This window comes from Sphingobium sp. TomTYG46 (assembly GCF_055396345.1).
The window spans coordinates 55,004-110,093 of sequence record NZ_AP027324.1; the positions used below are offsets into that span (position 1 = coordinate 55,004).

Sequence of the window (55,090 nt, forward strand, 5' to 3'; positions counted from 1 at the left end):
GCCGACGCCGTCATGGCGGTCATGGTCGATCGCGAGCTTGAGCTTTGTGCCGACGCCGTCATTGGCCGCGACCAGCAGCGGGTCGTCATAGCCAGCGGCCTTCAGGTCGAAGAAACCGCCAAAGCCGCCCAGTTCTGCATCAGCGCCGGGGCGGCGGGTCGCCTTGGCCAAGGGGGCGATGGCACGGACCAGCGCATTGCCTGCCGCGATGTCCACGCCAGCCTTGGCGTAGCTGTAGGATTCGGTGTCGCTCATGCCCGCGCCCCCTAAAGCATTTTCGAGCCAGATGGAAACATCTGGCGGCTTAAGAAAATGCGGCAGTCCAGAAAACGCACAATGACGCGGAAAACGGAACGGCAAATGGGTTGCCGCTTGGCAGATGGGGGAAATCTCGCCAAAAGGGCGCGCGTGAGCCTGTCCACTGCCTTCCAAAGCCAGATTTTCCGGCCTTCGTCGCTGATCCGCCGCTTGTCGCGGCCCGTCCAGATTCTTAGCGCGATCATGCTCGGCCTCGCGGCTGCGGCCCTTTTTGCGCAGATGGAGGGTGAGCGCGGCGTGCCGCCGATCGCGAGCGGGGGCGATTATCAGGTGGGCGGCATCAAGGTCGATGTGATGGGCAAGGACGCCAATAGCGCTCGCCTCGCCGGATGGCGGCTGGCGCAGCGGCAGGGATGGCGCATGCTGTGGACGCGCACCCATGGCGCGGCGGGTGTGCCCAGCCTGTCCGATTCGCAACTCGAAGCGATGATCTCCGGCGTGGAGATCGAATATGAGCAGATCGGCCCGACCCGCTACATCGCCACGCTCGGCATATTGTTCGACCGCGCGCGCACCGGGCAGCTGCTCGGCGTGTCCGGTCATGTCATGCGTTCGCCGCCGCTGCTGGTGATCCCGGTGATGTGGGACGGCGGGTCGGCCGTGTCCTATGAACGGATCAACGAATGGCAAAAGGCCTGGGCGCGTTTTCGCACCGGGGACAGCGCCATCGACTATGTGCGGGTGAGCGGATCGATCGCTGACCCGATCTTGCTGAATGCCGGTCAGGTGGGGCGGCGCGGGCGGCTGTGGTGGCGCGTGTTGTTGGATCAATATGGCGCGGCCGATGTGGTGGTGCCGATCGCGCGGCTTCAGCGGGAATATCCGGGCGGTCCGGTAACGGGCACTTTTACGGCGCGCTATGGGCCGGACGATAGTCTAATCGGCAGTTTCTCCCTGCGCGCGTCGGCCGAAAGCGCGATCCCGCAGATGATGGATGAGGCGGCGAGGCGGATCGATCAGCTTTATACCACCGCGCTTAATGACGGCCGTTTGCGGCCCGATCCGTCGCTGATCATCGAGGAGCCGGTCGATCCGGACGCGCTCGCGATCGAGAATGGGACCGAACAGTCATTGGAGACGACCGAAACGCCGGTGCCGTCGGCGACGACCAGCAGCGTCTCGATCCAGTTCGACACGCCCGATGTAGGATCGGTGGCGCAGGGCGAGGCGGCGGTGCGGTCTATCGTGGGCGTCAGGTCGGCGGCGACCAGCAGCCTTGCTCTGGGTGGAACTTCGGTGATGCAGGTCAGCTTCGACGGCAGCGTCGATGCCCTGCGCGCCGGGCTTCAGGCGCGGGGCTTCACCGTATCGGGGTCCGGCAATGTGCTGCGCATCAGGCGGGGCGGCGCGGCGCTTGGCGGAGCGGGAACATCGGCGCCGCAATGAGCCAGATCAGCCTGCCGTTCGAATGGCCAGGGCAGGGGACGGACGATGACTTCCTGGTCAGCGACGCCAATCATGTCGCCGTCCGCCATCTGGAAAATTGGCGCGAATGGCCTTTGGCGATCAGCGTGTTGAGTGGCCCGGCCCGGTCGGGGCGGTCGATGCTGGGTCGCCGTTTCGCCGCGATGAGTGGCGGCATGGTGATCGACGATGCGCAGGGGCAGGACGACCGGCAGCTGTTCAACGCCTGGAATGATGCGCAGACGAGCGCCAAGCCGCTGCTGTTGATCGGGGACAGCGCGCCGACGCTATGGGACGTGGCCCTGCCGGACCTGCGATCGCGCCTTGCCGCCGCGCCGCATGTCGCGATCAAGCAGCCTGACGAGCCGCTTGCCCGGGCGCTTGTCGAACGGTCGCTTGGCCGGGCTGGTTCGCGCTATGCGCAGGATCTGCCCGACTGGCTGCTGCGCCGGATCGAGCGCAGCTATGCCGCCATCGCCGAGGTAACGGGCTTGCTCAACGAAGCGGCATTGTCATCGGGACGTAAGATTTCTGTCGCTATGGCCAAAGAGAGCCTGCAAGCGGCGGGTTTCTTGCATATAGTGGCGGACGATCCGCACCCCTCATCATAGTGAGAGAGACGTGGCCGAAGCTGATCCCTCCGCCAGCCTGACACTGCCCACCGACCGCTATTTCAATCGGGAGCTGTCCTGGCTGGCGTTCAACCAGCGCGTGCTGGAAGAGGCGATGAACCGCGCGCATCCGCTGCTGGAGCGGCTGCGTTTCCTGTCGATTTCCGGCGCGAACCTGGATGAGTTTTTCAGCGTGCGCGTGGCGGGCCTTAAGGGGCAGCAGTTGCAGGATGTCGACATGCGGTCGGCCGATGGGCTGACCCCCGCGCAGCAACTCGCCGCTATCACCGATGAAACCGCGCGGCTGATGACGGCGCAGCAGAAGGTCTGGGGCGCGCTGCATGGTGAACTGACGCGGGTCGGGATCGAGGTCATGGGGCCTGCGAGCGAGATCGATGCGGCCAGCGAGACATGGCTGCGCGAGCATTTCCTCAGCCAGGTTTTTCCGATCCTGACGCCACAGGCGCTGGACCCGGCGCATCCTTTCCCCTTCATCCCCAATCAGGGGTTGTCGATCGTCTTTGACCTCGAAAGGCTGTCGGACAAGCAGCCGATCCGCGAACTGGTGATGATCCCGTCCTCGCTCGCCCGCTTCGTCCGCATGCCCGGCAATCCGGCACGCTACATGGCGTTGGAGGCGGTGATCCGTCGTTTCTCCGGCGATCTTTTCCCCGGCTATCGGGTGCGCAACAGCGGCGTGTTCCGCATCATCCGCGACAGCGATATCGAAATCGAGGAAGAGGCGGAGGATCTGGTCCGCTATTTCCGCAGCGCCATCAAGCGCCGCCGCCGGGGCCGCGTGATCCGCATGGAGATCGAGGAGCGCATCCCCGAGCCAGTCGAGGAAATGTTGCAGGACATGCTCCAGGGGCATGAGGCGATCATTGCCGAGGTGGAGGGGTTTGTCGGCATCGGCGACCTGAGCGGCATTGTCGACGAGGATCGGCCCGACCTGAAGTTTGAACCCTATGCGCCGCGATTCCCTGAACGAATCCGCGAATATGGCGGGGATTGCTTTGCGGCGATCCGGGCGAAGGACATCGTCGTCCATCACCCCTATGAAGCGTTTGACGTTGTCGTCTCGTTCCTGAAACAAGCGGCGTCCGACCCGGACTGCGTCGCGATCAAGCAGACGCTGTATCGCGCGGGCAAACAGTCGGCGATCATCCGCGCGCTGATCGATGCCGCCGAAGCGGGCAAGTCGGTGACGGCGGTGGTCGAGCTTAAGGCCCGGTTCGATGAGGAGCAGAACCTCATGTGGGCCGACGCGCTGGAGCGGGCTGGCGTGCAGGTGGTCTATGGATTCATCGACTGGAAGACGCACGCCAAGGTGTCGATGGTAGTTCGCCGCGAAGGCGAGGCGTTCCGCACCTACTGCCATTTCGGCACGGGCAATTATCATCCCGTCACTGCGCGCATCTACACCGATTTGAGCTTCTTCACCGCCGATCCCGCCTATGGCCGGGATGCCGCCGCGCTGTTCAACTATATCACCGGCTATGTCGAACCGCAGAGCCTTGAGAAGCTGGTGATGAGCCCGCGCGACCTGCGCAATCGGCTCTGTCAGCTGATTGATGCGGAGATCGAGCATGTCCGCGCTGGCCGCCCCGGCGATATCTGGGCCAAGATGAACTCGTTGGTCGATCCGGCGATCATCGAGAAACTCTATGCCGCCAGCAATGCGGGGGTGCAGATCGACCTGATCGTGCGCGGCATCTGCTGCCTGCGGCCGGGCGTGCCGGGCATGTCGGAAAATATCCGGGTGAAATCGGTCGTCGGCCGCTTTCTGGAACATAGCCGCATCACCGCTTTCGGTAATGGCAAGGCGCTGCCCAACAATGGCGCGAAAGTGTTCATCAGCTCGGCCGACTGGATGCCGAGGAACTTTGACCGCCGCGTCGAATTTCTTGCCCCTGTGGAGAACCCGACCGTTCACGACCAGATATTGGACCAGGTGATGGTCGCCAACCTGATCGACACCGAACAGAGTTGGGAACTGGACAGCGACGGCCATTATGCCCGCGTCGATTCGACCGATCGGCCGTTCAACCTGCACCGTTATTTCATGACGAACCCGTCTTTGTCAGGCCGGGGTGCGTCTCTGGATAGCGGGGCGGTCCCCACATTGCGCCTGCGCGGACGGGCCTGAGCGGTCATGAATTCGATGCTGAGCCAGGTGCGCGCCATCGCTGAAACGATGGTGACCTCCCCCGCCCATGCCAAGGCTCGCACGGCGATCATCGACATCGGGTCCAACAGCGTCCGTCTGGTCGTCTATGACGGGCCACGGCGCATCCCCTTCATCCTGTTCAATGAAAAGGTGATGGCGGGGCTGGGCGCCTCGCTCGGGCGGACGGGACGGATCGAGCCGGAAGCCATGGAGCGCGGATTGCGGGCAGTCGGGCGCTTTGCCCATTTGTGTCGCGAGATGGAGGTGCGGGACGTGCGCTGCGTCGCCACCGCCGCCGTGCGCGACGCCGCCAATGGCGAGGAGTTCATCCTGCGCGCCCGGGACATGGGGCTGGAAGTCGAACTGCTGACGGGTGCGCAGGAAGCGGTTGCGGCCGCCTATGGCGTGCTGTCGGGCATCCCTGGCGCGGATGGCATTGTCGGTGATCTGGGCGGCGGCAGCCTGGAGCTGGCGCGGGTGCGCGACGGCGCGGTGCATGAAACCATCTCGCTGCCGCTGGGCGTGCTGCGCCTGCCGCAGATCCGGGCGAAGGGGCCGGGCGTGCTGGAACGGCAGGTGAAGAAGATGCTGGCGAAGGCGGGCTGGAATGCCGGGCCTGACCTGCCCTTCTATCTGGTGGGCGGGTCGTGGCGCGCGCTGGCGCGGTTCGACATGCAGCTGACCAACTTCCCGCTGCCTGTGGTGCATCAATATGCGATGCCCGCCGCGCGGGCGGAGCAGTTGACGCGGATCGTGTCCCATGTGGGCCGGGCGCGATTGAAGGATATTCCGTCGATCACCGGGTCGCGCGTGCCGACTCTGCCCGATGCGGCGGCGTTGCTGTCGATTGTCGTCCGGCAGTTGAAGTCCAGTGAATTGGTCGTGTCAGCCTATGGCCTGCGCGAAGGGTTGCTGTTCGAAGATTTGCCCGCCGATATTCGCACCCATGATCCGTTGCTGGTCGCGGCGGAGGCGGAAGGCGAGGCGCAGGGGCGTTTTGCGGGCCATGGCGACATGATCGACCGCTGGATCGGGCCGCTGTTCCGCGACGATGAGCCGTCATGGCGGCGCATTCGGCGGGCGGCATGCCTGCTCGCCGATGTTGGCTGGCGCGCCAATCCGGATTTCCGCGCGGAGCGGGGGGTGGAAATCGCGCTGCACAGCAATTGGGTGGGCATCACCGCGTCCGAACGGGCGATGCTGGCGCAGGCGTTGTACAGCAATTTCGGCGGAGCCGCCCCGCCTCTGGCAGGGTTTGACGAACTGGCCTCTCCTGCTGCGTTGAAGCGGGCGACCTTGTGGGGTCTTGCGATCCGCCTCGGTCAGCGGCTCTCGGGTGGCGTCGAGGGGCCTTTGCTGGCGTCGATGCTGGAGATGGTGGGCGACACGCTGGAATTGCGGTTGAAAGGCGTGGACATGGACCTGTTCGGTGAGGCTGTCGAGCGGCGGCAGCGGCATCTGGCGCAGGCCATGGGGGTGAAGTACCGGATGGCCTGGTGAGTGGGGTGGGGTGAAGGCGAACCTTACTCCCTCTCCCCTTTAGGGGGCGATGAGAGGCGCGTGACTCTCATCGAGGCTGGGGAGAGGGTACACGCCGGTGCTTAACAGGCCCCTCTCCGCCTTCGCTACGCTCGGCACCTCTCCCCTGAAGGAGAGAGGGAAATTGACGTCCTTCTCCCGCCAACTTGCCCCCGCATCTATAAGGTCCTATTGCGCGCGCCCATGAACAACAAGCACGCCCCAGACCCCGCTCTCCTCGCCAAGGCCGAAACGCTCGTGGAGGCGCTGCCTTATATGCAGCGATATGCGGGGCAGACGTTCGTCGTGAAATATGGCGGCCACGCCATGGGCGATCCCGAGGCAGCGCGCGATTTCGCCGAGGATGTGGTGCTGATGAAGGCGGTCGGCATCAATGTCGTCGTCATCCATGGCGGCGGGCCGCAGATCGGCGCGATGCTGAAGAAGCTGGGCGTCGAATCGCATTTCGTGAACGGCCTGCGCGTCACCGACAGGGAAACGGCGCAGATCGCCGAAATGGTCCTGGCGGGCTCCATCAACAAGGAAATCGTCGGCTGGATTTCCGGCGCGGGCGGGAAAGCTGTCGGCATTTCCGGCAAGGATGGCGGGCTCGTCCTGTGTGAAAAGGTGGGCGATACGCGCGCGCCCGATCCCAATTCGGGCATTGAGCGCAATGTCGACCTCGGCTTTGTCGGCGATCCGGTGAAGGTCGATCGGTCGATCCTCGACACGCTGACGCAAAGCGGCATCATTCCGGTCATCGCGCCGGTGGGCATTGGCGCTGACGGGCACACCTATAATGTGAATGCCGACACGATGGCGGGCGCGATTGCGGCGGAGCTTCAGGCTTCGCGCTTCTTCCTGCTGACCGATGTCGCGGGCGTGCTGGACAAGCAGGGGCAGTTGCTGACTGACCTTGACCCGGCGGCGATCAAGGTGCTGCAAGAGGATGGCACGATCAGTGGCGGCATGATCCCGAAGCTGGAAACCTGCGTGAAGGCGGTGGAGGGCGGTGTCGATGCTGCCGTCATCCTCGACGGGCGGGTGCCGCATGCGATGCTGCTGGAGATTTTCACGAAGCGTGGTGCGGGTACTTTAGTGCGGCGGTGAGGGTTTCTCGCACCGTCATCCCAGCGAAAGCTGGGATCTAAGGCCCGGTTGCGCTTCCTATCCTGAGATCCCAGCGTTCGCTGGGATGACGGTGAGAAGGCAGAAGAACTCGGGAACCCTTGTCGCGGCCTCCCGTGCTCGGCTAGAGCAGCGGCAGTCAATTTGGAGACCGCATGGCCTACGCGCTCTATCAGATCATTGTCATCCTGCTCGATGTGCTGTGGTGGATCATTATCATCCAGGCGATCATGAGCTGGTTGATCGCCTTCAATGTCATCAACACGTCCAGTGATATTGTGCGCACGATCATCGTGGCGCTCGACCGGATGACGGCGCCGATCTACAATCCGATCCGACGGGTGATGCCTGACCTTGGCGCGCTCGACCTGTCGCCGATGGTCGTGCTGCTCGCCATACTGATCATCCGACAGGCCATATTGCCGCCGCTCTTCGGGCTGGTGTGAGCGTCTGGCGGCAGGACGGGAAGGACCTGCTGCTTTCCGTCCGGTTGACGCCGGGCGCGGCGCGTGAAGATATCGGCGGGTGCTGGACCGACGAGAAGGGCGCGCAATGGCTGGGCGCGCGAGTCCGCGCCGTCGCGGAAAAGGGCAGGGCGAACGTGGCGCTCATTGCGCTGCTCGCCAAGGGACTGGACTGGCCAAGGAGCGCGATTTCGCTGGAATCCGGTGACAGCAACCGGCTAAAGCGGCTTCGTATCAAGGGCGGTGTCGACGCGCTGGCGCGCCTGTCCGCCATCATCAAGGAACGGGTTGAGGCAGCATGACCATCGGCAAGATCATCGACGGAAAAGCCTTCGCCGCCACGCTGCGCGCGAAAGTGGCGGACGGCGTCGCCGCCTTTGTCGAACATACCGGGCGCAAGCCGGGTCTCGCCGTCGTGCTGGTGGGCGAAGACCCGGCCAGTTCCGTCTACGTCCGGAACAAGGGCAAGATGACGGTCGAGGCGGGCATGGAAAGCCTGGAGTTCAAACTGCCCGCCAGCATTGGCGAGGATGCGTTGCTCGAACTGGTCGAGGAATTGAACGCCGATGACCGGGTGGACGGCATTCTCGTCCAGTTGCCGCTACCCGGCCATATTGACGAGGCGGGGGTGATCGGCACGATCGACCCGGCCAAGGATGTGGACGGATTCCATGTCGTCAATAGCGGGCGGCTGGCGACGGGGCAGGAGGCGCTGGTGCCCTGCACGCCGCTGGGCTGTATCATGCTGCTGAAGGATGAGTTGGGCGACCTGTCAGGCATGGAGGCGGTGGTCGTGGGCCGGTCCAACATCGTGGGCAAGCCGATGGCGCAATTGCTTCTGGCCGAGAATTGCACTGTCACGATCGCGCACAGCCGCACGCGGGACCTGGCTTCGGTCGTGCATCGTGCTGACATCGTGGTGGCGGCGGTGGGCCGTGCCGAGATGGTGAAGGGCGAATGGATCAAGCCGGGCGCCACCGTTATCGACGTCGGCATCAACCGCGTCACCGACACGGAAGATGGCAAGAGCCGGATCGTCGGCGACGTCGCCACGGCGGAAGCGCTGGCGCATGTGCGGGCGATTACCCCGGTGCCTGGCGGGGTGGGGCCGATGACGATCGCGGTGCTGCTGCGTAATACGCTGGTGGCGGCTCATGCGCGTGCGGGGCTGGCAAAGCCGGAGGGGCTGTGACGGCAAGGCGGGCCGTCCTGATCGCGGCTTGCCTTGTCGGGCTGGTCGCGGCGCGGCCGCCTATGCGGCATCAGCCTGATCCCAGTTCCGTCTTCGCCGCCGAAATCGCCTTTAACCGCCTGGCGCGGGACAAGGGGCAGTGGACCGCCTTTCGCGCGACCGCTGCCGATGATGCGGTGATGTTCGTGCCGCAGCGGGTGTTGGCGAAACAATGGTTGAAGGGCCGCGCCGATCCGCCCAAGCCGGTGAGCTGGACGCCGTCCACCATATATGTGTCTTGCGACGGCAATCTGGCGGCGAGTACGGGCAATTGGCAGCGGCCGGATGGAACGGTCGGCTATTTCACGACGATCTGGCGGCGGGACAAGCGGGGCGCGTGGGAATGGGTGCTGGATCATGGCGATACGCTTGCCGCGCCGCGCCCTGCGTCGGAGTTTCTGGTGGGGAAGGTCGCCACCTGCAAGCGGGGCAAAGCGCCTGAGGTGGTGGTAGCCAAGGCGAAAGCAGCGGTGCCGCCTGCCGATGAAAGCTTGTTGTGGAATGCGGAGGTTGTTCCTGATGGGGGCCGCCATGTCATGGTGCGCGTGTGGAACGGGGCAGGCTATGACCTTGTGATCGACGACAGGGTGGCGGCGCCGGGGGCATGATCGAGCTGTTCATCTCCGCCTTTGTCACGCTGTTCGTGGTCATCGATCCGCCCGGTTGCGCGCCTATCTATGCCAGCCTGACCACCGGGGCGAGCCATGCGCAGCGCCGGGCGATGGCGATCCGTGCCGTTGGCATCGCGGCGGTGATCCTGTTCATCTTCGCGCTGTGGGGGAAACAGCTGCTGGGCGTGCTGGGCATCGCGCTAGACAGCTTCCGGATCGCGGGCGGGATCATGCTGTTCATCATCGCCATGGACATGGTCTTCGAAAAGCGCACCCAGCGGCGCGAGGACCGCGCGCACAAGATCGCCGAGACGCCCGAGGTCGAGGATGTGTCGGTATTCCCGATGGCGATGCCGATGATCGCGGGACCGGGGTCGATCGCCACGGTGATGCTGTTGATGTCGCAGGCAGATGGTATCAGCGAGCGACTGGTCGTCATCGGCGCGGTTCTGGCGACCCTGGTGCTGATGCTGGGGGCGTTGCTGGCGGCGGGGCCGATCATGGCGCGGCTGGGCAGCAAGATCGAGGCAGTGATTACCCGCTTGCTGGGGGTGCTGCTGGCGGCACTGGCCGCGCAGTTCGTGATCGATGGGTTGAAGGCGAGTTTTTAGAGCGCGATAGTCGTACGCGGAAGCATCCGCATCTAGGCTCCCTTGTGTCGCCCCGGGCTTGACCCGGGGTCCCGCTGCCTCGGCAGCGTCAGAAAAGAAGCGGGACCCGGATCAAGTCCGGGGTGACGATCACTCACATATGATCATGCTTTAGGATCGTTTCGACAAGACGCCCCGAATGCCCGCTAAAAAAGAAGCCGGGCGCGCTTGAGGCGCGTCCCGGCTTTTTGGTCATGGTACAGGTTAAGCCCGAACGTCGCTTTCCGTGACCGGCGCGATCTTGATTTCGACGCGGCGGTTGCTGGCCTTGCCTTCTGCCGTCGCATTGGACGCGATGGGCTGCGTTTCGCCAAAGCCGCGCGTTGCGATGCGGGCCGACTGGACGCCGTGGCTGGTCAGATAGTCAGCCACCGACTGGGCGCGGCGTTCGGACAGGGTCTGGTTATAGGCGTCCGCGCCGTCGCTGTCGGTGTGGCCGTACACGTCGATATAGGTTTTGGGATATTGCGCCAGCACCGACGATACTTCGTCCAGGGTCGGGCGGAACTGCGGCTGCACGGCGGCGCTGTCGGTGGTGAAGGTGATGCCCGACGGCATGCGCAGCACCAGATTGTCGCCGTCGCGGATCACGTCGACGCCGCTGCCAGCCGTTTCCTCGCGCAGCTTGCGTTCCTGCGCGTCCATATAGGCGCCGATGCCTGCGCCCGCCACCGCGCCGATGCCCGCGCCCAGGATCTTTTCGGTGCGGTCACGCTTGCCCCCGACCAGGTCGCCGAGCAGATAGCCGCCCAGCGCGCCGCCGATGCCGCCGATCGCGGCCTTGGAAATCTGACGCTGCCCGGTGTTGGGATCGGTCGTGCAGGCGGCGGTGGCGAGCATGGCGGCCAGACCTGCCGTACCCATGATGCGATGAGAAATCCGCATAGATTCAGTTCCCTTTATATCTTGCACCCGAAAGTGCGGATGCAGGCCCCAATCGTCAAAGCCCGCCTTTTGTTCCACAGGCGAACTGAACCGCAGGTGATGGGACGGTTGTGAAATTGTAAGGAACAGGGCTATAGGGCGTAGCTGACCACCATGGCCACGATCCCCCCGCACGCTCCGACGCCCTTCCCCTGGGCAGACCTCGTCATCATTCTGGCGCTGGTCGCTTTGAATGGCGTTTTTGCCATGTCGGAACTGGCGATCGTGTCGGCTCGGCGTCCCCGATTGCAGGCGATGGAGAAGGCGGGACGTCGCGGCGCGCACACGGCTCTGATGCTGGCGAGCGATCCCGGCAAGTTTCTTTCCACGGTCCAGATCGGCATCACCCTGATCGGCATCATCGCGGGCGCCTATTCCGGCGCGAGCCTTGGCGGACCCGTCGGCGAGCGGCTACAGCAACTCGGATTGTCGCCCAATAGCGCCGACAGTCTGGGTTTTGCGCTGGTCATCGGCCTGACCACCTATGCCTCGCTGATCATCGGGGAACTGGTGCCCAAGCAATTTGCGCTGCGCTCGCCTGAACCCATTGCGGTCCTGATGGCGACGCCGATGCTGTGGCTCGCCAAGATCACCGCGCCGGTCGTGTGGGTGCTGGACGGGTCGAGCGCGCTCATTTTCCGCCTGCTGCGCATGACGCGGGAATCGGAACATCATGTGACGGCCGAGGAATTGCATCTGATCGTCGCGGAGGCGAGCCGGTCGGGCGTGATCGAGGAAAGCGAGCGCGCGATCATTTCGGGCGTCGTGCGGCTGGCCGACCGGCCGGTGCGCGAAGTCATGACGCCGCGCATGGATGTGGACTGGATCGACATCGGCGCGGATGATGAAACCATCCGGGCGAGGTTGCTGGAAACGCCGCATACGCGTCTGCCGGTGGGCCGTGGGACGGTCGAGGATATTATCGGCGTCGTGCAGGCGCGCGACATCATGACCGCGCTGTTCCGGGGAGAGCGGCTGAACCTTGAGTCATTGATGCGCCGTGTGGAAGTGGTTCCGGATCAGGTCGATGCGATGGACGCGCTGGAAGTGCTGCGTCGCGCTGATGTGCCCATGGTGATGGTGCATGACGAATATGGCCATTTCGAAGGCATAGCGACGCCTGCCGACCTGTTGTCCGCCATCGCGGGGCATTTCGCGTCCGATCGCGACGTGCATGATGAACCTGACCTTGTCGAACGGGAGGACGGCAGCCTTCTGGTGTCGGGCCAGATGCCGGTTGACCTGCTCGCGGATCGGATCGGCATCGACCTGCCCGAGGACCGTGATTATGCCACGGTCGCAGGCCATGCCCTGTGGTTGCTCAAGCGCTTGCCCGAGGTCGGTGATTTCATCGACGATCAGGGGTGGCGATTTGAGATCGTCGACATGGATGGGCGCAAGATCGACAAGCTTTTGGTGGCGGAGCGTTAAAAGGGCCTCCGGCGACATTGCGGGAGACCGGGGTCGGCTTGTGACCAAGGCCGGTCATAAGGATGCTTGTTCCGATAGGCGCACGCATCCATTGGCTTAGGCGACATAATTCGATATTTCGGATTTTATCGAATAATCGAATCGGAAGGTCGCCGTCCGTGGCAGGTGAAAATCAGCAGATGTCGTTGCCGGACGCCGTTGAGGCATTGTCGGCGCTGGCACATAATCACAGGCTGGCCGTTTTCCGCTTGCTTGTTCGTGCAGGGGGCTTGGGTGTCCCGGCCGGAGAAATAGCGCGCGAAGTGGGCGCATTGCCAAGCACGCTTTCCACGCATCTCACCATCCTGGGGCACGCTGGCCTGATCCAGTCCCGACGCGAGGGGCGATCGGTGATTTACTCCGCCGATTATGAGGGGATGGGTGATCTTTTGAAGTTCCTCGTTTCCGATTGCTGCGCAGGACGTCCGGAAATCTGCGCGCCTTTGGCCGCCATGGTGGACACCGCAAATTGCTGTTCGCCTCAATGACAGTCATCCGCAACATTGCCGCTGAAGCCTTGGGCACGGCCATGCTGTTGGCCGTCGTCGTCGGGTCGGGCATCATGGGACAGCGACTTGCCGCCGGTAACGATGCGATTGCATTGTTGGCGAACACGGTGGCGACCGGGGCGGGGCTCGTCGTCCTGATCCATATGTTCGCGCCGCTGTCAGGCGCACATTTCAATCCGGCGGTAACGCTTATTTTCCTGCTGCGGGGGGAGGTTACCCCTCAAAAGGCTTTGCAATATGTGGTCGCACAGATTTGCGGCGCTGTTTTTGGTGTATGGACCGCGCACGCGATGTTTGCCGAGCCAGTGTTGCAAATCTCGACCAAATTGCGCGACGGCTGGGGGCAGGGCTTTGCGGAGGCCGTCGCCACCTTCGGCCTGATCGGGACGATATTGACGACACAGCGGTCCCGACCCGAGTTCACGCCGACGGCGGTAGGGCTCTACATCACCGCCGCTTACTGGTTCACGGCGTCCACATCCTTCGCCAATCCTGCCGTGACCGTGGCTCGCGGCCTTACCAACAGCTTCGCGGGGATTGCGCCATCATCGATCCCCTTGTTCATCGGCGGCCAAAGTGCGGGCGCCATAGTCGCGCTGATGGTGTTCGGCTGGCTTTTACAGGAGGACCCCTATCGTGCCTGGCGCCTTTCCCATTACGATATATCATAATCCCGATTGCGGCACTTCGCGTAACGCGCTCGCGATGATCCAGGCGGCGGGCTATCGTCCCGTGGTCATTGCGTATCGCGACATCGGCTGGACCCGTTCCCTACTGGAGCGCCTGATTGCCGATATGCGCGCGTCGCCGCGTGATCTGTTGCGAGAAAAGGGCACGCCTGCCGCAGCACTCGGCTTGATGGGTGCGGATGCCACGGATGATCAAATCCTGGCGGCGATGGTTGAGCATCCCATCCTTGTGAACCGCCCTATTGTGGTCTCCCCCCTGGGCACAAAATTGTGTCGTCCGTCAGAGGTCGTATTGACCCTATTGGACCGCCAGCCCGATCGATTTACCAAGGAAGATGGTGAAGTGGTAAAGCCCTGAGACGACCCGAGTTTCACAAAGGCCTGCTTCCCAAACGCAAACGGGCGCGGCATTCACTGCCGCGCCCGTCAGGTTCAACAGGAGGGGCTGCCCCCTCCGATGTTATTTGTCAGCAGCGGCGGGTCCGGTCGCCGGAGCGGCATTGGCCGGGGCCTTGCCCGCGACGCTTTCGGCGGCGTTCGTGGCGTTGGCGGCGGCTTCGCCCGGCGTTGCGCTCGCTTCGGCCGGTGCGGCGTCGGCGGCAGGCAGGGGCAGGTTGGAGCCCTGCGTATTGAGCCATGCGATCAGATTGGCGCGGTCGGCCGGATTGCCGAGGCCCGCGAAGGTCATCTTGGTGCCGGGCGCGAATTCACGTGGGCTGGTCAGCCAGTGATCGAGATTTTCGAAGGTCCAGTTGCCGCCCTTCTTCTTGAGCGCGTCGGAGAAGGCGAAGCCGCCCTTGCCCTGGCCGATGCCTTCGCCAACGGTTGCGAAAAGATTGGGGCCGATGCCGTTGGCGCCGCCCTGGTTGACGGTGTGGCATGCGGCGCACTTGGCGAAGACCTTTTCACCGGCGGCGACATCCGCGCTGGCGAGAAGCGTGTTCAGGCCCGGACCGGCAGCAGCAGCGCCTGCGCCCTCGGCTTCCACGCCTTCGATCGCGTAGCCCATCTTTTCGGGCCGTTCGTCATGGAAATATTTGGAGCTGACGATACCGCCACCCAGCGCAATGATCCCCGCAAACAACGCCCAGCCTGCAATGGTGTTGAAACGATCACTCATTTCGCTTGGATTCCCTTGAATTTCTGTTCTGGCGGCTTGGTTTCCGCGCCCCCTCTAGCGCGCTGCCATAATGAGGCAAGAGCGAACGTGCAAGCATGGTTGGAAGCTGTTGCGCCTTCGCCGGTGTCAGTCGGGGATTCCGATACGCTTGCGCGCGCGCGGAGGAGTGCCTAAGCGCGCTTCATCCATGGAAAACTATCCTGCCCCCGCCCGCGCGCTGGTCGCGGAACTCGCCGAAAAGGCCGCAGCGGACCCGTCGCGCGCCATCGCTTATCAGGGTGCGCCGGGCGCCAATTCGCACCTTGCTGCGATTGGCTACGCGCCCGATTGGGTGCCGTTGCCCTGCTTTGCCTTTGAAGATGCGATCGATGCGGTGCGTAATGGTTTGGCGGCGCGGGCAATCATTCCGATCGAAAACAGCCTGCATGGCCGGGTCGCCGACATGCATTTCCTGCTGCCCGAATCGGGGCTGCACATCGTTGACGAATATTTCCTGCGCATCCGCCACTGCCTGATGGCCATCGACGATAGCCCGGTCAAAAGCGCGATCAGCCATCCGCAGGCATTGGGGCAATGCCGCCATTATCTGCGCGAGCGGGGTATCCAGCCGGTGACCTATGCGGATACGGCGGGGGCTGCGGCGCTGGTCGCGGAATCGCGCAAGCCGGGGGAGGGCGCCGTTGCGCCCTATCTGGCGGCCGAGCTCTATGGCCTCAAGATGGTGGCGGAGAATATCGAGGATAGCGACGACAATATGACGCGCTTCCTCGTGCTGTCGCGTGAGCCAACCATGCCGGAGCCCGATGATGGTCCGGTGATGACGACATTCCTGTTCGAGGTGAAGAATGTCCCCGCCGCCCTCTACAAGGCGATGGGGGGCTTTGCCACGAACGGCGTTAACATGACGAAGCTGGAAAGCTATCAGCGGGGCGCCAGCTTCGCCGCGACGGAGTTTTTCTGCGACATCGAGGGGATGCCGGGCGACCCCGCCGTGGATCGCGCGCTCGCCGAACTGGAATTCCACAGCAAGTGGGTGCGCATGCTGGGCAGCTATCGTCAGGCGCGGCCACGGAGGTGATGGGGGGACCTGATGGGGTGACGGGCCGGGCGCTGCTGCCTATAGTCGATCCCATGCTGGCCGCGATCCTTCTTTCCGCTCTTGCCATGAGCGCGATCGTGGCGGTGCGCTACCTGCTCACCAGCGGCGGCTTTGCGCTGGCGACGCGTGTCCGGCAGCCGAGACTCTATGCCGGGCTGGACCCGCAGATTCGTCGGGAGATCGCGTGGTCGCTGGCGTCGGCATTGATCTACGGCATTCCAGCGGGCGTGGTCGCGTGGGGGTGGCAGGCGCAAGGGTGGACGCGCATCTATACCGATGCCGCCGTCTATCCGCTCTGGTATCTGCCGGTATCGGTGCTGCTATACCTCGCGGCGCATGACAGCTGGTTTTACTGGACGCATCGCTGGATGCACCGGCCGCGCCTGTTCCGCGCCGCCCATGCCGTGCATCATGCGAGCCGACCTCCCACGGCCTGGGCGGCGATGAGCTTTCATCCATGGGAGGCGTTGAGCGGCGCCATCGTCATTCCGGCGCTGGTGTTCCTGATCCCCATCCATGTCGCCGCGCTGGGCTGCGTGCTGGCGATCATGACCGTGATGGGCGTGTCCAACCATATGGGGTGGGAGATGTTTCCGCGCTGGTTGGTGCAGGGACCGGCGGGCCGCTGGCTGATCACCGCTAGCCATCATCAGCGGCATCATGAACAATATAATTGCAATTATGGGCTCTATTTTCGGGTCTGGGACCGGCTGTGCGGGACCGATAGGGGACTGGGCGATTTCAGGAAGGCGCACGGATGAAGGAAAAATTGCTGCTCGCGGCCGGGGCCATGTTGATCCTGCCCGGCGCCGCGCCGGTGGGCCAGCCGCAGCCGATCAGCATCGGGGTTGAAGGCCTGCGATCGCTCAAGGGCAACCTGCTTGTCTGCGTCGCCCGGTCGCCCGCCTATTTTCCCGATTGCAGCCATGATCCGGAGAAGCGTCATCTGGTTGTCGCCGCTACATCGGGGGCGATTTCCTTGGGCGATCTGGCGCCCGGCACCTATGGCGTCGCGATCATCCATGATGAAAATGGCAATGGGAAGCTCGATACGTTCGCCGGTATCCCGCGCGAGGGCGTAGGGTTTTCCCGGAACCCCGCCATCCGGTTTGGCGCGCCCAGTTTTCGCTCGGCGCAATTTACCGTGACGGGGTCGGCGATGCGTCAGGATATAAAGGTCAAATATTTCCTCTGATTGCATTCGCCCGGAACTGTAATGGCAGCGAAACATTCTGAAAGCTGAGCATATAGATGGAACAGGGGATTTATGAACCATCGACAGATATTATTCGCGGGCCTTGCCTTTATTGCGCTGGGTGCCGCTGACACGGCTTTTGCCCAGTCGGAGGACAGCAATGCGCTGACCGTCGGCATCGGCGCCGCCGTCATTCCCAGCTATGAAGGGTCGGACGACTATCGGGTGATCCCTGTCCCGCAGCTGCGCGGCAAGGTGAGCGATTTCGCCTTCTGGACGCGCGGGCCGAGCCTTTATTTCGATGTCATTCCCAATCGTGGGCAGGACGTCGATCTTCAGCTGGGGCCGGTGGCGGGCGTTCGGTTCGATCGGTCGAGCCGCAAGAATATCAAGGATGCCGCGGTGCGCGCGCTTGGCGAACGCGATAAGGCGGTGGAGCTTGGCGGCTTCGTCGGCATCGGCAAGACCGGCGTTTTTACCAGCGCCTACGACAATCTGTCGGTGCGCGTGGCCGTGACGAAGGATGTCGCGGGCGCGCATGAAAGCTTTATCGTGACCCCAGCGATCGAATATTTCACGCCGCTTTCGACGCGCAGCTTCGTGGGCCTGGGCGTGTCGGCCGACTATGTGGGCAAGAAATATGGCCGCTATTATTATGATGTCGATGCCGCCGGGGCGCTGGCGTCCGGCCTGCCGGAATATTCGCGCGCGGGCGATGGTTCGGGCTTCAAGAAGATCGGCGTCAACCTGACCGGCGGCCTGTCATTGTCTGGCGATATTCGTAAAGGCTGGGCCTTGTTCGCGCTGGGCGGCTATTCGCGGATGCTGGGCGACTACGCGGACTCGCCCATCGTCAGCATCGCAGGGTCGAAGAACCAATGGATCGGTGCGGTCGGGGTCGGCTATACCTTCTGATCTTGTGCGGATAGGGTGACGCCCCACATAAGGCGCTGTATGGACGCGGCACCCAAGCGCAACAAGGCAGGAGAATACGGCAGTGGCGACCCTAGGAATGAGCGACACCGATAAGGCAGCGGTGGAGGCGTTCCGCCGTGACGTGGTGGACCCGTCGCGCACCAGCCTTGTCATCGTCGATTTCTGGGCGGAATGGTGCGGGCCGTGCAAGCAGTTGACGCCGGTCATCGAAAAGGTTTGCGCCGATTATGCGTCCAAGGGCGTGAAGCTGGTGAAGATCAATGTCGATGAAGATAAGTTCATCGCCGCCCAGTTTCGTGTCCAGTCGATCCCGACCGTCTATGCCGTGTTCCAAGGCCAGCCGGTCGCCGACCTCAGCCAGGCACGCACCGAGGGGCAGTTGAAGCAATATCTCGACCAGTTGCTGGCGCAATTGCCGATCGAATCGGATGAGAAGACACAGTTGGAGGAAATCGCCCCGCTCATTGAAATGGGCGAGGAAATGCTGGCGGGTGGGGAGCCCGACCGGGCGTTTTCGGTGTTCGAGCAGGTTGGCCAGATGGTGCCGGACAATGCGGATGTCGCTTCCGGCCATGCCCGCGCGCTGGTGGCGCTTGGTCGACTGGACGAGGCGGAGGCTGTACTCGCCGCGCTGCCTGCCGATGTCGCCAAGGATCAGGCGATCGACCGCGCCCGCGCAGCCCTTGCTCTGGCGCGGGACGCCAAGCCCGTTGCCGACCTGTCCGGGGTCGAGGCGAAGGTCGCCGCCAATCCCGATGATCATGACGCGCGTTTCGAACTGGCGGGCGGCCTGATGGCCAATGGCGAGCGGGACCGGGCGGCCGAGGAACTGCTGGAGATTGTCCGCCGCGACCGTGAATGGAATGAAGGCGCGGCAAAGGCGCAACTGCTTAAGCTGTTCGAGGCCACCGGCCTTGAAGACCCATGGGTCGCAGGGCAGCGGCGGAAATTGTCGCAGATCCTCTTTTCCTGACGGCGCGGCCGGTGAACCGCGCGCGCGTCTCCATCTTTCCGTTGTCCGGGGCGCTGTTGCTGCCGGGCATGGACATGCCGCTGCACATATTCGAGCCGCGTTACCGGGCGCTGATCCATGACGCCATGGCGCGGGATCGGCGCATCGGCATGATCCAGCCGCGCGGGGAGGGGGCCAGGCCCGCCCTGTACGATGTCGGATGCCTCGGCCGCATAAGCGAGTTCGAAGTGCTGGACGACGGCCGTTTCAACATCATCCTGGAGGGGCTGGCGCGTTTCCGGGTGATCCGCGAGCTCGACGTTACCACCGCCTTTCGCCAGATCGAGGCCGATGTCGAGCAGGCGCCGGAGGATGAGGTGCTTCACGCCGTCGAACGGGCGGCGCTGGAACAGGAATCGCGGCGCTTTGCCGAAGCGTTGGGCTATGTCGTGGACTGGACCGCCGTGTCGCGGCTCGACGACACGTCGCTGGTGAACGGCATAGCCCAGATTGCGCCGTTTGATCCGGCCGCCAAGCAGACCTTGCTGGAGGCGGACAGCCTAAGCGAGCGGTGCGACCGGATCATTCAGTTGATGCAGATCGTCGGCCGGATGGAGCGTGATGGCGGGGGGACGATGCAATGATTTCGCCCGACCCTTATCTGCTGGCGAAGCTGGTGTGCCCGGTGACGCGGACGCCGTTGCGGTGGGATGCCGAGAGAAGCGAGCTGGTGTCAGATGCGGCGGGATTGGCTTTTCCGGTGCGGGATGGGGTGCCGGTGATGGTGGTGCGCGAGGCGCGTTCTCTCGGTTAGAATTCCTCCCCATGCTCGGCGTGGGGAGGATGACACTACGACTCCAACGCCGCCGCGATCAGATCCCGGCCTTCCTTGCTGTTCCAGTCCATCGCGCCGATCACGCGCAATATCTCCTTGCCCTGCCGGTCGTACAGCACGGTGGTGGGCAGCATGCCGGTCGCATAGTGGAAGCCGAACTGATTTTCCGGATCGATGAAGCTTTTTAGGTGCGGCAGGGTATGTTTGGCGAAGAAGGGCTTCACCACGCTTTCGCCTTGGCTGTCCTGGGAGATGGTCAGCACGGCCAGACCCTTGCCACCGTAAGCCTTGGCCACGGCATCGAGCGTCGGCATTTCCGCGATGCAGGGCGCGCACCATGTCGCCCACAGGTTCACCAGCAACGGCTTGCCCGCGAAATCCTGCAAGGTGGCGTCCTTACCATCCGGCCCGGCGAAGGCGAAATCGGGGGCGGGGGTGCCGGCCTTTGAACGGTCGAGTGTGAAGCTGAACGCGCCCTTGCCGCTTTGCGGGGCAGCCCCCCCCTCTCTTGGCGCCTCGCCGCTTGTCGGGGGGACTGGCGCGCTGCTATTGGCTTGATCTTGCCCCGCGCCCGGCGATTGCCTATCGCACGCGCCGAGGCCAGCCAGCAGGAGCAGTGTCATTACGCAGGGCAAAGTTGATCGGGACGGGGAAAGTCGCACGGGAGACGGCTCCAACAGCATGTGGGGCGGACGCTTCGCAGCTGGTCCGGCTTCGGTCATGCGCGAGATAAATGCCTCCATCCCGTTCGACAAGCGATTGTGGAAGCAGGACATCGCCGGGTCCAAGGCGCATGTCGCGATGCTGGCCAAACAGGGCATCGTCGAAGGCGAGGACGCGCAGGCAATCACCGAGGGGCTGAACCGCATCGCCGCCGAGTATGAAGCGAACGGCGTGCCGGTGAACCTGGACCTTGAAGATATTCACATGGTGACCGAGTCGCGGCTCGCCGAACTGATCGGCCCGGCGGCGGGGCGGCTGCACACGGCGCGGTCGCGCAATGACCAGGTGGCGACGGACTTCCGCCTGTGGGTGCGCGATGCCATCGATGAGGTGGCGGCGGGCCTGGACGCGTTGCAGCAGGCGCTGCTGGCACGCGCGGAGGAGAATGCCGATGTGGTCATGCCGGGCTTCACGCATCTTCAGTCCGCGCAACCGGTGACGCTGGGCCATCATCTGATGGCTTATTTTGAGATGATCCGCCGCGACCGCAGCCGCTTTGCCGATGCGCGCGAGCGGCTGAACGAATGCCCGCTGGGCGCGGCGGCGCTGGCCGGGACGGGTTTCCCGATCGATCGCCATGCGACGGCGGCGGCGCTGGGCTTTGCCAAGCCGACCGACAACAGCCTCGACAGCGTCAGCGACCGCGACTTCGCGCTCGATTATCTGATGGCGGCGACGCAAGTAGCACTGCACCTGTCGCGGCTGGCGGAAGAGTTCATCATCTGGGCGAGCCAGCCCTTCGGCTTCGTGAAGCTGCCCGATGCCTATTCGACCGGCAGCTCGATCATGCCGCAGAAGCGCAACCCCGACGCCGCCGAACTGGTGCGCGGCCATGCCGGGCGGATCATGGGCTGCATGACGGCGCTGTGCGTCACGATGAAGGGCCTGCCGCTCGCCTATTCGAAGGACATGCAAGACGACAAGCCGCCGGTGTTCGAGGCGCATGATCTGCTGGGCCTGTCGATCGCGGCGATGACGGGAATGATCGAGACGGTGACGTTCCGTACGGATCGCATGCGCAGCCTTGCCGAAAGCGGCTTTGCTACTGCGACGGACTTGGCCGACTGGCTGGTGCGCGAAGCCAATGTCCCGTTCCGCGAGGCGCATCACATTACCGGCCGCGCCGTTGCGGCGGCGGAGAGCGCGGGCGCGCCGCTCGCCGACCTGCCGATCGAGACGCTGAAAGCCATTGACGCCCGCATCGATGAGCGCATCTATGCGGTGCTGACGGTCGATGCGTCGGTCGCCAGCCGCAAAAGCCATGGCGGCACCGCGCCCGATCAGGTGCGCGCGCGTATCGCTGAGGCGCGGAAGGAACAGGCATGAGGATCGCCATCAGCCGGAAAGTCGCCTTTGCGCTACTGATGCTTGGGCTCGCCGCCTGTGGCGGGCGTCAGCCTTTGAAGCCCATTGAAGGGCAGAAAATGCCTGCCGTGCCGGTGGGCGCGGCGGCTGCCCCCACCGCGCAGCAGCTCATGACCCCATCCATGCAGTCGCGGCCGGAACGCAGTGTCGATATCCTGACGCAATCGGAAGAGCGTAAGGATGACACGTTCGACCTGCCGCCTGAAAATCAGCCCTGATACGCTTCGCTAGGACAGACAAGCCTTGGACCATTTCGACTATGTGAACGGCGCCATGCATGTGGAGCAGGTGCCGATGGCGGACATCGCGCAGGCGGTCGGGACGCCGGTCTATATCTATTCGACCGCGACGTTGACGCGCCACGTCACCGTGTTTCGCGATGCCCTGTCGCGGCTGGACGATCCGCTGATCGCCTTTGCGGTGAAGGCCAACCCCAATGGCGCGGTGCTGGCGACGCTGGCGAAGCTGGGGCTGGGCGCTGACGTGGTTTCGGGTGGCGAGTTGCTGCGCGCGATCGCGGCGGGCATCCCGGCGAATCGCATCGTTTTTTCCGGCGTCGGCAAGACCGCCGAAGAGATGCGACTGGCGCTGGAACACGGCATTTTCCAGTTCAATCTGGAGAGCGAGCCGGAAGCCGAGATGCTGTCCGAAGTTGCAGTGTCCATGGGCAGACAAGCGCCCGTCGCCTATCGCATCAACCCCGATGTGGATGCGGGGACGCACGCCAAGATTTCGACCGGTAAGTCGGAAAACAAGTTCGGCATTCCCTATGATCGAGCGCTGGAAAGCTATGCCGCCGCGCGTGATCTGCCGGGATTGGATGTGCAGGGCGTCGCCGTCCATATCGGCAGCCAGCTGACCGACCTTGCCCCGCTTGAAGCCGCCTTCACGAAGGTCGGCGCGCTGATCGAGCAGCTACGCGCTGCTGGGCATGCCATCCGCACCGCCGATCTTGGCGGCGGGCTTGGCGTCCCTTACGACCCGTCGCTCCCGATCCCGCCGCTGCCAGCTGTCTATGGCGAGATGGTGACGCGGGTGACGCAGGGCTGGAATGTGCGCCTGATGTTCGAGCCGGGCCGGGTCATCGTCGGCAATGCGGGCGCGCTGCTGTCGCGGGTGGTCCGCGTCAAGCAGGGCGCGCAGGCGCCGTTCGTTATTGTCGATGCTGCCATGAACGACCTGATGCGGCCCAGCCTCTACGATGCCTGGCATGATATTCGCGCCGTTGACCCTTCGGGCGCGCGGGAGACCGCCAATGTGGTAGGGCCGGTCTGCGAGACGGGCGACACTTTTGCCATGCACCGTGACATGGACGTGGTGCAGGCGGGCGATCTGGTCGCCTTTATGACGGCGGGCGCTTATGGCGCGACCATGGCGGGCACTTACAACAGCCGTCCGCTGACGCCTGAAGTGCTGGTGTCCGGCGACAAATGGGCCGTCGTCCGCGCCCGCCCGCCGATCGAGGCGCTGATCGAGGCGGACAAGATCCCCGACTGGGTGCAGGGCTGATGCAAAGCCTGCCCGTCTTCCTGGTGTTGAAGGGCAGGCCGGTTATCCTGATGGGAAGCGGCGAGGCTGCGGATGCCAAGCGGCGGTTGCTGGAACGTGCGGGCGCGCGCGTCGTCGGGGAGGCTGAGGACGCGGCCATCGCGATCGTTGCCGATGGCGATGATGCGACGGTTGCGCGGCTGAAGGCACGGGGGGTGCTGGTGAATGCGACCGACCGGCCGGAGCTTTGTGATTTCACCCTGCCTGCCATCATCGATCGCGATCCCGTGCTGATCGCCATTGGCACGGGCGGTGCGTCGGCGGGGCTGGCGAAGGCGCTGCGCCAGCGGATCGAGGCAATATTGCCGGAAAAGCTGGGCGCGCTCGCTACCGCGTTGCACGCCGCCCGCGCCGCCATCCGCGCACGCTGGCCCGATGCCAGCGCCCGCCGCCGAGCGATCGATGCCGGGCTGTCGGCTGGCGGCCTGATCGACCCGCTGCGCGAGGATGCCGCTGACGAGGTGCCCCGCTGGCTGGCGGAGCAGGGCGATGCCGAACCCTCCCGACTTGTCGCGCTGCGCCTGCTGTCGGGCGATCCCGATGACCTGACGCTCCGCACGGCGCGCCTGCTAGGGGAGGCCGATCGCATCTATCATAGGCCCGATGTGCCAGCGGCGATCCTCGACCGTGCCCGCGCCGACGCCGCGCGCATCCCCGCAACCGCGCCGCCGGAAACACCGGGGGAGGGGCTCTCGCTCTGGCTGGAGATGCCGCAATGAGCCGGGTGTTCGTCAATGAAGGCGGCCATGCCCGCGAAATCTCGCTCGATGATTTTTGCGCGCAGGCCGACCATGCGCCTTTCAGCTGGATTCATGCCGACGGCTGGCGGGAGGATGCGCAGAGCATCGTCTCGCGCTGCGACCATATGCCGCAGGCGGCGCTGTCGGCGCTGTTGGCGCAGGAAACCCGGCCGCGTTGCACGGTGATGGCGCATGGCGCGCTCATCAACCTGCGCGGTTTGGGGGCGGATGAGGACGCGGGCGGCGATCCGCTGGTGTCGATCCGTCTGTGGGCCGAACATGCGCGCGTGATCACCGTCAGCTACCGCCCGCTCGCGGCGATGGAGCCGGTGGTGAAGCAGATGCTGGCCGGAGATATTCGCGACCCGGGCGACCTTATCGCCGCTTTTGCGCAGGAAATCACCGAAGCGCTTGATCCGGAAGTCGCGCAGCTTGGCGACGATCTGGACGAGATCGAAAGCAGCTTAAGCGACAATGGCGCGGCGGAGGTGCGGCGGCAGGTGTCCGAAATTCGTGCGTCGGCGATCAGCTATCGCCGCTTCATCTCACCGCAGCGGCAGGCGCTCGAAAGATTGTCGGCTGCGGATGCGCCCTGGCTTCACCCCGATGACCGGCTGCATTTGCAGGAAGCGGCGGATCGCTGCGCCCGCATGGCGGAAGAACTGGAGGCGGTGCGCGAGCGATCGGCGCTGGCGCATGAAGAACTGACGGACCTGCGCGCGGAACAGATGAACCGGCAGGCGTTGATCATATCGGTCGTGGCGCTGGTTTTCCTGCCGCTCACCTTCCTGACCGGACTGCTCGGCATGAACGTCAACGGCATTCCCTTTGCCCATGAAGCTTGGGCCTTTTGGGGCGTTGTAGGGGTCTGCGTCGCCATGGCGATCGGGATTGGCGGCTGGTTCACCGCGACTCGCTGGTTGAAGCGCTGAAACCCTGATTGTTTCAGGGGCGGACAGCGTTCAGCCGGGCGATTTCATCATTCAACGCCTGGATCGATGAGACCAGCCGCGCCCTATCGATCTGCATTTCCTCAAGCGCGTCGCGCGTCTCGCCCAGTTCCACCGCGCGTCGCGCAATACGGGCGTCGAGTTCGGCATTATGCCGGGTGAGGGCGTTCAACTCATCGGCGCGCTGGCACAAATGGCGGAGCCGTGCGTCCAGCACATCGAAGTCGAACGGCTTGGTCACATAATCGTCCGCGCCTGCTTCCAAAGCCTCCACGACGCTGGCGTTATCCTGCTTGCCCGCGATCATCACGAAACTTGCCTGACCGGCAAGGCCAGCGGCGCGGATTTTCTTTAGGGTGGCTATGCCCGGCAGGATCGCCAGTCCCATGTCGATCAGGATGATGTCCACCGACCGGGAGAGAAGGCGGTTCAGCGCCACGAAGCCATTTTCGGCCAGCACCACGTCATAATGGAGATGGGAAAGGCGGCGCGCGATCACGGCTCGGGCCGTGTCGTCTTCCTCGATCAGCAAAAGCCTGCGGCGACGGAGCGGGCGAGCGCTCTGCGCCTTGTCGCTGTCGGTATTGAGCGTCCTCGCAGCGGATTTGAAAAACTGCATGGCGTGCGTCTCCTCACACGCCTTGATCTAGGATAAGTGCGCAAATAAATGGTTAATGCGATCTTGCCTGTGACGGTGCCTCCGCTTCAGGCGCATAGGCGCGCAGGAAGCAATCGACCGCGAAGGCGACGTCCGCGTCCACCTGCTCGGTCGTGGGACCCTGCCTGTTGCCCCATATCATCTGCTGATGACAGCCTGACAAAGTGAGCACGACCAGCGTCCGCGCCGCCAGTTGAGCATCGGCGCGCCGCAATTGCCCCTTCTCCATCGCCGTCTCCAGGAAGCGGGCGAGCAGGTTGCGGGTATATAAGGGCGCAAGCTCCAAGAAGATCGCACCCATTTTGGGAAAGCGGCTCGACTCCGCGGCCACCAGCCGATGCAACGCGATCGCGTCAGGCGATGTCATCTTGCGCAGCAGATCATGACCGAAGCGAAGGAGCGTTTGCTCAAGCTCGTCACCCGTGTCCAGAAGCTGGGCAAGGCTGGCATGATAGGTTTCGGTCGCGCCTCGCAGGACGGCGGCGAACAGTTCCTCCTTGCCGGGGAAGTAGCTCCACAGGGTGCCCTTTGACCCACCCAGTTCGGCGGCGATGGAGGACATGGTGGTGGCAGCATAGCCATTTTCCAAAAACGAGCGCCGGGCGACCGCGACGATCGCGTCACGGCGATCGCGCCTGTTCGCTTCACGACGGGATAGGGTAGTAATGTCTGTCGGGGTGGTCATAAATGTGTACCATAGAGTACGATAATATTGTTGACAAGCCCGTGCGGCAGGCGCAAAGGCGGTTTTCATACCACATGGTACGGTTTCTTATGTCCCTGCATCGTCTCATTAATTTCGCGCACGCCGGGCTTTTGCCGGTCGCGATATTGGCGCTTTCCGCCTGCGCGGCGGTGCCTGATCTCGGTAAGGCGCCCGCGCCCCGGACAGCCTCCAGCATCGCCGCCTCGCAAACGCTGGGGCAGGGCGACGCGCTATGGCCGTCCGATGGATGGTGGAAAAGCTATGGCGACTCGCAACTTGATGCGTTGATGGAGGAGGGGCTTGCCGCCTCTCCGGACATCGCGGCGGCTTCCGCCCGCTTTCGCCAGGCATCCGCCGCCGCGCAGCAGGCAGGAGCCCCGCTTTTGCCGTCCGTTGACTTTACCGGATCGGCCGCCGCGACGAAGCAGAGCTATAATATGGGCTTCCCGAAGGACTTTGTTCCCAAGGGCTGGTTGGGTACGGGGAAAGCGGCGCTTAACCTGAATTTCGACCTTGATCTGTGGGGCCGGAACCGGGCCGCGCTGGCGGCCGCCACATCGGAGGCGGAGGCTGCCAACATCGATGCGCAGCAGGCGCGTTTGATGCTGACGACGGGCGTCGCCGATGCCTATGCCGACCTTGCTCGCCTGTTCGACCAACGGGCGATCCAGCAGCGCGCGCTCGACATCCGATCCGCCAGCCAGAAACTGGTGACGGAGCGGCAGCGCAACGGGCTGGAAACGCGGGGTAGCGTGCGGCAAGCCGATGCGACCGTGTCCGCCGCCCGCGCCGTGCTGGCCGGCATCGACCAATCCATCGCCGTCCGGCGGCATCAGATCGCCGCGCTGATCGGCGCAGGCCCTGATCGCGGCCTCGCCATCACGCAGCCGCATTTGGGCAAGGTCACGGATTTGGGCCTGCCCGCCGATGTCACCACCAACCTGGTGGCACGTCGCCCCGATGTCGCCGCCGCGCTCGCCCGGACGGAAGCCGCTGCCAAGCGCATCAAGGTTGCCCGCGCCGACTTCTTCCCCGCCATCAGCCTCAGCGCCCTCGTCGGGGTGCAGTCGCTTGGCTACAACACATCCTTCCTCGATCCCTCGACCTCGGGTCCGCGCTCTTTTCTCGACACCTTGTTCAGCAAGGATTCGCTGTTCGGCAATGTCGGGCCTGCGATCAGCTTGCCGATCTTTCATGGCGGGGAACTGCGTGGCCGCTATCGTGGCGCGCGGGCGACCTTCGATGAAGCCGTCGCCAATTATGACAAGACCGTCCTTGGCGCCTATCGCGACGTGGCCGATGCCGTCACCGGCCGCAGGATATTGGGTCAGCGGCTGACGGAGGCCCGTGCCGCGCTCGCCGCGTCGGAAGAAGCCTATGCCATAGCGCAGAAGCGCTACCGGGGGGGCCTTTTCACCTTCCTCGACGTGCTGAATGTCGAGGATCAGCTGCTTTCCGCCCGCCAATCCGTCGCGGAGCTTGAAGCGCTGACCTTTTCCACTGACATTGCCCTCATTCGCGCGCTCGGCGGCGGCTTCGCTGCCAGCGGCACATCGTCCAAGGACCTGCCCAATGGCTGATGCAGCCCCCGAATTCACCGCCGATACCGGCAGCGCCGACAAGAGCGCACGGATGGAGCAGCGCAAGAAGTGGCTGGTCCGCCTCGCCCTTGCCGTGTTCGTGATCGGCGCGGTCTACGCTCTCTGGTATCTGCTCGTGGGCCGCAATCATGTCGGCACCGACAATGCCTATGTGAATGCCGAGATCGCGCAGGTGACGCCGCTCATTTCCGCTCAGGCCATCGAGGTGAGGGTGACCGACACGCAGGCGGTGAAGCGGGGCGACATATTGGTGCGGCTGGACCCCACCAACGCCCGTATCGCCGTCGCGCAGGCGGAGGCTGACCTTGCCGAAGCGCGCCGCCGTTTCCGCCAGACCGCCGCGACCAGCTCATCGCTCGCCGCTCAGGTGCAGGCGCGGGGCGCCGACATCGCGCAGGCGGGCGCGCAGCTCGCCGCCGCGCAGGCGGACTATGACAAGGCGCGCGTCGACCTTCAGCGGCGCGAGGCACTGGCGCCCGAAGGTGCCGTGTCGGGCGAGGAAGTCACCAGCGCGCGCAAGGCGTTCGCCGCCGCGCGGGCTGGTCTTGAACAGGCACGCGCGGGCGTCGCGACGGCACGCGCGACTCAGGGCGCGGCCGAGGGCCAGCTTGCCGCCAATGATGCCCTTGTAACCGGCTCAACGGTTGAGACCGACCCCGCTGTGCTTGCCGCCAAGGCGAAGCTGGAAAATGCCCGCCTGGACCTGGGGCGCTCGATCATCCGCGCGCCGATCGATGGCGTAGTGACGCGCCGTCAGGTGCAGGTCGGCCAGCGCGTGGCGCAGGGCAGCCCGATCATGAGCATCGTCCCGCTCAGCCAAGTCTATGTGGATGCGAATTTCAAGGAACGGCAGCTTCGCCGGGTACGTGTCGGCATGCCCGCTACGGTCGTCGCCGACATTTATGGCGGCGACGTCGTTTACCATGGCAAGGTCATCGGCTTTTCCGGCGGCACCGGATCGTCGCTGGCGCTGATCCCCGCGCAAAATGCGACTGGCAACTGGATCAAGGTGGTTCAGCGCCTGCCCGTGCGTATCGCGCTTGACCCCAAGGAACTTGCTGCGCATCCGCTCCGCGTGGGCCTCTCGACCGAGGTCGAGATCGACCTTTCGGGCGCCTGAGGAGCCAAGCGGTGACGGAGGCGGCGGAAAGATTTTTCATGGACCCCCGGCGGCGGATGCTGGCCGGGTTCGTGCTGGCGCTCAGCAATTTCATGGTCGTGCTCGACCTGACGATCGCGAACGTGTCGGTGCCGCACATTGCCGGAAACCTCGGCATTTCGCCTGACCAGGGCACCTGGATCATCACCTCCTATGCGGTGGCCGAAGCCATCTGCGTGCCGCTCACCGGCTGGCTGGCCCAGCGGTTCGGCACGGTGCGCCTGTTTATCTGGGGCATGATCGGTTTCGGGCTGTTCTCGCTTCTCTGCGGCCTCTCGACGACGCTCGGCATGATCGTCGCCTGCCGTATCGGGCAGGGGCTGTGCGGCGGCCCGCTGATGCCGATGTCGCAAACCCTGCTGATGCGCATCTTTCCCGCCGAACAGCGGGCCAAGGTGATGGGCCTGTGGGCCATGACCACGCTCGCTGGCCCGGCGGTGGGGCCGATCATCGGCGGCTATATCAGCGACAATTGGAGCTGGCACTGGATCTTCTTCATCAACCTGCCGATCGCGGTGGTGTGCGTGTTCGCCGCGATGGTGCTGCTGCGTCCGGCCGAAACGGAACGGCATAAGCTCCCCATCGACTTTATCGGCCTCGCCCTGCTCATATTCTGGATCGGCTGCCTCCAGATCATGCTGGACACCGGCCGCGACCATGACTGGTTCGGCGATCCGATGATCGTCGCGCTGGCCGTGATGGCCGGGATCGGTTTTCTTGTCTTCATCATCTGGGAACTGACGGAGGAGCATCCGATCGTCGATCTGCGGGTGTTCCGCCATGTCGGCTTCACATCGGGCGTGCTGACATTGTCGCTATGCTTCGGGGCCTATTTCGCCGGCATCGTGATCATCCCGCAATGGCTTCAGATGTCCATGGGCTACCCCGCCTATTCGGCAGGGTTCGTCACCGCCTTCACGGCCATGACCGCGATCTTGGCCGCACCCTTTGCGGGCCGCGCGGTCGGCAAGATCGACGTGCGCCTGTTGATATCGGGATCGGTGATCTGGATGGGCATGGTCACCATGTGGCGATCGGGCTGGACCAGCACGGCCGACTTTTGGACTTTGGCCATGCCGCAGGTCGTGCAGGGCTTTGCCATGCCCTTCTTTATGATCCCGCTGACCACCCTGACGCTGGGATCGGTGCGGCCGGAAGAAACCGCGTCGGCGGCCGGCATGCAAAGCTTCCTGCGCACGCTGGCGGTCGCGATATCCACCTCCATCGTCCTGACCGGCTGGGGCAATGGCCAGCGAACCGCGCGCAATGAAATGGTGTCGGCACTTGATCCGGGGGTTGGTTCGCAGCTTGCCGGTTCCGGGCTATCGGCTGAACAAACGCCGCAGATGATCTCCAATCTTGTCGATCAGCAAGCGACTATATTGTCGATGAACCATGTCTTCTTCGTGGCTGCGCTGGTCCTGTTCCTTGCAGGTGCGCTGGTCTGGTTCGCGCCCAAGCCGACTGGTCGGGTGGACATGTCGGCGGCGCATTAAGACAAGCATATCTCCCGGTCGATGCCGATGGCGCGCAGGAAAGCCGCGTCATGGCTGACCACGATCAGCGCGCCGTCATAACCCCGCAAGCCCTGCTCGATCGCCGCGATGCTGTCGAGGTCGAGATGGTTGGTCGGCTCGTCCAGCATGAGCAGCGGCGGCAGCGTGGCGCCGCCCAGCACGCAGGCGAGCCCCGCGCGCAGCAATTGCCCGCCGCTAAGGCTACCCGCCTGCTGCAACGCCAGATCCGCCCGAAAGCGGAAGCGCGCCAGCGCCGCCCGCACTTCATTATGTGTCGCGCTGGGATGCAAGCGGGCGAAATTATCGGCGATGCTGGCTCGTGGATCGAGCATTTCGACCTTCTGGTCCAGCAGCGCGCACGCCACCGGCCGCTCGACCTTCCCCGCCAGGGGATACAGGCTGCCCGCAATCACATGCAGCAGGGTCGATTTGCCCGCGCCATTGGGGCCGGTAATGGCAATCCGCTCCGGCCCATTGACGCTCAATGACAGCTCTCGCAGGACCGGCTCGCTGGCATCATGGCCCGCCATGACATGGTCCAGCGTGACGATCTTCTGCCCCGGCTGAACACCGGTGGAGGGCAGGGCGACGGTCAGGCTTTCCATCACTTCGATCCGTTGCCGCGCTGCTTCGGCCGCCTGACTGGACTCGCGGCGCAGGCGCTCGGCCAGCCGCGCGGCTTCGCCGCCTGAACCCTCCGCCCGATCCTTCCGCAAGCCGATCAATATGCGCGGCATGTCACCCTTGGCGCCCTTGCGAGCGCCTGCCGCATCGCGCCGTTGCTTGCGTTCGGCCGCGATCTGCGTCCGCTTGGCAATCTCCTTCATGTGCCGCTGGGCATGGGCGAGGTCCTGCTCGGCTGCGGCCAGTTCGACAGCCTTGCGCGCCTGCCATGAAGAGAAATTCCCTCCATGGCGGCTGATGCCCAGCGTCGTTAGTTCCGCAATCGCCTCCATCTCCTCCAGCAGCGCCCGGTCATGGCTGACCACGATCGCACCTGCCCGCCAGCGCGCTAGCAAGGCGATCAGGGCCGTCCGGCCCTCCGCATCCAGATTATTGGTGGGCTCGTCCAGCAGCAGGAAATCGGGCCGGGCAAAGATCGCCCCGGCAAGCGCCGCCCGCGTCCGCTGTCCGCCCGACAACTGGGTAAGCAGCGCCTCGGGCTGCGCGCTCAGTCCGACCTCCGCCAGCGCTTCCTCGATCCGGGAAGGCAGCGTCCAGTCGCACGCCTCCAGCTCGACCATGTCCGCATCGCCCCGTTCGGCCTTGGACAGCAGCGCCATGGCATCCCGAACGCCGAACAGGTCGGCGATCGTCTCGCCGGGCGCGACCTGCACCGTCTGGCGCAGTTCGGCCACCGTGCCGTCCAGTTGAACGCTGCCGCCGCTCGGCTTTAACCTTCCCGAAATGAGCGCAAGCAGTGTCGATTTGCCGACGCCATTGCGTCCGACAAGCCCGATCCGCTCGGAAGTGAAACGAAAATTGAGGTCCGAAAGGACGGATGTCCCGTCAGGCGCGGACCAGCTGATATGAGAGAGGGTAATCGCAGGCATGGACAAAAAACTTCCTGAAAGCAAAGCGTTGGGGCTGTGCGATCAGTTGCATGTCCATGATGATGATCCTCCGGAAATGGGTCTGTGCTAATATAGCAGGGCTATCCCGCTGGCAACCGGCGCGTCCCGTCCCGATTGACGCGGCGCAGCATCGCGGTCACTGAAGGGCCAAAAGGGCTGGGTCCAAATGCGAATCGTCATCATCGATGACAGCGGCCTGCGCGCGACGGTACTCGAAGAAGGACTGCGCGAGGCGGGCTATGACGATATCCACATCGTCCCACCGCGCGGCGGCTTCGTCGCGCGGCTCGAACGCATGGCGCCCGACGTCGTTCTCATGGACCTCGGCAGCCCCAGCCGCGACACGCTGGAGGAAATGCTCTCGGTCAGCCGCGCGCTCGCCCGCCCGATCGCCATGTTCGTCGATCAGTCCGACGAATCGATGATCGGCGCGGCGATCGACGCGGGCGTTTCCGCTTATGTGGTCGACGGCCTGCGCAAGGAACGGGTGAAGCCGGTGCTGGAACTGGCCGTGCGCCGCTTCAACGCCTTTGCCAGGCTCCAGACCGAACTGGACGAGGCGCGAACGCAGCTTTCCGACCGCAAGATCATCGATCGCGCTAAGTCCATCCTGATGAGCCAGCGGGGCATCAGCGAACCGGACGCCTATGCGCTGCTGCGGTCGAGCGCGATGAATCAAGGGAAGAAAATCGTGGATGTCGCCCAGGCCCTGATCACGGCCAGCGACCTTCTGGGAGGGGGCCTATGACGACATCCTTGCGCATCGCCTATCTGCCGCTGACCGACTCCGCCGTACTTGCGGTGGCGCGGGAAAAGGGCTTCGCGGAGGAAGAGGGGCTGAGCCTCGACCTTGTCCGCACGGTCAGTTGGGCGACCTTGCGCGACCGGCTGGTATTTGGTCAGGTACAGGCCGCGCACATGCTGGCGCCGCTCGCCATCGCGGTGACATTGGGCCTCAGCCAACAACCGGCGCCGCTGTCGGCGCCCTATAAGCTCAACGTCAACGGCAACATGCTGGTGATGGCCCGGGAGTTCGCGCAGGCACTGGACCCCGATGTCGCGTCTCGCCTGAATGATCCGCTTGGCACCGCCCATGACTTCGCTACCGCCATTGGGTTGTGGAAGCGCAAGCCGGTGATTGGCATCGTCCACCGCTTTTCCAGCCACGCCATCATGCTGCGCTACTGGCTGGCAAGCGCGGGTGTCGATCCTGACCGCGATGTCCTGTTGCGCGTCGTGCCGCCGTCCCTGACGGTGGAGGCGATGCACGCGGGCGAGATTGACGGCTTCATCGCTGGCGAACCATGGGGCAGCGCCGCCGTGGACGCGGGCCTTGCTGAAGCCGTGGCGATCGGGGAGCGCATCTGGCAGCGCGGCGTGGAAAAGGTGCTGACCTTCCGCACGCCATGGCTGGAGGAAAATCCCCAGACCGTGGACGCGCTCATCCGTGCGCTGGCGCGCGCCGCCGCCTGGTGCGACGATCCCGCCAATCATGAAGCGCTGGCGCATCTCCTGTCGCAACCGCATTTCGTCGATCAGCCCGCCGACCTCATCGCGCGTGCGCTGTCGGGCCGCATCACCGCCCGGCCGGAAATGCCGCCGATCGACATGCCCGATTTCATGCTTTTCTCCCGCGAAGCCACGCCCTTTCCGTGGCGCAGCCAGGCGCTCTGGCTCTATTCGCAGATGGCCCGATGGAAGATGGTCGAACATACGCCGGAAAATGCGGCGAAGGCCGGATCGGTCTTCCGCCCCGACATTTTCCGCCGCGCGCTGGCCGAAAGCAATGTGCCGATCCCCGGCGCCAGCATGAAGGTGGAGGGCGCCGTCGCGTCTCCGCTGGCGGTTGGCTCCAAGCGTGGCGAACTGACGCTGGGTCCGGACAGGTTCTTCGACGGACGGGTGTTCGACCCCGAACGGATCGAGGATTTCCTGGCGAGTTTTTAGGCGCGGCTTTCCCTCCCGCGCGGGGGAGAGATAGATCCTGAAACAAGTTCAGGATGACCATGACGTAGGGTTGCGGCACACCCCAAAAATTGTGCCTTGCAACATAAAGCGAATCATTAGATAAGAGAAAGGTCGCGCGACGAAGCGCGTTTATGGATGAGCACGCCCAAGGATGGGGTCGCGCTCTCCCGAATCGAAATTTGCAGCAAAGCCGCTGGCCGGGTCCCGTCAACAACGGGCGTCCGGAGAGCGGCTTTTTTTGTGTCCAATTGACAAGGATTGAAGGACGTCATCATGGCAACTGCTTATTGGGATCGCCCGGAAGGCGAAGGGGAAGCGGGTCCAACCAGCTTCTGGAAAGCTGGCCACACGCCGACGCTGATCGCCGCTTTCCTCTATTTCGACCTCGCCTTCATGGTGTGGGTGCTGCTCGGCCCGCTCGCGCCGTCGATTTCCAAGACGCTGGGCCTGACGCCTGCTGAAAAAGGCCTGATGGTCGCCGTTCCGACGCTTGCGGGCGCTTTGCTCCGCGTCGTCAACGGCCTGCTGGTCGATCGTATCGGCTGCAAGCAGGCGGGCGCGATCAGCCAGGTGATTGTTATCCTTGGCCTCTTCACCGCCTGGTTCATGGGCGTCAACAGCTTCGGCGGCACGCTGGCGCTGGGTGTGATCCTGGGCTTTGCGGGGGCGAGCTTCGCCATCGCGCTGCCTTTGGCCAGCCGCTGGTATCCGCCTGAGCATCAGGGCAAGGCCATGGGCCTGGCAGGCATGGGCAATTCGGGCACGGTGCTCGCTTCGCTCTTCGCACCGGTGCTGGCCAAGCTGTTCGGCTGGAACTCGGTGCTGGGCCTTGCCTGCATCCCGCTCACCATCGTCTTCATCGCCTATATGATCATGGCGAAGAACGCCCCCAATGCGCCTGCCCCCAAGAAGCTGACGGACTATTTCGGTCCCCTGAAGAGCGCTGACGCCTGGTGGTTGATGGGCTTCTACGCCGTAACTTTCGGCGGTTTCGTCGGGCTTGCCGCCTCGCTGCCGATCTACTTCACCGACCAGTTCGGCCTGACCCCGATCGTCGCGGGCTATTGCACGGCAGGTTGCGTGTTCGCCGGGTCGTTGATCCGTCCGATGGGCGGCGCGCTGGCAGACAAGATCGGCGGGGTCAAGGTGCTGATGATGGTCTATATCGTCGCCGCGCTGGCGCTGGCGGGCGTGTCCTATGCGCCGACGCTGTTCTCGGCTCTTGGTTTCTTCGTCGCCGCGATGCTGGCGCTGGGCGTGGGCAACGGATCGGTGTTCCAACTCGTGCCGCAGCGTTTCCAGGAAGAAATCGGCGTCATGACCGGCCTCGTCGGCATGGCGGGCGGCATCGGGGGCTTTTATCTCGCCTCGTCGCTGGGCATCGCCAAGCAGTTCACCGGCAGCTTCGCCCCCGGTTTCCTGATCTTCGGGGGCCTCGCCGTGGTCGCGTTCCTTGGCATCTCGATGGTTCGTGCCCGCTGGCGCACGACCTGGAGCAGCGCCGCGCGCATTTGAATCTGACGTATAGGAGAGGGAGGCGGCGGCACTCGAAAGGGGAGCCGCCGCTTTCATTTGCACCGTGAGCTTTTGGGGTCGCAGGAACTTCTCCCAAGGAATCGCTTGACCCCCATCACGATTCATTTATGCTGCACTGCGAAGGACAAGGTTGTCCTCTAACGACATAGCTGCGGTGATCCACGGACGGATCGTCAAGGCGTGAATGATGGCAAAGCCGCCATCCAGACTCCTGGTTTCAAAGCCAGGGGTCCGGATGGCGGCTTTTTTTTATTGTCTGGAGTCAAGGGATGGATTTTCAGAACAACACCGGACCGGAAACGGCCAACGAAGAGGAAATCTTCGTGCCGTCGGAGGATGTTCGCGAACATCTGGTGGTTGTTGGCAACGGCATGGCCGGTTGCCGTGCGGTCGAGGAACTGCTGGCGCGGGATGCTGGGCGTTATCGCGTCAGCATCTTCGGCGCAGAGCCTTATGTGAATTACAATCGCATCATGCTCTCGCCGGTTCTGGCTGGTGAGAAGAGCTTCGATGACATCATCATCAACAGCCGCGAATGGTATGACGACAATCAGATCGAACTGATCGCGGGTGATCCGGTGACGGGAATCGACCGCACCGCCAAGACCGTCACGAGCCAGTCGGGTCGCACTGTTGGCTATGACAAGCTGCTGATCGCGACGGGTTCCGATCCGTTCATCATCCCGGTTCCGGGCAAGGACCTGCCGGGCGTCATCAGCTTCCGCGACATGAAGGATGTCGACACCATGCTGGCGGCCGCCGATCAGGGCGGCGCGGCAGTGGTGATCGGCGGCGGTCTGCTCGGCCTGGAAGCCGCGCACGGCCTCACCCTGCGCGGCATGAAGGTGACCGTCATCCACCTCATGGACACGCTGATGGAGCGTCAGCTCGACGAAGCGGCGGGCTGGCTGCTCAAGTCCGCGCTGGAAGGGCGCGGCCAGACCATCCTGACCGGCGCCAACACCGAAGCCATCTATGGCGAAGGCAAGGTGGAGGGCGTCCGCCTGAAGGACGGCACCGAAATCCCGGCGAGCCTCGTCGTCATGGCGGTGGGCATCCGCCCTTCGACCGCTCTGGCGCGCGAAGCTGGCCTCGAAGTCAATCGCGGCATCAAGGTCGATGACCATATGGTCACCAGCGACCCCGATGTCCTGGCAGTCGGCGAGTGCGTCGAGCATGACGGCAATGTCTACGGCCTTGTCGCGCCGCTGTGGGACATGTGCCGCAGCCTCGCGGACGGCCTGACCGACCAGCACACGGGTTACAAGGGCTCCGTCACCTCGACCAAGCTCAAGGTCGCCGGTCTGGACGTCTTCTCCGCCGGTGACTTCTCCGGCGGCGAGGGATGCGAGGACATCGTGCTGCGCGATGCATCGCGCGGCGTTTACAAGCGTGTCGTGGTCAAGGATGACAAGGTCATCGGCGCGGTCCTCTATGGCGACACGGCGGATGGCGGCTGGTATTTCGACCTGCTGAAGCGCGAGGAAGATGTCGGCGAAATCCGCGACCTGCTGATCTTCGGTCAGGCCTTCGCCTCTGGAGGAGGCGCGCTGGACCCTAAGGCGGCCGTTGCGGCGCTCTCGGACGATGCCGAGATCTGCGGCTGCAACGGCGTCAGCAAAGGCCAGGTCGTCGGCTGCATCGAAAAGGGCGCATGCAGCCTCGACGCGGTGCGCGCCACCTGCAAGGCGTCGGCCAGCTGCGGTTCGTGCACCGGTCTGGTCGAGAACCTGCTGGCGGTGGTGCTGGGCGATGACGTCCAGTCGGGTCCCAAGACGATGTGCAAATGCACCAGCTTCGGCCATGACGATGTCCGCCGCGAGATCGTCGCGCAGAATATGCGCTCGATCCCCGAGGTGATGCAGAAGCTGCACTGGTCCACCCCGGACGGCTGTTCGTCCTGCCGCCCTGCGCTCAACTATTACCTCCTCTGCGCGCTGCCGGGTGAATATGTCGATGACCAGCAGAGCCGCTTCGTCAACGAACGCATGCATGCGAACATCCAGAAGGACGGCACCTACTCGGTCGTCCCGCGCATGTGGGGTGGCCTGACCAACCCCAAGGAACTGCGCGCGATCGCCGATGTGGTCGAGAAATATGATGCGCCGATGGTGAAGGTCACCGGCGGCCAGCGTCTCGACATTTTCGGCATCAAGAAGGAAGATCTGCCTGCCGTGTGGGCCGACCTCAATGCCGCAGGCATGGTGTCGGGTCACGCTTATGGCAAGTCGCTGCGCACGGTGAAGACCTGCGTCGGGTCCGAATGGTGCCGCTTCGGCACGCAGGATTCGACCGGCCTTGGCGTCAAGACCGAACGGATGACCTGGGGATCGTGGATGCCCCACAAGTTCAAGATCGCCGTATCGGGCTGCCCCCGCAACTGCGCGGAGGCGACGATCAAGGACTTTGGCGTGGTCTGCGTGGACTCGGGCTATGAACTGCATGTCGGCGGCAACGGCGGCATCCATGTCCGCGCCACCGATTTCCTGTGCAAGGTCGCGACCGAGCAGGAAGCGCTCGACTATTGCGCCGCCTTCACCCAGCTCTACCGCGAGGAAGCGCGCTATCTGGAGCGCACCGCGCCCTGGATCGAGCGCGTCGGGGTCGAGTATGTGAAGCAGCGCATCGTCGAGGACGACGCAGGCCGCGAGGCTCTGCGCGCACGCTTCCTCTATTCGCAAAGCTTCAGCCAGGAAGATCCCTGGGCGCAGCGCGCCGCCGGTGCGGAAAGCGAATTGCACCAGCACCTCGAACCCATTGCCATCGCTGCGGAGTGACACCCATGACCGATTGGATCGACATCGGAACGCTGGCCGACATTCCCCAGCGTGGCGCTCGCACCGTTCAGATCACGGGCGAAAAGGAAATCGCCGTGTTCCGCACCAGCGATGACAAGGTCTTCGCGCTGGTCAATGAATGCCCGCACAAGAAGGGCCCGCTGAGCCAGGGCATCGTCCATGGCCACAGCGTCGCCTGCCCGCTCCACAACTGGAACATCGCCCTGAAGACGGGCGAGGCGCAGGGCAATGACGAAGGTTGCACGCCGACCATCGCCGTGAAGGAGGAAGGCGGCCGCATCCTGATCGCCCGCCCGGCGGCGCTGAAGGCGGCAGCTTGAGCTTCCGGTCCCCAGCCATAAAGGCGGGGACCCGGGTGGGGGTGTCTTGTTGGCCATCCCTTGCGGCAAGCGCCTCCACCCAATTCCATTCAGAGCATGTCCTGTGCGAGACGGATCGTGTTCCTGCGAAGGCAGGAACCCAGTTCCGGCCGCAGGACTGGGCTCCTGCCTTCGCAGGAGCACCTCATCGCTTCCGCCTGACAAGCGAAGCCCCGGATAAGAGGTAAGAGCATGAACCAGGCCATCCGCACCACCTGCGCCTATTGCGGCGTCGGTTGCGGCATCTCGGCCACGCCGACCGGACCCCGGTCGGTCACGATCAAGGGCGATGAGCAGCACCCGGCGAACGGTGGCCGCCTCTGCTCCAAGGGCACGCATCTGGGCGAAACCGTCGGGCTGACCGGCCGCCTGCTGCACCCCATGATCGGCAACAAGCGCGCCAGCTGGGACAAGTCGCTGGACCTCGTCGCGAAGAAATTTCGCGATACCGTCGATCGCTACGGCCCCGACAGCGTCGCCTTTTACGTCTCGGGCCAGCTGCTGACCGAAGATTATTATGTCGCCAACAAGCTGATGAAGGGCTTCATCGGCACGGCGAACATCGACACCAACAGTCGCCTCTGCATGTCGAGCGCGGTCGCCGGGCATAACCGGGCCTTTGGCGAGGACATCGTGCCTGCCACCTATGGCGACTTGGATGAAGCGGACCTGATCGTGCTGGTGGGCTCCAACACCGCCTGGTGCCACCCGATCGTGTATCAGCGCATTCAGGCAGCGCGGGCGGAGCGCGGGACCAAGCTGGTCGTGATCGACCCACGCCGCACGGAAACCTGCGAGGGCGCGGACCTGCACTTGGCCGTAAAGCCCGGCACCGACGTTGCCCTGATGAACGGCCTGCTGGCATGGTGCGATCAGGAAGGGGTCACCGACCCTGCGTTCATCGCCGACCATCTCAATGCGCCCGAAGGCTTCTGGGAGCATATCCGCACCGGCCACGATCTCTGGACCACGGCCAAGACCTGCGACATCGCGCCTGCGCTGCTCGAGCAGTTCTACAAGCTGTTCGCCGCCACTCCGCGCACCGTCACCTTGTTCAGCCAGGGCATCAACCAGTCGATCCGCGGCACCGATCAGGTCAACGCGATCATCAACGTCCACCTCGCCACCGGCCGCATCGGCAAGCCCGGCGCTGCGCCCTTCTCCATCACTGGCCAGCCCAACGCCATGGGCGGCCGCGAAGTCGGCGGCCTTGCCTCGACGCTGGCGGCCCATATGGACTTCGCGCCTGAAAATGTGGAGCGGGTCGGCCGCTTCTGGGCCGCCCCGACCATGGCGACCAAGCCCGGCCTGAAAGCCGTGGACCTGTTCCGCGCCATCAACGAAGGGCGGATCAAGGCGCTGTGGGTGATGGCCACCAACCCCGCCGTGTCGCTGCCCGATGCAAACCGCGTGCGCGAGGCGCTGGAGTCCGTGCCCTTCCTCGTCGTCTCGGATATCATCGCCGACACGGACACCAGCGTCCATGCCGACGTCCGCCTGCCCGCCGCTGGCTGGGGAGAGAAGGACGGCACCGTCACCAACTCCGACCGCACCATCAGCCGCCAGCGTCCCTTCCTGGCGCTGCCCGGCGAGGCCAAACCCGACTGGTGGATCGTCAAGGAAGTCGCCCGCCGCATGGGCTGGCGCAACGCCTTCGCCTATGACCGGCCCGCCGACATCTGGCGCGAACATGCCCGCCTGACCGCTTATCAGAATGATGGGGCACGGCTGCTCAACCTTCGCGCGCAGGCAACCATCGGCAACGACGCCTATGAGGCGATGGAGCCGTTCCGCTGGGGTGGCGACAAGCCCTTTGCGGATGGCCGCTTTTCGACCGCCGATGGCAAGGCCCGGCTGGTCCTCACCAAGCAGATGGACCTTCAGGACCCTCTGAAGCAGTGGCCGATGACGCTCAACACCGGCCGTTATCGCGACCAGTGGCACACGATGACGCGCACCGGCCTCTCGCCCAAGCTCGCCCGTCATCGCGAGGAACCGCTGGTCGAGATCCACCCGAAGGATGCCGGGGAGCTGGATATTTGCGATGGCGACCTCGCTCGCGTCCAGACCGCGCAGGGCAACAGCATCTTCCGCGTGGCATTGAGCGAAGGCCAGCGTGTCGGCGAAATCTTCACCCCGATCCACTGGACCGATCAGATCTCGACCGGCGGCCGCACCGGCCTGCTGCCCCGGCCGCTGGTCGATCCGCATTCCGGCCAGCCGGGCTTCAAATCGACGCCCGCCAGCATCGAAAAGGTCGCGACCGAGTGGAAGGGCTTCCTCATCCTGCGCGGTGAGCAGCCCGCCAAGGTCCCCTGCCTCTGGGCCACGAAGGTCACCGTGCCTGGCGGCGCGCTCTACGAAGTCGCGGGCAATGGCGATCCCGCCCGCCTCGAAGCCTGCTTGCCCAAGGGCGACCGGGTCGAGGCCATCGACATGTCGCGAGGCACCCGCCGCGTTGCGATCATCAAGGATGGCAAGCTGGCAGGCGTCCTCTTCGTCACCCGCACCGGCCTGCTCCCCTCGCGCGACTGGCTCATCGGCCAGCTCGAAGCCGAAGAGGTGGGCGCTTCCGTCCTCGCCGCGCGAGGCCCCGGCAGCCAGCCTGACAAAGGCCCGACCATCTGCGTCTGCTTCGACATCGGCCTCAACCAGATCGTCGCGGCCATCCGCGACCAGAGCCTGGTCGATGTTCCCGCCATCGGCAAGGCGATCGGCGCGGGCACCAATTGCGGGTCCTGCCGCCCCGCGCTTGCCAACATCCTCGCCCAAATCCCGCAGGAGACGCTCCATGCAGCCGAATGAACTTATCGCCCCCGGTGAAGTATGGCTGGTCGGCGCAGGTCCCGGCGATCCCGATCTGCTGACCCGCAAGGCCGAAAAGCTGATGGCGGCGGCCGACATCGTCTTTTACGACGCACTGGTCGGACCCGGCGTCCTCGACCTCATCCCGCAGGGCATCGAGCGCATCAGCGTCGGCAAGCGCTCCGGCCGCCACAGCAAGGATCAGGAAAGCATCAACGACCTGCTCCTCGCCGCTGCCAAGGCGGGCAAGCGCGTCGTGCGCCTTAAGGGTGGCGATCCGTCCGTCTTTGGCCGCTCGTCCGAAGAGATGGAGCATCTCGCCGCCGATGGCATCCGCTTCCGCATCTGCCCCGGCATCACCACCGCCAGCGCGGCGGCAGCAAGCGGCAACGCCTCGCTCACCCTGCGCGGCAAGGCGCGCGGCCTGACGCTGGTGACCGCGCATCTGAGAGCTGGTGAGCCGCTCAAGCTCGACTGGGAAACGCTCGCCCGCCCCGGTGGCACGCTCGGCATCTATATGGGCCGCGCTGCTGCCGGAGAGATCAGCCGCCAGCTGATCGCCGCCGGACGCGATCCCGAAACCCCCGTGATGGTGGCGGTCAACGTCTCGCTGCCCACCGAACGCCTGATCAGGGGCAAGCTGTCAGCGCTTGCCTTCCTGGTGGCCACGATCAGCGATGAAGATCCGACCCTGCTTCTGATTGGTGAAGCGGTGGCGGGCACGACCATGCCTATGGAGATCGCCGCGAGCGTCGCCCTACAGGTTTGAACTTGCCCTCCACATCTTTGCCTTGAGCCTGTCGATGCACCTGCCTTAGTTGGAAGGAAGGTAAGGGGTATCGGCAGGTTCAGACCGGTGGAGCCCGTGGGTTTGCTGTTCTGATGATGTAACTAGGCTCAGGACTCATTGATTGAGCCAGAAGAGGACGGTTGCTGCGATGCAGATGGCGGACATGAAGGTGTGGGCGCAACGGTCGTAGCGAGTGTGTACGCGCCGCCAATCCTTGAGTCGGCCGAACATGTTCTCGATACTGTGCCGCTGGCGATAGAGCACGGCATCGTGCGGGATCGTGACCTTTCGGTTTTTCTTTGACGGGATGCAGGCGGTGATGTTGCGTTCGGCGAGCGCCTTGCGGAACCAGTCGGCGTCATAACCTCGATCACCGAGTAGAGCTTTGGCCCGAGGCAAGGCGTCGAGCATCAGGGCGGCCCCCTTATAGTCGCTCATCTGTCCCTCGCTCAGCCTGACCAATGGCCTGCCCTTGCCATCGCACACAGCGTGGAGCTTCGAGTTCAGGCCGCCCTTGGTGCGTCCGATATGTCTGGGAACAGCCCCTTTTTGAGCAGGCTGACCGCCGTCCGGTGTGCCTTGAGGTGCGTCGCGTCAATCATCAACTGATCGGGCTTCCCGCCCTTCGCTGAAAGGGCAGAGAAGATCTTGTTGAACACCCCGAGCCGGCTCCACCGGATGAAACGATTATAGATCGTCTTTGGCGGACCATAGTCGGCGGGCGCATCGCGCCATCGCAAGCCGTTCCTGATGACGAAGATGATACCGCTGATGATCCGACGATCATCCACCCGCGGCACGCCGTGGGACAGCGGAAAATATGGCTCGATCCGGCGCATCTGCGCCTCCGACAACCAGATCAGATCACTCATGACAACGCCTCCTTGCGCCGCCATTGAATCAACCGATCTGCATCCCTGCAAGCAATTTAATAGGTCCTGAGCCTAGGTGCTCCTGCGAAAGCAGGAGCCCATTTGCGCCGTTAGAACTGGACTCCTGCCTTCGCAGGAGCACGCGGTGGCTAGCTTTTTGGCAATCCGGCAAGATCCTGCGGTCGATTAATATTCGGCAGGACGATATCCGCCCGCTCCACGATCCGCGCGCCGATCCGCTCCAGCCAGCCGAATATCGACCGGCTATTCTCCTCAGCCAGATGCGCGTCCATTTCATCTGCAAGCCCGACAGGCCAGAACCCCGCCAATTGCTGCCCCTTCAACACCGCAGCGCCTTCTCCTGCCAGCGCCTCCACCAGCGCCGCCGGATAGACCGGCATGTCACACCCCGTCGTCAGCACCGCGTCATAGCCCTCGCTCTGCGCATGATGCAGCGCCGCGTTCAGCCCACCCAGCGGTCCCATATCCGGCGCGGGCCGATCGGATAGGCTGGTCATACCCTCGACCGTCCGTCCGCAGACCACCACCGCCTCCACATGGGGCGCGATCGCCGCCACCGCATGTTCGATCAGCGTGCGCCCGTCCGGCATCAGCGCCAGCGCCTTGTCGCTCCCAAACCGGCTGGATCGCCCTCCGGCCAGCACCGCGCCCAGCAATCGCATCGATCCACTCCTTGGCAGAACCTTCACTTTCCCCTATGGCGCGCGGCGTGAGCGGGCAACCGTTCATGAAAAGAAGATCGCGCCGGAAAGGGAATGTGGTGCGGACGGCTCATCCGTCCAAATCCGCAGCTGCCCCTGCAACTGTAAGCGGTGAGCGCGATGCACCCGGAAACCCGCGACCTTCAAAAGGGGAAGGCGAGGGGGACCAGCCACTGGACACGCGTCCGGGAAGGCCCGTGCATCGCCGCGACGACCCGCGAGCCAGGAGACCTGCCGGCGCAGGGTCGCTCTTGCCTTGGGTCCAGGGATCGGTCCAGGCACGGTGTTTTCCGTCTGAGCGACGAAGCGGCGCAGGGCCGCATCGGTGCGCGGGACGGGGCTGGCGTCTCCTTCTTCCGTGCATTGACCGCTTACGCGGATGCCCTGGGCTCATGTCGCATGACGCTCAGGGAAGACAAGAACATGATCAGGACCGGAATTTCACTGCTGGCGCTCCTCGCCGCCACCCCAGCGCTTGCCGAAGACGCCGACGAAATCGTCGTCACCGCACTGGGCATTGCGCAGCCGACCGACGAAGTCGGCCAAGCCATCACCGTCATCGATGCAAAGACGATCGAAACCCGCCAGAACGTCAGCGTCGCGGACCTGATCGCCACCACGCCGGGCATTCGTTTCAACCGGGCCGACGCCGTAGGCGGCGTGACCGGCATTTCGATCCGGGGCGCGGAAACGACGCAAACGCTGGTGCTGCTGGATGGCGTCAAGATCAATGACCCCAGCATCATTGGCGATGCCTATGACTTCGGCAATCTGCTGACCGGCAATATCCGCCGCATCGAAGTGCTGCGCGGTTCCAACTCCGTCGTCTATGGCAGCCAGGCGATCGGCGGCGTCGTCAACATTATGTCAGCCGAACCGGGTGAAGGCTTTGGCGGCACCGCCTCGGTGGATTATGGCTATGCGGACACCCTGAATGCGAAAGCAGATGTGTCGGGCAGCGCGGGCATTGCCTCGGGCAGCGCTGGCGTCGCCTATTTCCACACCGACGGCATCTCTGCGGCCAAGGGCGGCACGGAAAAGGACGGCTATGAGAATATTGCCACCCACGCGAAGCTGAAACTGGCGTTCACGGACAATCTCAGCCTCGACCTGCGCGGCTATTATATCCATGCGAACCTCGACACCGACATCTTCTTCGGCGCGCCGGTGGAATCCACGGACAGCAGCAAGCTCGATCAATATGTCGGCTATGCTGGGATCAACCTTGCGTCATTCGATGGCAAGCTGACGCAACGTGCGGCCGTTACCTGGTTCCGCAACGATCGCGATTATTTCTTCGCGCCCAGCTCCACCGCGCCGGACTATGGCTATTCGGGCACCAATCTGCGCTTCGAATATGAAGGTGTCTATCAGCCGGTGGATCAGGCCAAGCTGATTTTGGGCTACGAGCATGAACGCCCGGACTATGATTCCTTCTATTACGACTTCTTCACAGGCGACAAGGTCGTCAGCGCGGCCAAGGTCAACATCGACAGCGTCTATGCCCTGGCCGTGGTGAAGCCGCTTTCGGGGCTGTCGCTGACCGGCGGCGTGCGCCATGACGATCACAGCCAGTTCGGCGGCGAGACGACGCTGGGCGCAAACGCAAACTACACGCCCAATGAAGGCCGTACCAACATCCGTGCCAGCTATGGCGAAGGCTTCCGGGCACCCTCCCTCTACCAGATCTACGACGGCACCTATGGCAATGTCGATCTGAAGCCTGAACGGTCGAAAAGCTATGATGTGGGCTTCGACCAGAATCTGGATGGTGGCCGGGCGATGATCTCTGTCACCGCGTTCCGCCGCGATACCCGCGACCAGATCTATTTCGACGGCTTCGCCCCGCCGTTTGGCCGCTACGTCAATCTTACGCGCACGCGTGCGAGGGGCGTGGAAGCCGCCGTCACGCTGAAGCCCGTCGATGCGCTTACCGTCACTGCCGCCTATAGCTATATCGACGCGATCGATCGCTCCGAAGGCGGCCTCAACGAAGGCAAGCGTCTCCCCCGTCGCGCCAAGGATGCGGTCAGCGTCTCGGCTGACTATGAATGGGCGTTCGGCCTATCGACCGGCGCGACGCTCACCATGGTCGGCGACAGCTTTAACGATTTCGCCAACACCCAGCGTCTGGATGGCTATGCCCGGCTCGACATTCGCGCTTCGCTGCCCATCAATGAACATCTCGAAATCTACGGCCGCATCGACAATCTGACCGATGAGGAATACGCGACGGTCTATGGTTACAACACCTACGGCCGGTCGGCCTATGCCGGCGCACGTGTCCGCTTCTGATGACGGGAAAGAGGGGCGGGCGTGACGCTTCGCCCCTCAACGCCTGCCCGCAGCATCCGCCTGCGTCACGATGCTGCGCGCGGCCTGCACATAAGCAGGACCGCCGCACACCGTCCAGGCTTGCGGCACGCGGATGCGCAGGATGGATCGCAGCACCGGGTGGTGCAGCATCTCCGTCCCCTGATCGACGACCTTTTCGCTACCTTCTTCCACGATCAGATAGTCGGGCCGGGCGGCGATCATTTCCTCCAGCGGCACCTGCGCCAGCGCCGGTTTGCCCAGCTTCGCCGCCAGATTGGTGAGGCCTGCGCGCCGGATCAACTCATCGAACAAAGTGCCGGTCCCGGTCATATAGCCGCGCCGCTGATAATAGGCCGCAACGCCGCCGCGCCGGGACCGGGGCAGGGCGGCAAGGTCGCGCTCCATGCCCGCGATCATCGCCTCGCCTCGCGCGGGATGGCCGACAATGGCTGCCACCTGCCGGATCTGGGTGCGGATCGCCGCGAAACTGTCCGCGCTCGCCAGCCCCAGCTTGCGCCATCGCCCATCCGGCGCGCCAACAACGCCGCCAGCGCCATCGGGAAAGCCGATCACCAAATCGGGACGCAGCGCCAATACCTCTTCGGCCGGGCGTGTCAGCACCGGGAAACGCCGCGCCTTGGCGACCGCCGCCGACAGTTCCGGATCATGCCCATAGGGGCTCAAGGCCGCGATCTGTCCCGGATCGGCGAGCGCCAGCACATATTGGTCGGAACAGGTGTTGAGCGACACGATACGCTTGGGCGGCGCGGGGGCAGCGCCGGTCAGGCTGAGCGCACAAAGCGCCGCGATGATCTTTCTGCGCATCAATCCTGCCTCTGCAACTTGCCGTGCTCCTGCGAAGGCACTCGAACGAGACGAGTGGCTCGTGAGAGCCCAGCTCAGACGCAGGAACTGGGCTCCTGCCTTCGCAGGAGCACTACGATTCCTAACAGCGGTTTCGGAGGGCGCAAGCCATGAGCGCTCGACGCCATCCCCTGCTGTTGCCGTTTCTGATCGGCCTAACCTTGGCTGCGGCGCTCGGCTCCCTCACGCTGGGGGCCGTCTCACTCTCGCCCGCCCGCATCCTAGCCGTCCTCACCGGCGGCGGTGACGAGGTGGCTCGCGCTATCCTCATCGACCTGCGCCTGCCGCGCATGCTGCTCGGCCTGATCGTCGGCGCGATGCTCGGCCTCGCGGGAGCCGCGCTTCAGGGCTATCTCCGCAACCCGCTCGCCGAACCCTCGGTCCTCGGCGCCTCCAACGCGGCCGCTCTCGGAGCCGTCTGCGCCCTATATTTCGGCCTGGCACAGCTTCACCCGCTCATCCTCCCCGCTCTCGCCATCACCACCAGCCTCATCGCCATCGCCGCGCTGTTCCTCCTCGCAGGCCCATCGGAAAGCCCACTCACCCTGATCCTTGCAGGCATAGCCGTCGCGACGCTGGCCGGTGCAGGGATCAGCCTGTCCCTCAACCTGTCGCCCAATCCCTTCGCCGCGATGGAGATCATGAGCTGGCTGATGGGCAGCCTCGAGAACCGCAGCTACGCCCATGTCTGGATCGCGCTGCCCTGCGTCATCCTCGGCTCAGCGCTGCTGATCGCTGATGCGCGCAGCCTGGATGCGCTGACCTTGGGGGAGGAGGGCGCGCAGGCTCTGGGCGTGGATCTGCGAAAGGCGCGGCTGCGCATGATGCTGGGCGTCGCGATCGGCGTCGGCGGAGCGGTGGCGGTATCGGGCGCGATCGGTTTCGTCGGCCTCATCGTGCCGCATCTGGTCCGCCCGCTGACGGATCGCTCCCCTTCGGCCATCCTGCTCCCCTCGCTGCTCGGCGGCGCGGCGCTGCTGACGCTCGCGGACATCGGCGTGCGCCTCATCCCCACCAGCAGCGAGTTGAAGCTGGGCGTCCTGACCGCATTGCTCGGCGTCCCCGTCTTCCTCGTCCACCTCATGCGGGAGCGGCGGCTATGGTGACCCTCCGGACTGAAGGCTTGTCCGTCCGCCTCGGCCGCCATCCCGCCGTGACCGGCGTCACCACGGTGCTGGAGCCGGGGCAACTGGTCGGCATCATCGGCCCCAATGGCGCGGGCAAATCGACCCTGATCCGCGCGTTGCTTGGCCTCGTCCGCGCGGAAAGCGGCGAAGTCTGGATCGACGGCAGCCCGATCACCAGCCTCAGCCGCAAGGACATAGCGCGCCGCGTCGCCTATCTGCCGCAGGGCCAGACGCTGCACTGGCCCTTGCTCGTCGAACGCCTTGTGGCGCTCGGGCGCATGCCGCATCTTGGCCCGCTCTCCCGCCTGTCACCCGAGGACGAAGCGGCGGTCGATGCCGCGCTCGCCCGCGCCGATGTTCTGCATCTGAAAGGCCGGATCGCCACCGAACTATCAGGCGGCGAGCGCGCCCGGGTTCTCCTCGCCCGAGCGCTCGCGGTTGGCGCGCCAGCCCTGATCGCCGACGAACCCCTCGCGGCTCTCGACCCCGGTCATCAACTGGATGTCATGGACCTGCTCAAGGCCGAATCCCGCACCGGTTCGCTGGTCGTTACGGTGTTGCACGACCTCGGAATGGCGGCTCGTTATTGCGACCGTTTGTTGTTGATGGACAGGGGCCGCCTCGTCGCCGACGGCAAGCCCATGGAGGTGCTCACCGAACAGAGCCTTGCCCAAGTCTACGGCATCTCCGCCTGCATCGAGCCCGACGGCGAATGGCCGCTGATCCTGCCCACGGGACGGATCAAAAGCTAATCACCACCACATCCGTTCGGGCTGAGCTTGTCGAAGCCCCTTACTTTTCTTGAAGAAAGAAGAGCCCTTCGACAAGCTCAGGGCGAACGGAGGTTATATCACTCCCCAAAAGCCTTGGGCGCAGCCGCCACCACCGTATAGGTGCCCGCACCAACCTCCGAAACTTCCAGCGCCCGCTCGGCAATCCCGCCACGCCCGAACCGGAACGCGCCATCAATCCCCGAAAAGCCCCCCGAATCGCGCAGCCTTGCCGCAGGGAACACCGTCCCCGGTTTCCAGTCCCGCGCTATCCGCACGGTCAGCAGCACCGCGTCATATCCCAGCGCCGACAACCGGAACGGCGCGCTGCCATAACGCGCCCGATACTTCCCCGCTAACTGGCCATAGAGTCCGTCCGACACACTGGCGAACCACGCCCCCCGCAAAGCCGGAGTGGACGCCAACCCGCGATCCGTATTCCACAGCTCCGTGCCCAGCAGGCGCGCGGTCGCGCCGCCATTCTTCCGCACGATCGGGGCGAGTTGCATCGCCACGCGCCCGCTGTCGGCGATCAGCAGCGCGTCATAGCTGGACGATGCCTGCAATTTCTTGACCGCCGCCGTCATCGAAGTGGGTGACCGGTCGAACGTCTGCATGGACACGACCGTCCCGCCCGCACCCTCGACCGCGCGCAGCAGCGATGTGCCCGACCGCTCGCCATAGACGCCCTTGGGGACCAGCGCCGCGAACTTCGACAGCCCCTTGCCCTTGGCGAACTCGACGACGCGCTCGATCGACTGGTTGGGGTTGTATCCCATGATGTAGACGCCGTTCCCGGCCACGCTCACATCGTTGGAAAAGCTGATCACCGGCACGTTCGCCCGAGCCGCGATAGGCCCGACCACCCGCGCATCCTCGGCCAGCAGCGGCCCCAGGATCAGGCGATTGCCCTCCGCCAGCGCCTTGTTCGCCGCCGCAGCCGCGCCCATGCTGGTGTCATAGGTGGTGATGCGCACCTTGTCGGCCTTGGTATCCAGCAGCGCCAGCGTGGTCGCGTTCGCGATGGATTGTCCAACGCCCGCATTGGGTCCGCTCATCGGCACCAGCAGCGCGACGCGGTGGCGCAGCGTGTCCGTGGGCAGGCCCTGCGTCACATCGGGGCCGCTCGGCACAGGCTCCGTCGGCCGCACCGGACCCGGCCCACGCGGCACGATCGATTGACAGGCGGCGAGCAGCAACGCGCTGGCGGCGAACAAAATACGCGCACCGCGCTTCATTGCCGCGAACATGTTCGCTTGCCGGAGGGCATCCGTCTCTGTCATCTGGCGTCCTTATGGAAACTACAACTTCTGGGCTGGAGCCCGGGCTTTACATCGTTGCGGGGCCGATCGGCAACCTCGGAGACCTTAGCCCGCGCGCGGCCGATGTCCTGCGGCTGGCCGATGTAATCGCCGTGGAAGATACACGGGTGAGCGCACGTTTGCTGCGTTATGCGGGCTCGGATCGTCCCATGGTCCCCTATCACGACCATAGCGCCGAAGGGGTTCGCGCCCGCCTGATCGAGCGGATGGCGAGCGAATCGGTGGCGCTCCTTTCCGACGCCGGAACCCCGCTTATCTCCGATCCGGGCTACAAGCTCGTCCGCGATGCCCGCGCGGCAGGGCGCAACATCACGACCTTGCCCGGCCCCAGCGCCGCCATCGCCGCGCTCACCCTGTCGGGCCTGCCCACCGACCGCTTCCTCTTCATGGGCTTTCTCCCGGTGAAGCAAAAGGCGCGCGCCGATACCCTCGCCGAAGTCGCCGCCCTGCGCGCCACCCTCATCTTCTACGAAAGCGGCCCGCGCCTCTCCGAAAGCCTCGCCGCCATGGCCGAAGGGCTGGGCGATCGTGAAGCCGCCGTGAGCCGAGAAATCAGCAAGACCTTCGAGGAAACCCGCACCGGCACGCTCACCGAACTGTCCGCCCGCTATGCCGACGCCCCGCCCAAGGGAGAGATCGTCGTCATCGTCGGCCCGCCCGGCGAAGCGCCCCCCGCCAGCGCCGAGGACGCCGACGCCGCCCTGATAGAGGCCATGGAACGGCTCCCCGTCTCCAAAGCCGCCGGAGAAGTGGCCAAGAAACTCGGCCTGGACCGCCGTGCGCTGTACGATCGCGCGCTAGAACTCAAAGGGTGAGGCGCCAACAGGCCGAGAAACGCGGGCGGCAGGCCGAACGCATCGCCGCATGGTGGCTGCGGCTCAAGGGCTGGCAGATTGTCGGCCGTCGCCTGCGCACGCCTGCGGGCGAGGTGGACCTTGTCGCAAGGCGCGGCGCGATGCTCGCTTTTGTCGAGGTGAAGGCCCGCGCCACTGCCGCAGAACTCGACCTCGCCATCGATGAACGCCGCCTCTCGCGCGTCGCGTCCGCCGCCGAAATGCTCTTCTACGACCTCGCTAAACCCGGCGATGACATGCGGATCGACGTGATCCTCCTTGCGCCGGGCCGCCCGCCGCGCCATCTGGCGAATGTCTGGCATGGGGGCTGATCCTTTCATCCCCGGGAAAAGGATTGGACATGACTGAACTCAACCCTCTCACCGTCGCCGTGCAGATGGACCCGATGGAAGGGATCAACATCGCGGGCGATTCCACCTTCCACATCATGCTGGCGGGCCAAGCGAGGGGGCATCGCCTCTACCATTATCTCGCGCCCGACCTTACCTATCGCGACGGCCGCGTGCTGGCGAAGGCGCGCCCGGTGAAGGTGCAGAAGGTCGACGGCGACCATTTCGCCTTTGGAGAGCCGGAGCTGCTCGACCTTGGCCGCGATGTCGATGTCGTCCTCATGCGGCAGGACCCGCCCTTCGACCTGAGCTACATCACCGCCACCCATTTGCTGGAGCGGGTGCGGGCCGAAACGCTGGTGGTGAATGATCCCGCATCCGTCCGCAACGCGCCCGAAAAGCTGTTCGTGCTCGATTATGCGCGCTTCATGCCGCCGACCATGATCACCCGCGACCTGGCCGAAGTCCGCAGCTTCCTCGCCGAACATGGCGAAATCGTCGTCAAGCCGCTCTACGGCAATGCGGGCAACGCGGTCTTTCATGTCGGCCAGTCCGGCGCGAACATCTCCGCGCTTGTGGAACTGTTCAACGCTTCATGGGTCGAGCCCTTCATGGTTCAGGCCTTCATTCCCGGCGTCGCTCAGGGTGACAAGCGCATCGTCCTGATCGACGGCGAAGTCGCGGGCGCCATCAACCGCATCCCCGGCGCAGGCGAAATCCGATCGAACCTGGCCGTCGGCGGATCGGCCGCGCGCACCGAACTCACCGACCGCGAGCTGGAAATCTGCGCCGCCATGGGACCGGAGCTCAAGCGCCGTGGCCTGCTCTTCGTTGGCATCGACGTGATCGGCGGCGAATGGCTCACCGAAATTAACGTGACGTCCCCGACCGGCATCGTGTCGATCGACGCTTTCAACGGCACCGACACCGGCGCAATGATCTGGGACGCGATAGATGCCCGTCTGGCGGCTCGGGTGGCTGCTTGAACCACCCCTTCGTTCGTCTCACCCCCGTCATCCCAGCGAAAGCTGGGACCTCGTGCCCCAGCCTGTGCCATCTGAAAAGAGATTCCAGCTTTCGCTGGAATGACGAAAAGTGACCGACTGGGTCCTCCACCTCATCGACGCAGGCGGCTATTGGGGCATTTTCGCCCTGATGGTGATCGAAAATGTCTTCCCCCCGGTTCCCTCCGAACTCATCATGGGCATCGGCGGCATCCGCGTGGGGCAGGGCCGCATGGCGATGGAGTGGCTTCTTCTTGCGGGCACGCTCGGGACCACGGTCGGCAATTATTTCTGGTATCTGGTCGGTCACATACTGGGCTTCGCACGGCTCAAGCCGCTGGTCGACCGCTATGGCCGCTGGGCGACGCTGGAATGGCGGGACGTGGAGAGGCTCGACCATATCTTCGGCAAATATGGCCAGATCGTCGTGTTCGTGTTCCGCTTCCTCCCCGCGTTCCGCACCATGATCTCGCTCCCGGCGGGCCTGTTCCGCATGGGACATGTCAAATTCCTCGCCTGGACGGCGGGCGGCGCGCTAATCTGGAACATCATCCTTGCCTACGCAGGCTATGTCCTGGGGCAGAATTTCCGCGACATCGACAAATATGTCGGCCCCGCCGCCACCGCCTGCGTGGTCGGAGCGGTCGCCCTTTATCTGTGGCGATTGGCGACCTGGAAGCCGAGGGGGTAGCGATGTTCCCCATCCCGCAAGCGGGAGGGGGTTAGGGGGTGGGTGCGAGCGAAGCGAGCTTCCCGGCTATGCCGTTGGAGAATGCCTTCGGCGTTGCGCTAGCCCACCCCTAGCCCCTCCCGCAGGCGGGAGGGGGAACAGCCCTCCCCACCTCAAGCCCGAGGATGCGCATTCCGATAGACATCCAGCAAATGCGCCGCATCCACCTGCGTATAAATCTGCGTCGAAGACAGGCTCGCATGCCCCAGCAGCTCCTGCAAAGACCGCAAGTCCGCCCCGCGCCCCAGCAAATGCGTTGCAAAGCTGTGCCGCAAAGCATGCGGCGTCGTCCGATCCGATAGTCCCAGCCGCCCGCGCGCGCCCTGCACCGATCGCCTGATGATCGCCGCCGACAGCGGGCCACCGCGCGCACCCCGGAACAGCGTCTCCTCACGCGCCATCGGGTAAGGACAAACCGCCACATAAGCCTCGATCGCCGCCCGCACCTGCGGCAGCAGCGGCACGATCCGCGCCTTGCCCCGCTTGCCCGTCACCCGCAATGTCTCGCCCAGCGGCAGCACATCGCCCAGCAACCCCATCGCCTCACCGATCCGCAGCCCCGCGCCGTACAGCAGCAGCAGCACCGCCCAATCCCGCGCGCCGATCCATCCTTCCCGCGCCGTCTCTGCAATCTCTCCCGCCAGCGCCACCGCCTCGTCAGGGGAGATCGGCCGGGGCAAACCCCGCTTCACCTTCGGCCCTTTCAGCAGCGGCACCCGCGCATCCTCACCGCCGGTGAACTTCAGGAATCCGCGCACCGCCGACAATTCCCGCGCGGCCGATCCATTGCCGATTCCGTCCATCCGCCGCGCCGTCAGGAACGCGCGCAGGTCGGCTTGATCGACGCGCGCCAACCCCGCCGCCGTCACCACTTCCCCGCGATGCTCGGTCAGGAAAGCGATCAACCGCTCCGCCGTCGCCATATAGGCGCGCACCGTGTGCGTGGATCGCCGCCGGTCCAGCGCCAGATGCTGCCGCCATGCCTCCACAAGATCACCGCTCGCGCTCATGGCCCGTAGTCTAGGCGATGGCGTCCCCAAACGGAATCCCCCCGATAAACCGGCCCTTGAAAATCCCCGCCAGATAGGCACATGAGACGCATGGCAACCGCACCTGACATGGCCGACATGCCCACGGGCACGCTGCTGCAAATCTCGCCGCGCATCGGCCGCGTACTGGCGCCCAATCCGTCGCCCTTCACTTATACGGGCACCCAGACCTATCTGGTCGGGTCAGAGGACTTGGCGGTGATCGATCCCGGCCCCGCCGATCCCGATCATCTGGCCGCGCTGCTCGCCGCGATCGCAGACCGCCCCGTGCGCGCTATCCTGTGCACCCACACCCATCGCGATCACAGCCCTGCCGCCGCGCCGCTCGCCGCGCAGACAGGCGCGCCCATCATCGGCTGCGCGCCGCTGGTGCTGGACGATGACGGCCCGCGCGCCGATGCTGCCTTCGATCCGTCCTATTCTCCCGACCGCATCCTTGCCGATGGCGAGCAGGTGACGGGCGAGGGCTGGACGCTCGAAGCCGTCGCCACGCCCGGCCA

General features: G+C 64.5%; 56 protein-coding genes and 1 riboswitch (2 of these 57 cut by a window edge). Of the genes, 44 read left to right on the forward strand and 12 right to left on the reverse strand.

Features of this window, described 5'->3' with window-relative positions:
- On the reverse strand, positions 1–255 hold the 5' end (the start) of the coding sequence (purM, locus tag ACZ5YV_RS00275) for a phosphoribosylformylglycinamidine cyclo-ligase (RefSeq protein WP_464788072.1). The gene continues 840 nt to the left of window position 1, outside the view; 255 of the gene's 1,095 nt are visible here — the first part of the coding sequence; its start codon is at positions 253–255; its stop codon lies beyond the left edge, outside the window.
- A gap of 246 nt (positions 256–501) precedes the next feature.
- Between purM and ACZ5YV_RS00280 the strand changes: the two genes are divergently transcribed.
- The 10 genes from ACZ5YV_RS00280 to ACZ5YV_RS00325 all read left to right on the forward strand — a co-directional run bounded on the left by ACZ5YV_RS00280 (position 502) and on the right by ACZ5YV_RS00325 (position 10,066).
- Positions 502–1,704 (forward strand): heavy-metal-associated domain-containing protein, encoded by a 1,203-nt coding sequence (locus tag ACZ5YV_RS00280; protein WP_464789236.1) that lies wholly within the window; start codon positions 502–504, stop codon positions 1,702–1,704.
- Positions 1,701–2,333: a P-loop NTPase family protein gene (locus ACZ5YV_RS00285; protein ID WP_464788073.1), complete on the forward strand. Its 633-nt coding sequence runs from the start codon at positions 1,701–1,703 to the stop codon at positions 2,331–2,333. Before ACZ5YV_RS00280 ends, ACZ5YV_RS00285 begins: the two co-directional genes overlap by 4 nt.
- 10 nt (positions 2,334–2,343) lie before the next feature.
- Positions 2,344–4,482, forward strand: a complete 2,139-nt coding sequence (locus ACZ5YV_RS00290) for an RNA degradosome polyphosphate kinase (RefSeq protein ID WP_464788074.1) — start codon at positions 2,344–2,346, stop codon at positions 4,480–4,482.
- A gap of 6 nt (positions 4,483–4,488) precedes the next feature.
- On the forward strand, positions 4,489–6,003 hold the full coding sequence (locus ACZ5YV_RS00295) for a Ppx/GppA phosphatase family protein (protein ID WP_464788075.1): 1,515 nt from the start codon (positions 4,489–4,491) through the stop codon (positions 6,001–6,003).
- A 222-nt stretch (positions 6,004–6,225) separates the two neighbouring features.
- Positions 6,226–7,131 (forward strand): acetylglutamate kinase, encoded by a 906-nt coding sequence (gene argB, locus ACZ5YV_RS00300; protein ID WP_464788076.1) that lies wholly within the window; start codon positions 6,226–6,228, stop codon positions 7,129–7,131.
- Positions 7,132–7,304: 173 nt separating this feature from the next.
- Positions 7,305–7,595, forward strand: a complete 291-nt coding sequence (locus ACZ5YV_RS00305) for a YggT family protein (protein WP_196225267.1) — start codon at positions 7,305–7,307, stop codon at positions 7,593–7,595.
- Complete coding sequence (locus ACZ5YV_RS00310; RefSeq protein ID WP_464788077.1) at positions 7,592–7,915, forward strand: DUF167 domain-containing protein; 324 nt, start codon at positions 7,592–7,594, stop codon at positions 7,913–7,915. Before ACZ5YV_RS00305 ends, ACZ5YV_RS00310 begins: the two co-directional genes overlap by 4 nt.
- Positions 7,912–8,805 (forward strand): bifunctional methylenetetrahydrofolate dehydrogenase/methenyltetrahydrofolate cyclohydrolase FolD, encoded by an 894-nt coding sequence (gene folD / locus ACZ5YV_RS00315; protein ID WP_464788078.1) that lies wholly within the window; start codon positions 7,912–7,914, stop codon positions 8,803–8,805. The genes ACZ5YV_RS00310 and folD overlap by 4 nt, the downstream gene beginning before the upstream one ends.
- Positions 8,802–9,452 (forward strand): Cif family virulence factor, encoded by a 651-nt coding sequence (locus ACZ5YV_RS00320; RefSeq protein ID WP_464788079.1) that lies wholly within the window; start codon positions 8,802–8,804, stop codon positions 9,450–9,452. Before folD ends, ACZ5YV_RS00320 begins: the two co-directional genes overlap by 4 nt.
- Positions 9,449–10,066, forward strand: coding sequence for a MarC family protein (locus ACZ5YV_RS00325; RefSeq protein ID WP_464788080.1), 618 nt, complete (start codon positions 9,449–9,451; stop codon positions 10,064–10,066). The genes ACZ5YV_RS00320 and ACZ5YV_RS00325 overlap by 4 nt, the downstream gene beginning before the upstream one ends.
- A gap of 243 nt (positions 10,067–10,309) precedes the next feature.
- Here the strand turns inward: ACZ5YV_RS00325 and ACZ5YV_RS00330 are convergent, their stop codons facing one another.
- Positions 10,310–10,990, reverse strand: coding sequence for a YiaD family glycine zipper/OmpA-like lipoprotein (locus ACZ5YV_RS00330; protein ID WP_464788081.1), 681 nt, complete (start codon positions 10,988–10,990; stop codon positions 10,310–10,312).
- A 153-nt stretch (positions 10,991–11,143) separates the two neighbouring features.
- Between ACZ5YV_RS00330 and ACZ5YV_RS00335 the strand changes: the two genes are divergently transcribed.
- From ACZ5YV_RS00335 to ACZ5YV_RS00350, 4 genes are all read left to right on the forward strand, one after another.
- On the forward strand, positions 11,144–12,460 hold the full coding sequence (locus ACZ5YV_RS00335) for a hemolysin family protein (protein WP_464788082.1): 1,317 nt from the start codon (positions 11,144–11,146) through the stop codon (positions 12,458–12,460).
- A 158-nt stretch (positions 12,461–12,618) separates the two neighbouring features.
- On the forward strand, positions 12,619–12,987 hold the full coding sequence (locus ACZ5YV_RS00340) for an ArsR/SmtB family transcription factor (RefSeq protein ID WP_464788083.1): 369 nt from the start codon (positions 12,619–12,621) through the stop codon (positions 12,985–12,987).
- Positions 12,984–13,679: an aquaporin gene (locus tag ACZ5YV_RS00345; RefSeq protein WP_464788084.1), complete on the forward strand. Its 696-nt coding sequence runs from the start codon at positions 12,984–12,986 to the stop codon at positions 13,677–13,679. Before ACZ5YV_RS00340 ends, ACZ5YV_RS00345 begins: the two co-directional genes overlap by 4 nt.
- Before the next feature lie 34 nt (positions 13,680–13,713).
- Complete coding sequence (locus tag ACZ5YV_RS00350) at positions 13,714–14,055, forward strand: ArsC/Spx/MgsR family protein (protein WP_464788085.1); 342 nt, start codon at positions 13,714–13,716, stop codon at positions 14,053–14,055.
- Between the two features lie 102 nt (positions 14,056–14,157).
- On the opposite strand, the gene ACZ5YV_RS00355 is transcribed toward ACZ5YV_RS00350, so the two are convergent.
- A complete protein-coding gene (locus tag ACZ5YV_RS00355; protein WP_464788086.1) occupies positions 14,158–14,817 on the reverse strand; it encodes a c-type cytochrome in 660 nt (219 codons plus the stop codon).
- Positions 14,818–15,004: 187 nt separating this feature from the next.
- On the opposite strand from ACZ5YV_RS00355, the gene ACZ5YV_RS00360 reads away from it, so the two are divergent.
- The 7 genes from ACZ5YV_RS00360 to ACZ5YV_RS00390 all read left to right on the forward strand — a co-directional run bounded on the left by ACZ5YV_RS00360 (position 15,005) and on the right by ACZ5YV_RS00390 (position 19,813).
- Positions 15,005–15,895: a prephenate dehydratase gene (locus tag ACZ5YV_RS00360; RefSeq protein ID WP_464788087.1), complete on the forward strand. Its 891-nt coding sequence runs from the start codon at positions 15,005–15,007 to the stop codon at positions 15,893–15,895.
- Positions 15,896–15,948: 53 nt separating this feature from the next.
- Positions 15,949–16,677, forward strand: a complete 729-nt coding sequence (locus ACZ5YV_RS00365) for a sterol desaturase family protein (RefSeq protein ID WP_464789237.1) — start codon at positions 15,949–15,951, stop codon at positions 16,675–16,677.
- Entirely contained in the window at positions 16,674–17,111 is a 438-nt protein-coding gene (locus ACZ5YV_RS00370) for a DUF2141 domain-containing protein (RefSeq protein ID WP_464788088.1), read from the forward strand. Before ACZ5YV_RS00365 ends, ACZ5YV_RS00370 begins: the two co-directional genes overlap by 4 nt.
- 72 nt (positions 17,112–17,183) lie before the next feature.
- The gene (locus tag ACZ5YV_RS00375; protein WP_464788089.1) at positions 17,184–18,026 is read left to right on the forward strand and encodes a MipA/OmpV family protein; all 843 of its coding nucleotides are present in this window, start codon (positions 17,184–17,186) and stop codon (positions 18,024–18,026) included.
- A gap of 82 nt (positions 18,027–18,108) precedes the next feature.
- Positions 18,109–19,020 carry a tetratricopeptide repeat protein gene (locus ACZ5YV_RS00380; protein ID WP_464788090.1) on the forward strand — a complete coding sequence of 304 codons (912 nt, stop codon included), beginning with the start codon at positions 18,109–18,111 and terminating at the stop codon, positions 19,018–19,020.
- 11 nt (positions 19,021–19,031) lie between these two features.
- Positions 19,032–19,643 (forward strand): LON peptidase substrate-binding domain-containing protein, encoded by a 612-nt coding sequence (locus ACZ5YV_RS00385; RefSeq protein ID WP_464789238.1) that lies wholly within the window; start codon positions 19,032–19,034, stop codon positions 19,641–19,643.
- Complete coding sequence (locus tag ACZ5YV_RS00390) at positions 19,640–19,813, forward strand: Trm112 family protein (RefSeq protein ID WP_464778892.1); 174 nt, start codon at positions 19,640–19,642, stop codon at positions 19,811–19,813. Before ACZ5YV_RS00385 ends, ACZ5YV_RS00390 begins: the two co-directional genes overlap by 4 nt.
- Before the next feature lie 35 nt (positions 19,814–19,848).
- On the opposite strand, the gene ACZ5YV_RS00395 is transcribed toward ACZ5YV_RS00390, so the two are convergent.
- Positions 19,849–20,457, reverse strand: coding sequence for a TlpA family protein disulfide reductase (locus tag ACZ5YV_RS00395; protein WP_464788091.1), 609 nt, complete (start codon positions 20,455–20,457; stop codon positions 19,849–19,851).
- Between the two features lie 58 nt (positions 20,458–20,515).
- Here ACZ5YV_RS00395 and argH point away from each other — a divergent pair, with 58 nt between their 5' ends.
- The 5 genes from argH to ACZ5YV_RS00420 are packed head-to-tail and all read left to right on the forward strand — an operon-like array spanning position 20,516 to position 25,142.
- Complete coding sequence (gene argH / locus ACZ5YV_RS00400; protein WP_464788092.1) at positions 20,516–21,883, forward strand: argininosuccinate lyase; 1,368 nt, start codon at positions 20,516–20,518, stop codon at positions 21,881–21,883.
- Positions 21,880–22,140 carry a hypothetical protein gene (locus tag ACZ5YV_RS00405; RefSeq protein ID WP_464788093.1) on the forward strand — a complete coding sequence of 87 codons (261 nt, stop codon included), beginning with the start codon at positions 21,880–21,882 and terminating at the stop codon, positions 22,138–22,140. The genes argH and ACZ5YV_RS00405 overlap by 4 nt, the downstream gene beginning before the upstream one ends.
- A 25-nt stretch (positions 22,141–22,165) precedes the next feature.
- Positions 22,166–23,431, forward strand: coding sequence for a diaminopimelate decarboxylase (lysA, locus tag ACZ5YV_RS00410; protein WP_464788094.1), 1,266 nt, complete (start codon positions 22,166–22,168; stop codon positions 23,429–23,431).
- Positions 23,431–24,189 (forward strand): precorrin-2 dehydrogenase/sirohydrochlorin ferrochelatase family protein, encoded by a 759-nt coding sequence (locus tag ACZ5YV_RS00415; RefSeq protein ID WP_464788095.1) that lies wholly within the window; start codon positions 23,431–23,433, stop codon positions 24,187–24,189. Before lysA ends, ACZ5YV_RS00415 begins: the two co-directional genes overlap by 1 nt.
- Positions 24,186–25,142: a zinc transporter ZntB gene (locus ACZ5YV_RS00420; protein WP_464788096.1), complete on the forward strand. Its 957-nt coding sequence runs from the start codon at positions 24,186–24,188 to the stop codon at positions 25,140–25,142. Before ACZ5YV_RS00415 ends, ACZ5YV_RS00420 begins: the two co-directional genes overlap by 4 nt.
- 13 nt (positions 25,143–25,155) lie before the next feature.
- Here the strand turns inward: ACZ5YV_RS00420 and ACZ5YV_RS00425 are convergent, their stop codons facing one another.
- Entirely contained in the window at positions 25,156–25,779 is a 624-nt protein-coding gene (locus ACZ5YV_RS00425) for a response regulator transcription factor (protein ID WP_464788097.1), read from the reverse strand.
- A 52-nt stretch (positions 25,780–25,831) separates the two neighbouring features.
- Positions 25,832–26,503 carry a TetR/AcrR family transcriptional regulator gene (locus tag ACZ5YV_RS00430; RefSeq protein ID WP_464788098.1) on the reverse strand — a complete coding sequence of 224 codons (672 nt, stop codon included), beginning with the start codon at positions 26,501–26,503 and terminating at the stop codon, positions 25,832–25,834.
- 74 nt (positions 26,504–26,577) lie between these two features.
- On the opposite strand from ACZ5YV_RS00430, the gene ACZ5YV_RS00435 reads away from it, so the two are divergent.
- From ACZ5YV_RS00435 to ACZ5YV_RS00445, 3 genes are read left to right on the forward strand one after another with little or no spacing between them, the layout of a single operon-like run.
- Positions 26,578–28,104 (forward strand): efflux transporter outer membrane subunit, encoded by a 1,527-nt coding sequence (locus ACZ5YV_RS00435; RefSeq protein WP_464788099.1) that lies wholly within the window; start codon positions 26,578–26,580, stop codon positions 28,102–28,104.
- Complete coding sequence (locus tag ACZ5YV_RS00440) at positions 28,097–29,245, forward strand: EmrA/EmrK family multidrug efflux transporter periplasmic adaptor subunit (protein WP_464788100.1); 1,149 nt, start codon at positions 28,097–28,099, stop codon at positions 29,243–29,245. Before ACZ5YV_RS00435 ends, ACZ5YV_RS00440 begins: the two co-directional genes overlap by 8 nt.
- A gap of 38 nt (positions 29,246–29,283) precedes the next feature.
- Entirely contained in the window at positions 29,284–30,780 is a 1,497-nt protein-coding gene (locus ACZ5YV_RS00445; RefSeq protein WP_464789239.1) for a DHA2 family efflux MFS transporter permease subunit, read from the forward strand.
- Here the strand turns inward: ACZ5YV_RS00445 and ACZ5YV_RS00450 are convergent.
- On the reverse strand, positions 30,777–32,354 hold the full coding sequence (locus ACZ5YV_RS00450) for an ABC-F family ATP-binding cassette domain-containing protein (RefSeq protein ID WP_464788101.1): 1,578 nt from the start codon (positions 32,352–32,354) through the stop codon (positions 30,777–30,779). The genes ACZ5YV_RS00445 and ACZ5YV_RS00450 overlap by 4 nt on opposite strands.
- Positions 32,355–32,541: 187 nt before the next feature.
- On the opposite strand from ACZ5YV_RS00450, the gene ACZ5YV_RS00455 reads away from it, so the two are divergent.
- The 7 genes from ACZ5YV_RS00455 (at position 32,542) to cobA (ending at position 42,610) form a co-directional block, all read left to right on the forward strand.
- Positions 32,542–33,123 carry an ANTAR domain-containing response regulator gene (locus ACZ5YV_RS00455; protein ID WP_196225292.1) on the forward strand — a complete coding sequence of 194 codons (582 nt, stop codon included), beginning with the start codon at positions 32,542–32,544 and terminating at the stop codon, positions 33,121–33,123.
- Entirely contained in the window at positions 33,120–34,322 is a 1,203-nt protein-coding gene (locus ACZ5YV_RS00460) for a CmpA/NrtA family ABC transporter substrate-binding protein (RefSeq protein WP_464788102.1), read from the forward strand. Before ACZ5YV_RS00455 ends, ACZ5YV_RS00460 begins: the two co-directional genes overlap by 4 nt.
- A 294-nt stretch (positions 34,323–34,616) precedes the next feature.
- Positions 34,617–35,858 carry a nitrate/nitrite transporter gene (locus ACZ5YV_RS00465; RefSeq protein WP_464788103.1) on the forward strand — a complete coding sequence of 414 codons (1,242 nt, stop codon included), beginning with the start codon at positions 34,617–34,619 and terminating at the stop codon, positions 35,856–35,858.
- Positions 35,859–36,148: 290 nt separating this feature from the next.
- A complete protein-coding gene (gene nirB / locus ACZ5YV_RS00470; protein ID WP_464788104.1) occupies positions 36,149–38,656 on the forward strand; it encodes a nitrite reductase large subunit NirB in 2,508 nt (835 codons plus the stop codon).
- A 5-nt stretch (positions 38,657–38,661) separates the two neighbouring features.
- Positions 38,662–38,997 carry a nitrite reductase small subunit NirD gene (gene nirD / locus ACZ5YV_RS00475; protein WP_464788105.1) on the forward strand — a complete coding sequence of 112 codons (336 nt, stop codon included), beginning with the start codon at positions 38,662–38,664 and terminating at the stop codon, positions 38,995–38,997.
- Between the two features lie 231 nt (positions 38,998–39,228).
- A complete protein-coding gene (locus tag ACZ5YV_RS00480) occupies positions 39,229–41,841 on the forward strand; it encodes a molybdopterin-dependent oxidoreductase (RefSeq protein WP_464788106.1) in 2,613 nt (870 codons plus the stop codon).
- Positions 41,828–42,610 (forward strand): uroporphyrinogen-III C-methyltransferase, encoded by a 783-nt coding sequence (gene cobA, locus ACZ5YV_RS00485; RefSeq protein ID WP_464788107.1) that lies wholly within the window; start codon positions 41,828–41,830, stop codon positions 42,608–42,610. Before ACZ5YV_RS00480 ends, cobA begins: the two co-directional genes overlap by 14 nt.
- A gap of 135 nt (positions 42,611–42,745) precedes the next feature.
- Here the strand turns inward: cobA and ACZ5YV_RS00490 are convergent.
- A protein-coding gene (locus ACZ5YV_RS00490; protein WP_464788108.1) for an IS5 family transposase occupies positions 42,746–43,503 on the reverse strand; the annotation gives its coding sequence in 2 pieces (ribosomal slippage) (positions 42,746–43,170 and positions 43,170–43,503; 759 coding nt in all).
- 149 nt (positions 43,504–43,652) lie between these two features.
- Complete coding sequence (mobA, locus tag ACZ5YV_RS00495) at positions 43,653–44,186, reverse strand: molybdenum cofactor guanylyltransferase (RefSeq protein WP_464788109.1); 534 nt, start codon at positions 44,184–44,186, stop codon at positions 43,653–43,655.
- Between the two features lie 19 nt (positions 44,187–44,205).
- Positions 44,206–44,478: riboswitch (cobalamin riboswitch) on the forward strand.
- Between the two features lie 170 nt (positions 44,479–44,648).
- On the opposite strand from mobA, the gene ACZ5YV_RS00500 reads away from it, so the two are divergent.
- Positions 44,649–46,520, forward strand: coding sequence for a TonB-dependent receptor plug domain-containing protein (locus tag ACZ5YV_RS00500; RefSeq protein ID WP_464789113.1), 1,872 nt, complete (start codon positions 44,649–44,651; stop codon positions 46,518–46,520).
- Positions 46,521–46,556: 36 nt separating this feature from the next.
- On the opposite strand, the gene ACZ5YV_RS00505 is transcribed toward ACZ5YV_RS00500, so the two are convergent.
- Positions 46,557–47,366: an ABC transporter substrate-binding protein gene (locus ACZ5YV_RS00505; RefSeq protein WP_464788110.1), complete on the reverse strand. Its 810-nt coding sequence runs from the start codon at positions 47,364–47,366 to the stop codon at positions 46,557–46,559.
- A 149-nt stretch (positions 47,367–47,515) separates the two neighbouring features.
- Between ACZ5YV_RS00505 and ACZ5YV_RS00510 the strand changes: the two genes are divergently transcribed.
- Both ACZ5YV_RS00510 and ACZ5YV_RS00515 read left to right on the forward strand, forming a co-directional pair.
- Positions 47,516–48,511 (forward strand): FecCD family ABC transporter permease, encoded by a 996-nt coding sequence (locus ACZ5YV_RS00510; protein ID WP_464788111.1) that lies wholly within the window; start codon positions 47,516–47,518, stop codon positions 48,509–48,511.
- Positions 48,505–49,284, forward strand: coding sequence for an ABC transporter ATP-binding protein (locus ACZ5YV_RS00515; protein ID WP_464788112.1), 780 nt, complete (start codon positions 48,505–48,507; stop codon positions 49,282–49,284). Before ACZ5YV_RS00510 ends, ACZ5YV_RS00515 begins: the two co-directional genes overlap by 7 nt.
- Positions 49,285–49,382: 98 nt before the next feature.
- On the opposite strand, the gene ACZ5YV_RS00520 is transcribed toward ACZ5YV_RS00515, so the two are convergent.
- Positions 49,383–50,585, reverse strand: a complete 1,203-nt coding sequence (locus ACZ5YV_RS00520) for a penicillin-binding protein activator (protein WP_464788113.1) — start codon at positions 50,583–50,585, stop codon at positions 49,383–49,385.
- 11 nt (positions 50,586–50,596) lie between these two features.
- Between ACZ5YV_RS00520 and rsmI the strand changes: the two genes are divergently transcribed.
- The 4 genes from rsmI (at position 50,597) to ACZ5YV_RS00540 (ending at position 53,502) form a co-directional block, all read left to right on the forward strand.
- Positions 50,597–51,439 carry a 16S rRNA (cytidine(1402)-2'-O)-methyltransferase gene (rsmI, locus tag ACZ5YV_RS00525; protein WP_464788114.1) on the forward strand — a complete coding sequence of 281 codons (843 nt, stop codon included), beginning with the start codon at positions 50,597–50,599 and terminating at the stop codon, positions 51,437–51,439.
- On the forward strand, positions 51,436–51,789 hold the full coding sequence (locus tag ACZ5YV_RS00530; protein WP_464788115.1) for a YraN family protein: 354 nt from the start codon (positions 51,436–51,438) through the stop codon (positions 51,787–51,789). Before rsmI ends, ACZ5YV_RS00530 begins: the two co-directional genes overlap by 4 nt.
- 29 nt (positions 51,790–51,818) lie before the next feature.
- The gene (gene gshB / locus ACZ5YV_RS00535) at positions 51,819–52,793 is read left to right on the forward strand and encodes a glutathione synthase (protein ID WP_464788116.1); all 975 of its coding nucleotides are present in this window, start codon (positions 51,819–51,821) and stop codon (positions 52,791–52,793) included.
- Between the two features lie 109 nt (positions 52,794–52,902).
- Complete coding sequence (locus tag ACZ5YV_RS00540; protein ID WP_464788117.1) at positions 52,903–53,502, forward strand: DedA family protein; 600 nt, start codon at positions 52,903–52,905, stop codon at positions 53,500–53,502.
- Between the two features lie 152 nt (positions 53,503–53,654).
- Here the strand turns inward: ACZ5YV_RS00540 and ACZ5YV_RS00545 are convergent, their stop codons facing one another.
- Positions 53,655–54,551, reverse strand: coding sequence for a tyrosine recombinase XerC (locus ACZ5YV_RS00545; RefSeq protein WP_464788118.1), 897 nt, complete (start codon positions 54,549–54,551; stop codon positions 53,655–53,657).
- 90 nt (positions 54,552–54,641) lie between these two features.
- Here ACZ5YV_RS00545 and ACZ5YV_RS00550 point away from each other — a divergent pair, with 90 nt between their 5' ends.
- Positions 54,642–55,090, forward strand: the 5' portion of a protein-coding gene (locus ACZ5YV_RS00550; protein ID WP_464788119.1) for an MBL fold metallo-hydrolase. Its footprint extends 430 nt past the window's final position; only the first 449 of its 879 coding nucleotides appear in the window; it begins with the start codon at positions 54,642–54,644; its stop codon lies off the right edge, out of view.

Bases quoted from the DNA above. Each gene is read 5' to 3' on its own strand.
- ACZ5YV_RS00280 (WP_464789236.1), top strand. From the start codon at position 502: ATGCTCGGCCTCGCGGCTGCGGCCCTTTTTGCGCAGATGGAGGGTGAG.
- ACZ5YV_RS00285 (WP_464788073.1), top strand. From the start codon at position 1,701: ATGAGCCAGATCAGCCTGCCGTTCGAATGGCCAGGGCAGGGGACGGAC.
- ACZ5YV_RS00295 (WP_464788075.1), top strand. From the start codon at position 4,489: ATGAATTCGATGCTGAGCCAGGTGCGCGCCATCGCTGAAACGATGGTG.
- argB (WP_464788076.1), top strand. From the start codon at position 6,226: ATGAACAACAAGCACGCCCCAGACCCCGCTCTCCTCGCCAAGGCCGAA.
- ACZ5YV_RS00305 (WP_196225267.1), top strand. From the start codon at position 7,305: ATGGCCTACGCGCTCTATCAGATCATTGTCATCCTGCTCGATGTGCTG.
- folD (WP_464788078.1), top strand. From the start codon at position 7,912: ATGACCATCGGCAAGATCATCGACGGAAAAGCCTTCGCCGCCACGCTG.
- ACZ5YV_RS00325 (WP_464788080.1), top strand. From the start codon at position 9,449: ATGATCGAGCTGTTCATCTCCGCCTTTGTCACGCTGTTCGTGGTCATC.
- ACZ5YV_RS00330 (WP_464788081.1), bottom strand. From the start codon at position 10,990: ATGCGGATTTCTCATCGCATCATGGGTACGGCAGGTCTGGCCGCCATG.
- ACZ5YV_RS00335 (WP_464788082.1), top strand. From the start codon at position 11,144: ATGGCCACGATCCCCCCGCACGCTCCGACGCCCTTCCCCTGGGCAGAC.
- ACZ5YV_RS00345 (WP_464788084.1), top strand. From the start codon at position 12,984: ATGACAGTCATCCGCAACATTGCCGCTGAAGCCTTGGGCACGGCCATG.
- ACZ5YV_RS00350 (WP_464788085.1), top strand. From the start codon at position 13,714: ATGATCCAGGCGGCGGGCTATCGTCCCGTGGTCATTGCGTATCGCGAC.
- ACZ5YV_RS00355 (WP_464788086.1), bottom strand. From the start codon at position 14,817: ATGAGTGATCGTTTCAACACCATTGCAGGCTGGGCGTTGTTTGCGGGG.
- ACZ5YV_RS00360 (WP_464788087.1), top strand. From the start codon at position 15,005: ATGGAAAACTATCCTGCCCCCGCCCGCGCGCTGGTCGCGGAACTCGCC.
- ACZ5YV_RS00365 (WP_464789237.1), top strand. From the start codon at position 15,949: ATGCTGGCCGCGATCCTTCTTTCCGCTCTTGCCATGAGCGCGATCGTG.
- ACZ5YV_RS00370 (WP_464788088.1), top strand. From the start codon at position 16,674: ATGAAGGAAAAATTGCTGCTCGCGGCCGGGGCCATGTTGATCCTGCCC.
- ACZ5YV_RS00375 (WP_464788089.1), top strand. From the start codon at position 17,184: ATGAACCATCGACAGATATTATTCGCGGGCCTTGCCTTTATTGCGCTG.
- ACZ5YV_RS00390 (WP_464778892.1), top strand. From the start codon at position 19,640: ATGATTTCGCCCGACCCTTATCTGCTGGCGAAGCTGGTGTGCCCGGTG.
- ACZ5YV_RS00395 (WP_464788091.1), bottom strand. From the start codon at position 20,457: ATGACACTGCTCCTGCTGGCTGGCCTCGGCGCGTGCGATAGGCAATCG.
- argH (WP_464788092.1), top strand. From the start codon at position 20,516: ATGTGGGGCGGACGCTTCGCAGCTGGTCCGGCTTCGGTCATGCGCGAG.
- ACZ5YV_RS00405 (WP_464788093.1), top strand. From the start codon at position 21,880: ATGAGGATCGCCATCAGCCGGAAAGTCGCCTTTGCGCTACTGATGCTT.
- ACZ5YV_RS00415 (WP_464788095.1), top strand. From the start codon at position 23,431: ATGCAAAGCCTGCCCGTCTTCCTGGTGTTGAAGGGCAGGCCGGTTATC.
- ACZ5YV_RS00420 (WP_464788096.1), top strand. From the start codon at position 24,186: ATGAGCCGGGTGTTCGTCAATGAAGGCGGCCATGCCCGCGAAATCTCG.
- ACZ5YV_RS00425 (WP_464788097.1), bottom strand. From the start codon at position 25,779: ATGCAGTTTTTCAAATCCGCTGCGAGGACGCTCAATACCGACAGCGAC.
- ACZ5YV_RS00430 (WP_464788098.1), bottom strand. From the start codon at position 26,503: ATGACCACCCCGACAGACATTACTACCCTATCCCGTCGTGAAGCGAAC.
- ACZ5YV_RS00435 (WP_464788099.1), top strand. From the start codon at position 26,578: ATGGTACGGTTTCTTATGTCCCTGCATCGTCTCATTAATTTCGCGCAC.
- ACZ5YV_RS00440 (WP_464788100.1), top strand. From the start codon at position 28,097: ATGGCTGATGCAGCCCCCGAATTCACCGCCGATACCGGCAGCGCCGAC.
- ACZ5YV_RS00445 (WP_464789239.1), top strand. From the start codon at position 29,284: ATGGACCCCCGGCGGCGGATGCTGGCCGGGTTCGTGCTGGCGCTCAGC.
- ACZ5YV_RS00450 (WP_464788101.1), bottom strand. From the start codon at position 32,354: ATGCCTGCGATTACCCTCTCTCATATCAGCTGGTCCGCGCCTGACGGG.
- ACZ5YV_RS00455 (WP_196225292.1), top strand. From the start codon at position 32,542: ATGCGAATCGTCATCATCGATGACAGCGGCCTGCGCGCGACGGTACTC.
- ACZ5YV_RS00460 (WP_464788102.1), top strand. From the start codon at position 33,120: ATGACGACATCCTTGCGCATCGCCTATCTGCCGCTGACCGACTCCGCC.
- ACZ5YV_RS00465 (WP_464788103.1), top strand. From the start codon at position 34,617: ATGGCAACTGCTTATTGGGATCGCCCGGAAGGCGAAGGGGAAGCGGGT.
- nirB (WP_464788104.1), top strand. From the start codon at position 36,149: ATGGATTTTCAGAACAACACCGGACCGGAAACGGCCAACGAAGAGGAA.
- nirD (WP_464788105.1), top strand. From the start codon at position 38,662: ATGACCGATTGGATCGACATCGGAACGCTGGCCGACATTCCCCAGCGT.
- ACZ5YV_RS00480 (WP_464788106.1), top strand. From the start codon at position 39,229: ATGAACCAGGCCATCCGCACCACCTGCGCCTATTGCGGCGTCGGTTGC.
- cobA (WP_464788107.1), top strand. From the start codon at position 41,828: ATGCAGCCGAATGAACTTATCGCCCCCGGTGAAGTATGGCTGGTCGGC.
- mobA (WP_464788109.1), bottom strand. From the start codon at position 44,186: ATGCGATTGCTGGGCGCGGTGCTGGCCGGAGGGCGATCCAGCCGGTTT.
- ACZ5YV_RS00500 (WP_464789113.1), top strand. From the start codon at position 44,649: ATGATCAGGACCGGAATTTCACTGCTGGCGCTCCTCGCCGCCACCCCA.
- ACZ5YV_RS00505 (WP_464788110.1), bottom strand. From the start codon at position 47,366: ATGCGCAGAAAGATCATCGCGGCGCTTTGTGCGCTCAGCCTGACCGGC.
- ACZ5YV_RS00510 (WP_464788111.1), top strand. From the start codon at position 47,516: ATGAGCGCTCGACGCCATCCCCTGCTGTTGCCGTTTCTGATCGGCCTA.
- ACZ5YV_RS00515 (WP_464788112.1), top strand. From the start codon at position 48,505: ATGGTGACCCTCCGGACTGAAGGCTTGTCCGTCCGCCTCGGCCGCCAT.
- ACZ5YV_RS00520 (WP_464788113.1), bottom strand. From the start codon at position 50,585: ATGACAGAGACGGATGCCCTCCGGCAAGCGAACATGTTCGCGGCAATG.
- rsmI (WP_464788114.1), top strand. From the start codon at position 50,597: ATGGAAACTACAACTTCTGGGCTGGAGCCCGGGCTTTACATCGTTGCG.
- gshB (WP_464788116.1), top strand. From the start codon at position 51,819: ATGACTGAACTCAACCCTCTCACCGTCGCCGTGCAGATGGACCCGATG.
- ACZ5YV_RS00545 (WP_464788118.1), bottom strand. From the start codon at position 54,551: ATGAGCGCGAGCGGTGATCTTGTGGAGGCATGGCGGCAGCATCTGGCG.